The organism is Bradyrhizobium sp. Kon10 (assembly GCF_055807395.1).
The window spans coordinates 57672-115093 of the sequence record NZ_JBVVOZ010000003.1; the positions used below are offsets into that span (position 1 = coordinate 57672).

Below are 57422 nucleotides of genomic sequence, written 5' to 3' on the forward strand. Positions count from 1 at the left end.
GCGTGCGGCACCTGCTGCAAGGTCAGCGTGAAGGCAAGCGATTGCGCGGCAGCGACGATGAACAGCACGAGCCCCGCCCGGGTCGCGGCCTGGACAAAGCTGTGCGCGGCGGATGTGAAGCTGAGCTCGCGGAACACCAGGCTGCCGACGACCAGCGCATAGGCCACCGCGAAGGCAGAAATTTCCGTCGCCGTGGCAAAGCCGCTCTTGAAGCCGAAGAAGATCATGAAGATGAGGCCGAACGAGGCGATCGCGCCGCTCCACAAGCCCGATACCGGGATCTGCGGTTCGATCTCCTCGGCAGCGGCCGGCCGCTTGCCGAAGACGATGGAGACGGCGATCAGGACCAGCGCCATCAGCGCCGCCGGCAGGAGCCCAGCGATGAACAGGCCGCCGATCGACAAATTCGCCACGAAGCCGAGGATGATCAGGTTGATGCAGGGCGGAATGGTTTCCGCCATGACCGCAGATGCCGCCAGCAGCGCCACCGCGCCGCCCGGATTCTGCCTGGAGCGCCGCGCCGCCGGGATCAATACGGAGCCGACGGCCGCAACATCCGCCATCTTCGAGCCCGAGATGCCGGAGAACAGCACCATCGAGGCCACCATCACGACGTTCAGCCCGCCCCGCATGCGGCCGACGCCACGCTGCAACAGCTCGATCAGGCGTACCGACATGCCGTTGGCTTCCATGAGATAGCCGACGAGAATGAAGAACGGGATCGCCAGCAGCACGAAATTGTCGATGCCGCGTGCCATCTGCTGGGCGAAGATGACGCCGGGCAGCGCGCCTTCGACCCAGATGAAGATCAGCGCGGCAAGCGCGAGCGCAAAGCCGATCGGCAGACCACCGAACAGCGTGACGAAGAAGCCGATCAGCATCAGCGTGCCCGACGACGGCACCGAGGACGGCGACAGATAGTCCCAGGCGAGGTAGAGGCCGGTCAGCACGGCAATGGCAACGAAGCCCCTGACGATGTCGGGGAGCGGCCGGGCGCAGAGATGGTCGATCGCAAACACCGTCATGAACAGCGCGCCGACGCCCATCGGGTAGAACGTCAGCTCCAGCGGCAGGCCCGAGCCGGTGGTCTGCCCGACCGTCAGCGAGCCCAGCTTGACCGCATTATAGGCGACGTAGCCGGAGATCAGCACGATCAGCAGCGCACTGGCGGCATCGACCAGCGCGCGCAGCCGCAGCGGCAAGAGATCGCGAAAGAAGGACACACCGACATTCTCGCCGCGTGCGAGCGCGCTTGCCGCGCCGAAGAAGGCCGAACCGACCATCAGGCCGCGCGCGACGTCATCCGACCATTCGACCGGCGCGTTGAAAAGATACCGCAGCAGCACGGAGGCACAGACCACCACGAGGTCGGCGGCGAGCAGGATGGCCGCGATCGCATCGCTCACGCGAAGCAGGAGGCTGATGCTTCCGTGACGGCCGCCCGAGAGGGAAACGGCGCTCGTCATCGCCATCTCAGGCCTGACCATCTCAGGCTTGCGTGGCGCGGATGATGTCGATGACGGGCTTGGACTCCGGCCGCGCCTTGATGAAGTTGTCGGTCTGCGGCAGCACGCGCTTGCGGAAGGCCTCGCGATCGCATTCGGCCACGGTCACGCCCTTCTCGGTCAGCGCAGCCAGCGCTTCCTTCTCCACCGCAAGCCCATGCGCGCGGGTGTCGGCTGCGGCCTTCCTGGCCGCATCGAGGAAGCCGTCGCGCAGTTTCGGATCCATGCGGTTGTAGGTGGTGTCGCTGAAATAGATCGCGAGCGGCGAGAAATTGTGCTGCGTCAGCGCATAGAATTTTGCCGTCTCGAAGAACTTGCTGGCCAGGATCGTCGGCGGATCGTGCTCGAGGCCATCGAGCACGCCGGCCTGCAAGGCCGTGTAGATCTCGCCGAAGGCCAGCGGCGTCGCAGCCGCGCCCATCAGGCGCAGGCATTCGGTGATCACCGGATTGGGCAGCGTCCTGATCTTCAGACCGGCGAGATCCTCCGGCGTCTTCACCGGCTTTCTGGCGAGCACGCTGCGCGAGCCGAAATTATAGGCCCAGGCGATGATGCGGATGTTGCCGCCTTTGAGCAGCGCATCTTCGATCGGCTTGGCCGCGCCGGCGTCGAACGCCTTGGTCTGCTGCGGGAAGCTCGCGAACAGGTAGCCGAGATCGAACGTGCCGACCAGCGGCACCAGATTGGCCGAGATCGACGAGCCCGACACCATCAGGTCGATGACGCCGAGCTTCACCGAGTTGATGACATCGATTTCCTGGCCCAATTGGTTGTCCGGGAAGAAGGCGACCTCGACCTGTTCGCCGAGCCCGTTCGCCTTCAAATTCTTGACGAGATTGTCATAGTAGACGCGACCGTTGGCGTATTTGGGGTCGTTCGGCAGCGAAGAGGAGCATTTCAGCTTCAAGGTCGCGGCTTCGGCGCGGCCGATGATCGCGGGAGAGAGCACGAGGCCGGCGGTCACGGCCGTCGACGACTTGATGAACGTGCGACGGCTGACGGGCACGATGGTCATGGTGCTGTCTCTCCCGAATGTTTTTTCTTCGCAGCTGCAGTCGTTGCCTGCAGCCTGTTGCGCGGACTGTATGGCCAAAGCGACGGGGCAGGCAAGGGTTGCGGTCGATCGGCGCTACGAGCGCATGAGAGCCAGCACGCCGGCAGAGATGCGGCGGAACGCCTATGTTTGCCGATGTTTTCGACCATGCGGCATCGCGACCGAATGACGGTCCGCGCGAGATTGACGCAGATCGATCCAATTCAGGTATGAATCGATGCCGAACGCAGATGGATGCGGACGCAGCAAAAAGCTGCGGGACCGGGATCCCGCAGCTCTCTCAATTCAACGATGGAACGAGATCAGCGCGAAAGCGCGGCGCTCAGGCTTCCGTTCGCCGCCTCGACATCGCGCGAGGGGCGCAGCGCAAACGCACCGTCGCCGAGCAGCGCCTGCGCCGCGAGTGCAATCGCCCAGAAGGCGGGGAATTCCCAGCCGCCCTTCGGATTGGTGAAGAAGAAGCCAGCCGCACCATGCACCGTGAAGATCGCGCCGAGCAGCACCGGGATGGCGGCGAGCGCCGCATAGCGGGTCCAGACACCGAGGATGAGAGCGATGCCGCTGAGCACTTCCACGGTCATCACGAGATAGGCGAGTTCGGGCGGGAAGCCGAGGCTGCCGAAAAATTTTGCGGTCCCGGCGGGGGTGAAGACGAACAGTTTCAGGCTGGCGTGGGCCAGGAAGAGCGCGCCCAGGGTGACGCGCAGCATCAGCGCGGCGTAGGGAGCGGTACGGGAATCGATCATGGCTATCTCCTTGTTGCGGCGCACTCTGATCTATTCCCGTTGAGATGATAATCAGCTATTATGGAAATATAGCTCACACCATAAGAGTGAGATGAATGCTCGACCGCCTGACCAGCCTGGAAGTCTTCGCCAAGGTGGCGGCGAACGGCAGCCTGTCCGGCGCGGCCCGGGCCATGGGCCTGTCGCAGACCATGGTCACGAAGCACATCGCGTCGCTTGAGGCGCGGCTCGGCATCAAGCTATTCCACCGCACCACGCGGCGGCTGTCGATCACCGAGCCTGGACGCAGTTATCTCGAATCCTCGGAGCGAATTATCGCCGACATGGAGGCCGCAGACGCCGCTGTCGCGCGCGAGCGCGTCGAGCCGCGCGGGCTGCTGCGCGTCAACGTGCCCGTGGTGTTCGGCACCAGGCAGATCGCGCCGCTCATCGCGGAGTTCTCCGAACGCTATCCCGAGGTCACGGTCGAGCTAGGCCTCAACGACCGCCTCGTCGACCTCGCCGAGGAGGGCTGGGACCTTGCCATCCGCATCGGCAAGCTGCGCGACTCCAGCATGGTGGCGCGAAGGCTCGCACCGAACCGCCTGGTGGTCTGCGCCGCGCCCTCTTATCTTGCGAAGCACGGCACGCCGCGCAGCGTAGCCGACCTCGCCGCACATAATTGTCTTGGCTATACGCTGTCGCAACAGGCCAGCGCGGCGGAATGGCTGTTCGGCGCGGACGGCGAGATCCGGGTCCAGGTCTCCGGCAATCTGCGCGCCAACAACGGCGATGCGCTGCGCGCGGCAACGCTGGCCGGTCTTGGGCTGGCGCGACAACCCACCTTCATCATCGCGGACGACTTGCGCGCCTGCACGCTGGTCGCACTTCCGCTCGACCAGCCGGAGATGCAGTCCTCGGCGGTGCATGCGGTCTACCTGCCCGACCGCCGGCCGCCGGCAAAAGTGCGCGCCTTCATCGACTTTCTCGCCGCGCGCTTTTCGCCGGACCCGCCCTGGGACCGCGGCCTGTTCTGAAGGGATACTGCCTGACGCGCCAGCTCCGGCAGACCCCCTGCCCCATTTTGCGGCACGCGAGAGCGTGAGATAGCGCACAGACAGAGTCATGGCGGACCACTAGAAAAGATGACATCCTCGCGCCATTGCCGATGGAGGTGACACGATGCGCCGTCCAGTCCTTTGCAATTTATTTCTTGCGTCCGGTCTTCTTGCGCTCACACAAATGATGACCCCGACAGATGCCGCGGCCGAAGCGCGGCTTGCGCTGGTGATCGGGCAATCGGCCTATCGCACGGTGTCGGAATTGCCCAACGCCGCCAACGATGCCAAGGGCATGGCGGAGTTGCTCGGCAATGCCGGCTTCAACGTCACCACCGCGCCCAATCTGGGCCAGAGCGAGATGCGGCAGGCGATCTCCGATTTCGCCGGCAAGGTCAGCGCCAGCGGCGCCGATACCACCGCGCTGGTGTTCTATGCCGGCCACGGCCTCCAGATCGACGGCGAGAACTATCTGGTCCCGGTCGATCTCGATCCGAAACGCGAGGCCGACATTCCGCTTCAGGGGGTGCGGCTGAACGACCTTCTCAACACGCTCGGCGCGCTGCCGACGCGTGCGCGCATCTTCATGCTCGATGCCTGCCGCAACAATCCGTTCCCGGCGCTGAGCGGTGCCGGCCACGGCCTTGCGATCGTCGACACCAAGGCCGGCGCGCAGGGCACCTTCATCTCCTATTCGACCTCGCCCGGCGCGGAAGCCGAGGATGGCTCCGGCCTCGACAGCCCCTACACCACCGCGGCTTTGACGGTTGCGAAGCAGCCGAACATCCCGATCGAGGAAGTGTTCAAGCGCATCCGCATCTCCGTGGCGCAATCGACCGACGGACGGCAGATCCCGTGGGAAAGCTCGTCACTGACGACCGACTTCAAGTTCTTCGGCGACAGCAGCGGCCAGCAGCCGCCTGCTCCGGGCGCAGCGTCGACGGCGCTCGCCAGCGCCACGCGCAGCGTCGAGGACTGGCGCAAGGATTTGCAGGGCAAGGATGCCAAGGTCGCCTATGAGCTCGTGCTCGCCGACGACACCGTGCAGGCGTATCAGGCCTATGTCGAATTGTACGGTCAGGACGTCCGCACGCCGCGCCTGCGCACCGTGCTGGAACGCCGGCGCCAGATGCTGGCATGGGATCGCGCGGTCGCGATCAACACCCGCGCCTCATTCGAGGCCTATCTCGCCAACTGGGACAACAGCGACCTCGCGGCGACCGCGCGCAGGCTGTTGTTGCGCGTGCAGAACCGCAACTACGTCTTGCCGGTCGCGGCGGCTGCGGCCCCTGCTCCGATCGCCGTCGCGCTGGCGCCGACCTGCCCGTGCACGACGCCTTCAACGCCGGCAACGCCGATCAATCCGATCGTCGCGCCGATCATCAAGAAGCGCGTGGACGATACCCCGCCGCCCAAGCGCAAGGTCGTCGACACGCCGCCCAAGCGCCGGCCTCCCACCGATGAAGTGATCGTCGAGCGCGCACCGCCGGATCGAGGACCGCCGCCCGGCGCCGTGATGCAAGGCATCGGCATCGGTGTTGGCATCGGGCTAGGGATGGGCATGGGTGGCGGCGGCGGCCGCGGCGGAGAGATGGGACACGGCGACCGCGGCAGGTACTGAGGCAGGTGCGAGACGGAGGACGAAGATGTCCTCCGTCATGGCGAATGAAGGGAAGCGCTCCAGAGTGTTTCCATGGAGAGATTCTGGATTGCTTCGTCGCAAGATCTCCTCGCAATGACGGCTGAGGGGCCGCAGAGAACAAATCATCACCGCGACAATTCTGTTGATGGCCGGGGAGTTGCGCGCCCCGCCGCCTTCCATTCCGGAAATGCTGTAGTCTGACGACCGATGCCAGCTTTCCGGGGACTTCACAGCGATGCCGCACGACGCTCACGCCAAAGACACAGCGAAGCAAGCATGGCCGGTGTTCCGGTCGCTTGCATCCTATTCCCTCTCCGGCGATCTCATTGCAGGCCTGACGCTCGCGGCGATTGCCATCCCCGAGCAGATGGCCACCGCGCGGCTCGGCGGCTTCGCGCCGCAGATCGGCTTCTTCGCCTTCATGGCGGGCTCGGTCGGCTTCGCGCTGCTCGGCGGCAACCGCTTTCTCTCGCTGGGCGCGGACTCCACGATCACGCCGATCTTCGCCGGCGGACTTGCGGCACTGGCCGCTACCGGCTCGCCGGAATATCAGGGCCTTTCGATCGCGCTGGCGCTAATGGTTGGCGCGATGATGCTCGCCGGCGGCGCTTTCCGGCTCGGCGGCATCGCCAATCTGTTGTCGGTGCCCGTCATGGTCGGCTTTCTCGCCGGCATCTCGGTGCACATCATCGTGTCGCAATTACCGGGCGTGCTCGGATTGCAGTCACCAAACGGCCCGACGCTCGATCGCATCGGCGTGCTCGCAACCGAGCTCGGCCGGACCAATCCCGTGACCTTTTGCATCGGCTTTGGCGTGCTGGCGGTGGTCTTCATGTCGGAGAAGATCAGTCCCAAATTTCCCGGCGCGCTGATCGGGCTGGTCGCCGCGACGCTCGCGGTAATCGGGCTGGGGCTCGAGAGCAAGGGCGTCAACGTCGTCGGCATGGTGCCGGGCACGCTGCCGCGACCGACCTTGCCTGAGCTTGCGCCGGAGCAATGGGTGCGCCTGGTGCCGCTCGCTTTCGTGATCACGATCGTGGTGATGGTGCAGACCGCTGCGACGACGCGGTCGTTCCCATCCGATCCCGACAAGCCTGCCGATGTCGATCGCGACTTCCTCGGCGCCGGCGCTGGCGGCGTGCTGGCCGGCCTGTTCGGCGCGTTCCCGGTCAATGCCAGCCCGCCGCGGACGGGGATCGTCGCCGAGACCGGCGGACAGTCGCAGCTTGCGGGGCTGGCCGCCGCGGCAATCGTGCTGGCGCTGCTCGCGTTCGGGACCGGGCTGTTGCAGCACGTTCCGGATGCAGCGCTCGGCGGCATCCTGCTGTTCGTCGCGCTGCGGATCATCCGCTTCAATCAGATCGTCACGATTTATCGCCAGTCCTTCAGCGAGTTTGTGCTGATCGTTGCAACAGCCGCGCTGATCATCGTGCTGCCGATCCAACAGGGCGCGTTCCTCGGCATCGTGCTGTCGCTGCTACACGGGATCTGGAGCACGACGCGTGCCAGGCTGGTCGAGTTCGAGCGCGTGCCCGGCACGACGATCTGGTGGCCGACCCATCCGCACGTCACCGGCGAGCGCATCGCCGGCGTCGCGGTGATCGGGCTGCAGGCGCCGCTATCGTTTCTCAACGCGCCCAGCTTCCGCAGCGACGTGAGCAAGGTTCTTACCACGTCAACGCCGCAACTGCTGGTGCTGGAGGCGAGCGGCATGGTGGAGATCGACTTCACCGCCGCGCAGATCCTGCTCGACGTGTTCAAGGCGTGCAACGAGCAGGGCGTCACGGTGGCACTGGCGCGGCTGGAGTCGGTGCGCGCGCAGGATGCGTTCGAGCGGTTCAGGTTGTTCGATGTCCTGTCCCGCGAGCACGTCTTCCACAGCGTGGACGAGGCCGTGCGAACGTTGGCAAAAGCGGAATAGCATTGAGTTACACCGGTTGAGCCGCGAACTCGCTTCACCTCTCCCGCTTGCGGGAGAGGTCGGCGCGCTCTTTGCGCGCCGGGTGAGGGCTCTCTCCTCTTGAGGATTATCCCCGTTGCGGAAGCACCCTCTCCCCGGCCCTCCCTCGCAAGCGGGGCAGGGAGCGCACCGCGTTCGCAGCAACAATGAGCGATTACGAAGACAACGTCGGATGATCGCGCTGGATCGTCTCGCGGATCCAGCTGGCGTGGATCGCGCGATACAGGATCTGCGCGGTCTTGGTGTCGTTGGCTGTCATGCAGAGACCGACGATGCGGTGGACGGCGTCGTCGCGCATCAGGTCATCCGAGATCTTCATCGCGATTTCCATCGCGACTTTCGCGGCGCGCTCATAGCGCTCGCTCTCGCGCTTGTCGCTCCGCGAAGCAGCTGCGCTCGCGGCATGACAGATGGCGCGGATGCGCTCAGCCGCGTCGATGTCGCCGAGCGGCGACTCGATCGGTTCGTCCCAGATGTCTTTCCGCGTCGTGCGCGCAAACCACCGCATTGCCTCGCTCCGTGGTAACGGAACGAGCATAAACGGGCGCAACGCCGTGCGCTACGCCTCCGGCACGATCTTGCCGGGATTGAAGATGTTCTGCGGATCGAGTGCCTTTTTCAGCGCACGCATGGCGTCCAGCGCCTCCGGGCCCAGTTCCGCCCTGAGATATTTCTGCTTGCCCTGGCCGATGCCGTGCTCGCCGGTGCAGGTGCCGTCCATCGCCTGCGCGCGCTCGACCAAACGGTGCATGAACTCCTCGCCGCGCGCCATCTCGTCGGGGTCGTTGGTGTCGCAGACCAGCGAGCAGTGGAAATTGCCGTCGCCGACATGGCCGACGATCGGCGACAACAAATTGAGCCGCTTGAGATCTTCCTCGGTCTCGCCGACGCATTCGGCGAGCCGCGAGATCGGCACGCAGACGTCGGTCGCGACCACGCCGATGCTGTCGCCGGGCCGCAGCGCCTTCACCGACCAATAGGCGTCGTGCCGCGCCTGCCACAGTTTTGTGCGATCCTCCGGCTTGGTGGTCCAGGAGAAATCGCCGCCGCCGCATTCCTTGGCAATCTCGCCGAAGGCCTTGGACTGCTCGCCGACCTCGATCTCGCTGCCGTGGAATTCCATCAGCAAGAGCGGCGTCTCCGGCAGCGTCAGCTTCGAATAGGCGTTGCAGGCCTTCACCTGGGCGGCGTTGAGCAGTTCGATGCGCGCCACGGGAATGCCGGTCTGGATCGCCAGGATCACGGCCTGACACGCCCCGTGCACGGTCTCGAACGACACCGCGCCGGCCGCGATCGTCTCCGGGATGCCGCGCAGGCGGATGGTCAATTCCGAGATGATGCCGAGCGTGCCTTCGGCGCCGACGAACAGATGCGTGAGGTCGTAGCCGGCCGCGGATTTCTTGGCGCGCGTGCCGGTCGTGATGATCTCGCCGTCGCCGCGCACCACCTTGAGCGCGATCACGCTGTCTCGCATGGTGCCGTAACGCACCGCATTGGTGCCGGAGGCGCGGGTCGAGGCCATGCCGCCCAGCGAAGCGTCCGCGCCGGGATCGATCGGGAAGAACAGGCCCTGGTCGCGCAGATGCTCGTTCAGCGCCTTGCGCGTCACGCCGGGCTGGATCACGCAGTCGAGGTCCTCGGCGTGAACGGCGAGCACCTTGTTCATGTCGCGCAGATCGATCGAGATGCCGCCGGCGGGCGCATTGACCTGGCCCTCAAGCGAAGTGCCGGTGCCGAAGGCGATGACCGGCACGCCGTTCTTGGCGCAGATCCGCACCACGTCCTGGATGTCGGCGGTGTCCTGCGCCATCACCACGCCGTCCGGCGGCTGGTTGGCGATCCATGTCGTGGTGTGGCCGTGCTGCTCGCGAACAGCCTGCGAGGTGATGAGGCGGTTGCCGAAGCGTGCGGCGAGCTGCTCCAGCGCGCTCGCGAGGGCTTTCGGCGCCGGCCGCGGCGGATTATTGGTGATGGTCGTACCCACGGATAGTCCTCCCGACGAGACAAACCGTGGCAAAGGACATCTCACCGGTCAAGTCAAGCGACCGGACGCATAGCAAGGGACGGACACATGCCGGAGACTGCCAAAGCTGCGCTCAAGCCCGAACCGTTCCGCTCATCGACCATGCAGATCGAGCCGCAATGGATCGACTATAACGGCCATCTCAACATGGCCTATTACAACGTGATGTTCGACCGGGCGATCGACGAGTTCTGGCTCGAGCTCGGGATTGGGCCCACCTACAAGACGGAGCGCCACGGCTCGACCTTCACCGCCGAATGCCATGTGCGTTACTTGCGCGAGATCCACCTCGGCGATCCCGTGCAGATTCTGGTGTGGTTGCTGGAGGCCGACGACAAGCGGCTGCATACGTTCGAGGAGCTGAGGCACGCCACCGAGGGCTGGCTGTCGGCCACGTCCGAGAACATGTCGCTCCACATAGACATGAATGCGCGGCGCGTTGCGCCGTTTCCGCCCGACATCCAGCAGCGTATCGCAGGCATCGCCAAGACCCACGGCACCCTGCCGCGGCCCGAGGGCACCGGCCGGAGCGTGGCGATGCCCTCGAAGCGGTGACGCTCTAACTCCTCATCCTGAGGAGCCCCGCGAAGCGGGCGTCTCGAAGGATGCAAGGCCACAGTCGGGCCTTCATGGTTCGAGACGCGCGTTCCGCGCTCCTCACCATGAGGATAACACCGCTAGACCCTGTTGCGGCCGCGGGCGAGACCGACCACGGCCGAGACCAGGAACAGCACGACCGCGATGAAGAAGATGATCTTGGCGATTTCGACTGAAGCGCCGGCAATGCCGCCAAAGCCCAGAATGCCGGCGATCAGTGCGATAACCAGAAACGTCACAACCCAGCCAAGCATGGTCAAACCTCTGTCTTGATGTCTGTCTGCGATCGGGCGGCGTGCCACCACGGCTCGCTTGCGGAGACAATCTCGACCTCGGAACGATTGTTCCGGACCAGGCCATGCGGAAATTCGCGCGCCCGCTTGGAACAAATCGGCGCCCGGCGCACGTGGAAAACCCTCCCCGCGACCCCATATAGCCACCAATCCCTGCTATAGGCTCCCCTCCACCCCGCGGTGCCATCGTGGGGCCAAATGATTCGCATGACCGAGCCGAGCAAAATCATCCCCGAGAGCATCCCCGACCACCAGCCCGCGGCCGGCGGCATCGCCGCGCGTGCGCGCGCCTCGGTGGGACCGAAATATTTGTCCGGGCTCAATCCCGAGCAGCGCGACGCCGTGGAGACGCTGGACGGCCCGGTTCTGGTGCTGGCCGGCGCCGGCACCGGCAAGACTCGCGTCCTGACCACGCGCATTGCGCATATCCTCAGCCAGGGCCGCGCCCGCCCGAGCGATATCCTGTCGGTGACCTTCACCAACAAGGCCGCGCGTGAGATGAAGCACCGGCTCGGCCAGATGCTCGGCCAGGCCGTCGAGGGCATGCCGTGGCTCGGCACCTTCCACTCCATCGGCGGCCGCATCCTACGCACCCATGCGGAGCTGGCGCAGCTCAAGTCGAACTTCACCGTGCTCGACGTCGACGACCAGGTGCGGCTCCTGAAGCAGCTCTTGCAAGCCGACAACATCGACGACAAGCGCTGGCCGGCGCGGATGCTGGCCGGGCTGATCGACGGCTGGAAGAACCGCGGCCTGACGCCGTCGCAGGTGCCCGCCGGCGAAGCCGCAACGTTCGCCAACGGCAAGGGCGGCAAGCTCTATGCGAGCTACCAGGAACGGCTGAAGATCCTGAACGCCGCCGATTTCGGCGATCTGCTGCTGGAAGACATCCGCATCTTCCGCGAGCACCCGGACATCCTCCGGCAGTATCAACAGCGCTTCAAATTCATCCTGGTCGACGAATACCAGGACACCAACGTCGCGCAGTATCTGTGGCTGCGGCTGCTGTCGCAGGCGCCGACGAAGCCAACCGCCCCTACTGTCATTCCGGGGCGCCTCGAAGAGCCGAACCCGGAATCCGGAGATGGGCCATCAGCTCGAGATTCCGGGTTCGATGCAACGCATCGCCCCGGAATGACGGAGCATGCGGTTAGCGCGCCAGTGGCCGCCCCCCATGTCAAAAACATCTGCTGCGTCGGCGACGACGACCAGTCGATCTATGGCTGGCGCGGGGCGGAGGTCGACAACATCCTGCGTTTCGAGCACGATTTTCCCGGCGCCAAGGTCATTCGCCTCGAGCGCAACTACCGCTCGACCGGCCACATCCTCGCCGCCGCCTCGCACCTGATCGCGCACAATGAAGGCCGGCTCGGCAAGACGCTGCGCACTGAGGACCAGGACGGCGAGAAGGTCACGGTGACGGGATCGTGGGATTCGGAAGAGGAAGCGCGCGGCATCGGCGAGGAGATCGAGCAGATCCAGCGCCAAGGCGACAAGCTCAACGAGATCGCGATTCTCGTGCGCGCGTCCTACCAGATGCGCGAGTTCGAAGATCGCTTCGTCACGCTCGGGCTGCCCTATCGCGTGATCGGCGGCCCGCGCTTCTACGAGCGCGCCGAAATCCGCGACGCGCTGGCTTATCTGCGCGTGATCAATTCACCCGCCGATGATCTCGCCTTCGAGCGCATCGTCAACACCCCCAAGAGGGGCTTGGGCGATGCCACCGTGCAGATGCTGCACGATCACGCCCGCAAGCGCCGCATTCCGCTGTTCGAGGCCGCGCGTGCCGTGGTCGACACCGACGAATTGAAGCCGAAGGCACGCGGGTCACTGCGCGATCTCGTCACCCAGTTCGACCGCTGGCGCGCGCAGCGCGAGGTCACCGCGCATACAGATCTCGCCCAGATCGTGCTCGACGAGAGCGGCTACACCGAGATGTGGCAGAAGGACCGCTCGGCGGACGCTGCCGGCCGGCTGGAGAACTTGAAAGAGCTCGTGCGCTCGATGGAGGAGTTCGAGAACCTGCAAGGATTTCTCGAACACATTTCGCTGGTGATGGACCGCGACAGCGGCGCCGACGAGGATGCGGTGTCGCTGATGACGCTGCATTCGGCCAAGGGGCTCGAATTCGACAACGTGTTCCTGCCCGGCTGGGAGGAAGGCCTATTCCCGAGCCAGCGCACGCTGGACGAACAGGGTCGCGCCGGCCTCGAGGAAGAGCGTCGCCTCGGCCATGTCGGCCTGACCCGTGCGAGGCGTCGCGCCAAGATCTATTTTGCGACCAACCGGCGGATCCACGGCACCTGGACAACCACGATCCCGTCGCGCTTCCTGGACGAATTGCCTGCGGCCAATGTCGAGATCACGGAATCCAAGGGCGGCTCGGCTTGGGGCGGCACAGGCGGCTACGGGGCCTCGCGCTTCGACGACATGGAGGCGTTCGGCTCCACCTATTCGACTCCGGGCTGGCAGCGCGCCCAGGCCAATCGCAACCGCGGCGGCGGACGCAGTGGCGGCGGCCAGGGTGGCTTTGAGGAACAGACCTCGTCGTTTTCGTCCTCGCCGGATTTCGGCAGCTTCTCGTCGCGCAGGCGCGGGCCGATGACGATCGAGGGCGAACTGGTGGCCAAATCGACCGGCACGACCTCGGATTTCTCGCTCGCCGACCGCGTCTTCCACCAGAAATTCGGCTACGGCCGCGTCACCAAGGTCGACGGCAACAAGCTCACCATCGCCTTCGACAAGGCCGGTGAGAAGAAGGTCGTGGACAGCTTTGTGCAGCGGGCGTGAGGGCCGGCCCTGTTGCGGCGGCGTTACGCCGCCGAGTTTCTTCCTTCCACGCCCCTTGACCGCCGCGAACTTCCCCGTATCAGATGCGGCCATGGTTCGGGGCCCCATCACACTGATCTTGCTGGCATTGGTCATGCCGTCGCTTGCGGCGGCGGAGACCATGAGCTTTGGCGATTCGCTCGGGCTGCTGGCGAAAAGTTGCGGCGCGGAAATCGTGGCGAATTGCCGCGGCGTCAATCCGGATTCGACCCGGCTGAAGGAGTGCCTGTCCCGCAACCGCGACGTGCTGTCGCCGCAATGCCAGACCGACTACCTCACGGCGTTCGACGCCATCCTGAAGCGCGTCGCCGCCCGCGTCACGGTGGCGAACGCCTGCCAGCGCGAAATCGTCAAGATCTGCGGCGGCTCGACCAAGGAGACCAGCAAGTCGGTCCCCTGCCTGGTCTCGACGCCCAAGGGCATCAGCAACAACTGCCTGAAGGCCGTCGACGACGCGGGATACCGATGATGCGCGCGACCGGGCTTACCACCTCCCGAATTGGCATCGCTCTCGGTAGCTTTCTTGGTCTTGCTTTGCTCGCGGGCGCCGCAGCCGGGCAGACGGCTCCGCCGACCCGCGACGACATCGTCGGCAAGCTCAATCATTTCGAGGAGGCCGCCGAGGTCGATATTCCCGCGCTGAAGCAGCAGGTGATGGAGCGGGCCAAGGCCAGGATCAAGAACGATCCGGGGCCGGTGAACCGTCCGCTGATCGCGCCCGACCTCGCCAAGCTGCCCACCTTCACCGCGCAGATCCAGTTCGACGCCGACACGCCGATCATCCAGCCGGACTCCTACCAGACCGTCGGCCGGCTCGCGGACGCGCTGGTGCACGCCTCGCTGCTGCCCTACACGTTCCTGATCGTCGGCCATGTCGAATCCAATACGAAGACACGAGAGGCCAATGCGATCCTGAGCCAGCGCCGGGCGGACGCGATCCGCGACGTGCTGGTGAACACGTTCAAGATTTCGACCAAGCGGCTTCAGCCGATCGGGCTGGGCGAGGAGCAGTTGCTCGATCGCGCCCGGCCGACCTCCGCGGTCAATGGCCAGCTGCAAATCCTCACCTTTGCCAAGCTGCCCGAGGACGAGCCGGCGCGCCCCGCTGCGGCACCCGCGCCCGCGACGAAAAAGCCCGCCAGGAAACATTGAGCGTGCGCGCCTCGGCGCCTGACGGAACCCTTTGAAGTCCGGCCATTTTGTGACCTGTCTCACAGCGCGACAGCACGGTTCTGCGCGACAATAGTGCCGGTTTGTGCACTGCCCACTCCGGTGCTATAGCCTGTTTTCGTCCTTCCCCGACCCTGTGCTGCACGAGACCGAGATGGCTGGCTATTTTCAACGCCAACTGGCGGATTATGTCGAATACCACCGCGATCCCTGGAATTGCGTGATGCATGTGGTCGGCATTCTCCTGCTCTTCACCGGTGCGACGCTGCCGCTGACGCTGGTCCATTTCCAGATATTCGGGATCGAGGTGAGCCTGGCGGTGATTTTGGCCCTGCCGGTGCTGGTATATTGGCTGATGCTGGACGCCGGGATTGGCCTCGGCATCCTCGCGGCGATGATCGTGCTGCTTTCGGTCGCAACCGCAATCGGCAATCAGGTCTCGCTCGCCATCATGTGGTCGATTTTTGCGGTGCTGATCGGGTCTGGTATCGCATCGCAGATCGTCGGCCACAGGGTATTTGAGGAGCGGCAGCCGTCAATGGTCGACCACCCCACCCATTTCCTGCTTGGACCGATGTTCGTCATGGCAAAATTATTCATTGCACTGGGTTTTCGTCGCGATCTCGCTGCGATTCTCGCGCCTCTTCCGACCAGCTCCCTTTCAACCCGATAGCTTCCAGAGCGGAACAGCAAACCTTCTTCATGACTCTCGTCCTGGTTACCGGTGGCAGTGGTTTCATCGGACAGCATCTCGTCGAAGCGCTCCGCGCCCGTGGGCAGCGGGTGCGCGTGCTCGACGTCCGGCCGCCGGCCGCGGCGAGCGCGGACGTTGAATATGCGCAGGGATCGGTGCTGGATAGTGGCGCGGTCGATGCCGCGGTTGCCGGCGTCGATCAGGTCTACCATCTCGCCGGCCTGCCCGGCATGTGGGTCGCCGACAAGCAGGCCTTCCACGACGTCAATTACCGCGGCACCGAGGTGGTGCTCGCATCCGCGATGAAGCGCGGCGTGTCGCGCTTCCTGCACTGCTCGACGGAATCGATCCTGTTTCCCTATTCGAACCTCAATGGCACGCCCGCCGAAGAGGCTCTGCAGCCGGCGGACGCGATGCCCGGCGCCTATACGCGCTCGAAGTCGCTCGCCGAACATCACGCCGCGAAGGCTGCGGCCGCGGGCTTCCCGCTCGTGATCGGCACGCCGACCATGCCGATCGGCGCCGCCGACCACAATCTGACGCCGCCGACCGCGATGCTGTGGTACTTCCTGCAGAAGAAGGTGCAGCCGCATCTCGACTTCCTGGTCAATCTCGTCGACGTCCGCGACGTCGCCATGGGCCTGGTGCTGGCGATGGAGCGCGGCCGCGCCGGCCAGCGCTACATCCTCGGCGGCGATTGCGTCCGGCTCGGCCAGATCCTGAGGATGATGTCCGCGATGAGCGGCCGCCGGCAGTTTCCGGTCGTCGTTCCCGGCAGGATCGCCGAGTTCTCCGGCATCCTGCTCGAATATCTCTCCGATCACGTCACGCGCCGGCCGCCGAACGGCACCGCCGAAGGCGTGCGCATTGCGCTTGCCGCGAGCGATCTTTCGATCGGCAAGGCGCGCACCGAGCTCGGCTATGCGCCGCGCCCGATCGAGCCGGTGCTGCACGAAACCATCACCCATCTGCTCGCCCGCAACGGCCAGCAGCCCTCCGACGCCATCAAGCATCACGCGCTGTCCTCACGCGCGAGCTGAGGCCGCCGCCCAAACCAAAGAACCTTTCCGCATGTCCTTCGATTTCAGCAAACTTCTCTCCGTCGCCTGGGGCGGCTGGACCACGGCCTGGCCGACCGAACTGCTGGCGCTGATCTGGCTCGCCTTTCTCGCCAGCTGGGTGGGCGCCTCGTTCTGGCAGGGCCGGACCAAGAAGCAGGTCATGACGCTGGAGTCGCAGCGCTACAGCCTGCCGATCCTGGTCGGCGGCATCCTGTACACACCGTGGGTTGCGGAGATCCTGGGCTGGAAGCCGCTCTGGGTGCTCGGCAACACCGGGATCGCCTTCGCCGCGATCCTCTCGATCGCCGGCATCGCCTTCGCCTGGTGGGGCCGGCTGCATCTCGGAAAATTCTGGTCCAACACCATCACTCACAAGGAAGACCACCGCGTCATCGACACCGGCCCTTACGGCATCGTGCGTCACCCGATCTACACGGGATTGATCTTCGGCATGCTCGTCACCGGCATCGCGATCGGCATGGTCACGACGATCCTCGGCGCCATCCTGATCTCGCTCGGCATGTGGCAGAAGGGCCGGATGGAAGAGGTGTTCCTGTCAAAGGAGCTCGGCGAGGACGCCTACGGCGCCTATTGCCGCCGGGTGCCGATGATCATTCCGTTCTTGTCGCCGCGCTGAGGCGCGGAGCGACGGCGCGACCGTTGCGAGCGTAGCAAGCGCCCACATCTCCCAATGTTGTCCCGGCCTTCGCCGGGACGACACGGAGAGTTTTTCGCGCACGCAGCCATCTCCCGGACAAGGAACCGCCCCTCCGCTCGCCCGTTAGCCGCTCGAAGCATGCAATAGCTGCAGAGCATCGAGCCATGTCGGACGCCTACGATTACTTTCGCGAGCACGCGGTCACCGCCGTCCGCAAGGCGCGGGCGCTGCCGCGCGGGCGGACGAAGCAGAAGCAGCGCGTGGTCGCGCGGGTCTATCATCTCCTGTCCAAGGAGGCCGCGCTTGCGGCGAACATCCATCACCTCGACGAGTTTCGCGCGGCGCGCGGGCTGGAGCGGCAGATCGGCCGCTGAACGCCTGCTGTCCATGCAAATTCGGTCGGCTGCCATTCCACGACAATAAAGCTGCACTGAGTTCCGCGAAGGTTGACCTTTTCGTCGCCACCAAGTTGGATGCGCGCGCAAACAGGGGCCTCTCATGACTTTTTCCAGCATCTTTGCGCAATTCGTCGCATTCGTCGGCGGCCTCGCGCTGCAATGGCGAAAGCTGTCGGGGACCGCGCCCGCCCCGGCCTGGGGCGAGGCGCCGGCGATTCCCGAAGCAAAGCCGCAAGGGGCGCTGCCGACCCTGAAGATGCCCAGCGCGCGGGGCTGGAGCGAGGGCCAGAAGCCGACGGCCGCGCCCGGTCTCAAGGTCAATGCGTTCGCCACCGGCCTCGACCACCCGCGCTGGATCGAGGTGCTGCCCAATGGCGACGTTCTGATCGCCGAAGCGACGCAGATCGCAGGCACCCCGCGGAGCGTGTTTCACTACGCGATGCAGGCGACGATGCGCCGCGCCGCGGCGCTCGGCGTCAGCGCCAACCGCATCACGCTGTTGCGCGACAAGGACGGCGACGGCATCGCCGAAATGCGCGGCGCCTTCATGGAAAACCTGAGCCAGCCGTTCGGCATGGCGCTGGTCGGCGACACCTTTTATGTCGGCAACACCGACGGCGTGATGGCGTTTCCCTATGTCGCGAATGCCGACCGCATCACCGCGCCGGGCAAGCGGCTCACCAATTTCAAGCCGAGCGGACACTGGACCCGGAGCCTGCTGGCAAGTCCCGACGGCAAGAAGCTCTATGCCGGCGTCGGCTCGCTCACCAACATTGCCGAGATGGGCATGGAGGTCGAGCAAGGCCGCGCCGCGGTCTACGAGCTCGATCTCGAGGCCGGCACCCATCGCATCTTCGCCGGCGGTCTGCGCAATCCGGTTGGATTGGCCTGGGAGCCAACCACGAATGTGCTGTGGACCGTCGTCAACGAGCGCGACGGGCTCGGCGACGAGACGCCGCCGGACTATCTCACCTCGGTGCGCGACGGTGGCTTCTACGGCTGGCCCTATTGCTACTGGGGCAAGACGGTCGACGATCGCGTCCCGCAGGATCCGGCGATGGTCGCCAAGGCGCTCACGCCCGATTACGCCCTGGGCGGCCACACCGCGTCGCTCGGCCTGTGCTGGATGCCGGCGGGTACGTTGCCGGGCTTTCCGGACGGCATGGTGATCGGCCAGCACGGCTCGTGGAATCGGAGCACGCTGTCCGGCTACAAGGTGGTGTTCATCCCGTTCGAGAACGGCAAACCCTCCGGCCCGGCGCGCGACATCCTGTCGGGCTTCCTGGCGCCGGACGAGAAAGAGTCCTACGGCCGCCCGGTCGGCGTGGCGATCGGCCCGGATAAATCGCTGCTGATGGCCGACGACGTCGGCAACGTGATCTGGCGCGTCACCGGCGCTTGAGAATCACGTCCCCACGGACAGCGTGGCGCGCTGCTTACGCAGCAGCGCGATCACCGACAGCGCCGTGATCAACCCGGTCTTGGGATTTTCGGACGGGATGTTCTCGATGGCCATCGAGAAGCGCGCGGAATCCGCCTCGACCTCGATGCGGTGAACGTTGCGCGTCACGGTCGGGTCGGCCCAGATCTGCACCTGCGTGCGGTCGGGCCCGACGCCCGCGAGCGACAGCGCCACCGCGACATTGAGATTGGCCGGAAAGCCTTTTGCGGCCTCGCGCGCCGTGCCTTCGAACAGCTTCAGCGGCTCGCGCAGATGATCGATATCGATGTTGTTCTGGACGATGAACGGCGCACCCTTTAGCCCGTCGATCGGCTTGCGCGTGACCATCTTCACCGAATGGATGGTGCCGATCGCGGCGGCGTTGACGGCATCGAGGCCGATCAGCGCGCCGGTCGGCACCATGATGCGGCCGCCATTGGCGCGGGCGAGATCGACGAGATCAAAATTGTCGAGCAGCCCGCCGACGCTGACGACGATTGCGGCCTTGCCGCGTTTCACCGCGGGCTCGACGATCGCGCGCAGTTGGCTGCTCGGCGCGCATTCGACGACGATATCGCCGACGTCGCCGAGTTGCTCGATCGGCAAAACCAGCGGCGGATGGCGAAGGCTTTTCAGGAAAGGCTGATGCTTTGCGGCATCGCGCACCGCGACGGCCGAAAGCACCAGCCCCTCGATGCCCTGATCGAGCGCAGTCGCGATCTTGCTGCCGATCGAGCCCAATCCGGCGATCGCAACCCGCAATTCGTTCGAAGCTTTCTGACCGGTCATCGCATCGCACCTTCTGTCCAGGCCAACGTCATAGCTCCTCACGTCTACCGCGCATAGCTGCGCAGGCATACGGCTGCCAGCGGCAGCCCGCCGACGGGCTTAATTCGTTGCCGGCCTGCTCGTTCTCTCAACGTGCTCACCCTGCTATTGTCGCGGGCGCAGACCGCGCCCGCCGAACCCGTCACGCAATCCCGCTGATATCCCTAACGGAGTTTTTCCATGCGCACCCATTCGATTGCAGCGATTCCCGCTGATGGCATCGGGCCCGAGGTCATCTCGGCCGGAATTCGCGTGCTGGAGGCACTTGCAAAACGCAGCGGCGATATCGCCTTCAATATCAAGACGTTCGACTGGGGCTCGGACTATTACAAGAAACACGGCGTGATGATGCCGGCCGACGGTCTCGCTGAACTCAAGAAATTTGACGCGATCTATTTCGGCGCGGTCGGGGCGCCCGACGTGCCCGACCACATCACGCTGTGGGGCCTGCGCCTGCCGATCTGCCAGGGTTTTGATCAATACGCCAATGTGCGGCCAACCAAGATCCTCCCGGGCGTCGCCTCGCCGCTGCGCAATGTCGGCGTCGGCGATCTCGACTGGGTGATCGTGCGCGAGAATTCGGAAGGCGAATATGCCGGCATGGGCGGCCGCGCTCATCGTGGCCTGCCGGAAGAAGTCGGCACCGAAGTGGCGGTGTTCACCCGCGTCGGCGTGACGCGGATCATGCGCTATGCATTCAAGCTGGCGCAGTCGCGCCTGCGCAAGTTCCTGACCGTGGTGACCAAGTCGAACGCGCAGCGCCACGGCATGGTGATGTGGGATGAGATCGCAGCCGAGGTCGCGGCCGAATTCCCTGACGTCGCCTGGGACAAGATGCTGGTCGACGCCATGACGGTGCGCATGACGCTGCATCCCAAGAGCCTCGACACCATCGTTGCGACCAACCTCCACGCCGACATCCTCTCCGACCTCGCCGGCGCGCTGGCGGGCAGCCTCGGCGTGGCGCCGACCGGCAACATCGATCCGGAGCGCCGCTTCCCCTCGATGTTCGAGCCGATCCACGGCTCGGCGTTCGACATCACCGGCAAGGGCATCGCCAATCCGGTGGCGACGTTCTGGACCGGCGCGCAGATGCTCGAGCATCTCGGCGAGACGGACGCCGCGGTGCGGCTGATGGCGGCGGTCGAGCGCGTCTGCGCGGCCGGCGTGCTGACACCCGACGTCGGCGGAACTGCGTCGACGAAAGAGGTGACCGACGCCGTGATCGACGCGATCAATGGGTCGAATGTTTAATCTTGACTTGACGTCATGGCCGGGCTTGTCCCGGCCATCCACGATCTTTCCCGCGGCAACAAGAACGTGAAAGCCCGGGCCTTCGCCTCCACGAAGCGGCTCGGCCGCGCAGGCGGGACAAGCCCGGGCATGACGAGTTTCAACCGCCCGCAGCTTTCGGAGAGATAAAACGCCCTACTTGCGCCTGGACGGAGCCGGCGGCGGCACCGCCATCGCGGCGGCGGTGTCCGGCGGCGTCAAATGACGCGGGACGATGATCGACTGGCCGGGGGTGAGCGGTGCGTTCTCCGGCAGCGAGTTGCTCTGCGCGAGCGACCACAGCGGCACGCGATTGGCGGCGGCGATGCTCTCCATGGTGTCGCCGCGGCGCACCGGCAGTCGCACGCCGCTATCCCACAATTCGACCGGCGTTTCGCCGGGCACGAGATAGCGCAGCGGCACGGCATCGGCCTCGGTCTGGGGCGGAATGCGCGGCAACTGCGTCACCATCTCGAGGATCTGGCGATGGATGTCGTCGGACTTCTCGATATTGATGTGGCTGACCCGCGAGTTCTCCTTGAGGTCGTAGCTCGCATAATGGCCACGGAAGCCCGGCACCGCCACGACGTTACCGCCGCCAAGCACGCTGTCGGAAAGGAAGATGTTGATGAAGCGCTCGACATTGAGCGGCACGTCGTCGGTCGCATGCGCGGGGTCGATAGTGATGACGAGACTGATCGGAATGTTCTCCTTGGCTGCCATCTCGGCGATGATCACCGAGCACAACCCGCCCATGGAATGGCCGATCAGCACGATCGGCGCCGGCGATTCCTTGTAGCTCGCGATGGCGCGATTACCGATCCATCGGCAGATGGTGAATTCATAGACATCGGCCGAAAAACCGGCCTGCGTCAGCTTCTCGCTGAGCCGGTCCATGCCGGTCGAGAAGATCGGCCCCATGGCGCCGCGAAACAGGTAGATTTTCGGGGGTGGCAGCGGCTCGGCCGGCGGAGGCGGCGCGGCGGCAGGCGCGAGCGCGGCGGGCTTGGTCTTGGCGGGCGAGCCTGCGGCCATGCCGGTGCTGAAGGCGAGCAGCGCAATCGCTGCCAGCACCACAATTCGCCTTGAATCCATCATCAGTCCAGCAGTCCCACCGCGGCAGGCAAAGGCCTCCCCCCGGGGGCTTAGTGACGGCCGAATGGGTGGAATTTGGGGCACGGACACAGCCGCCGCGCCAGTAGGCTCGCGATATCCTCGACAGCGGGCTGAGCGCGGCCGCTAGCGCATTGGATTACGCGCTGCGGCCCAAATCGATCTTTCCGCTTCGAAGTGAGCGCCCGGCCTCAGTTGTGCGCCGGCGCAATGGCCGCCGCGGCTCGTGCAGGCCTTGGCGCGCCGGGCTCGGCAACCGGTGCCGGCGCGCGCGACCGCGCGATCGCGGCGTCGATCTCGGCGATCACGCGGCGCTGGATCGCCTCGTTCTTGTCGATCGTGATGTGGCCGACGCCGGAGCCGCGGACATCGACATTGTCGAGCTTGCCGCGAAAGCCGTTGGCTGCACGCACAGGCTCGCCGGGACCGTCGCCGATATAGATGTTGATGTAGCGCTCGGCGCCGGTGGTGAGCTTGGTCTTGAACACGGAGTCGAGGCCGATCGCGAGCTTCACGGGCACGCCGAGACGGTTGAGCTTGGCGATCATGTCGGGCAGCGCGGTCGCACCCGAGGAGTGCCCAACCAGCACGATGGTCTTGAGCCGGCCGGCCTTGTAGTTCGTTGCGGCCTCATCGGCGAGCGAGGACCAGGAGACGAAGTTGGCAACCGTCACCGGGATGCCCTGCGCCTCGAGCCTCGAGCCGATGGTGTCGAGCCCGAGCGAGAAGATGTTGAGCACGCCACGGAGCAGGTAGACATGCGTGGTGGCGGCTGCCTGGCTGGGCGCCGCCTTGGCAGCGGTCGGGCTCATGGCGATAGCTGACAGCAGGAGCAGGCAGATCGCCCACATGCGGATGGTGAACAACTGGCTGATGCCGGCTGTGTGACGGCCGTTCGGTCTCATCGATCTTTTCCCTGGGGACACTTCGCAATTGGCCGGAATCGTAGCCATGGCCCGCTCGCAGACGCAACAAAGAGCCGCGTGAGCGACGATCTTAGCCGCAACCCGTGACCATCGCGCAACACTTGCCTGAAACGTGCCCTTGAAGGGCCTGTTTTGAGACCATTTTTCTCTCGCCAATTGCGACCGGGCAAAGCCCTTCCTATTTCAGGGCTCCGCTGGTCTGCGCCGACACGGCGCGGGTTCCAGCGCCTCCCTCCCCCCACCTCACGGCCATCATGTCCTCCGTCATCTCCGTCGCCAATCTGTCGAAAACCTATGGGTCCGGCTTCAAGGCGCTCAAAAACGTCAATCTCGAGATCAAGCACGGCGAGATCTTCGCGCTGCTCGGTCCCAACGGCGCCGGCAAGACCACGCTGATCTCGATTATCTGCGGCATTGCCAATCCGAGCGAAGGCAAGGTTTTGGTCGGCGGCGAGAACATCCAGACCTCCTACCGCAAGGCGCGCTCGCTGATCGGGCTCGTGCCGCAGGAACTGCACACCGACGCCTTCGAAAGCGTGTGGGCGACCGTGAGCTTTTCCCGCGGCCTGTTCGGCAAGCCTAAGAACCCGGCCCATATCGAGAAGGTGCTGAAGGACCTGTCGCTCTGGGACAAGAAGGACAACAAGATCATCACGCTCTCCGGCGGGATGAAGCGCCGCGTGATGATCGCGAAAGCATTGTCGCACGAACCGCAGATCCTGTTCCTGGACGAGCCGACCGCCGGTGTCGACGTCGAGCTGCGCAAGGGCATGTGGGAAGTCGTGCGCACGCTGCAGCAATCCGGCGTGACCATCATTCTCACCACGCACTACATCGAGGAAGCCGAGGAGATGGCCGACCGCATCGGCGTCATCAACAAGGGCGAGCTCGTTCTGGTCGAGGACAAGGCGACCTTGATGCAGAAGCTCGGCAAGAAGCGGCTGACGCTGCATTTGCAAACCAGGCTCAGCGCGCTGCCGGACAGCCTCGCCCAGTACCAGCTCGACCTCTGCGACAGCGGCGCGACGCTGGTCTACGACTACGACACCAAGGGCGAGCGCACCGGCATCACCAGCCTGCTCAGCGATCTCCGCGATGCCGGCGTCCGCTTCAACGATCTCGACACGACGCAATCGTCGCTCGAGGACATCTTCGTCGATCTCGTGAGGACGTCATGAACCACCGCGCTGTCCTCGCCATCTACCTGTTCGAAATGGCACGCACCTGGCGCACGTTGCTGCAAAGCATCGTCTCGCCGGTGGTTTCGACCTCGCTCTATTTCGTGGTGTTCGGCGCCGCGATCGGCTCGCGCATCAGCCAGGTCGAAGGCGTCAGCTACGGCACCTTCATCGTGCCGGGCCTGATCATGCTTTCTGTACTGACCCAGAGCATCGCCAACGCGTCGTTCGGCATCTACTTCCCGAAATTCGTCGGCACGATCTACGAGATCCTGTCGGCGCCGATCTCCTATTTCGAGATCGTGCTCGGCTATGTCGGCGCGGCCGCGACCAAGTCGATCATCCTCGGCCTGATCATCCTCGCAACCGCCGGTCTGTTCGTGCCGCTGCACATCCAGCATCCGATCTGGATGCTGGTCTTCCTGGTCCTGACTGCGGTGACCTTCAGCCTGTTCGGCTTCGTCATCGGCATCTGGGCCGACGGCTTCGAGAAGCTCCAGATGATCCCGATGCTGGTGGTGACGCCGCTGACCTTCCTCGGCGGCAGCTTCTATTCCGTCGACATGCTGCCGCCGGCCTGGCGCACCGTGGCGCTGCTCAACCCGGTCGTCTATCTGATTTCGGGCTTCCGCTGGAGCTTTTACGAAATCGCCGACGTCAGCATTTTCGTCAGCTTCGGCATGACGCTGGCGTTCCTCGCGATCTGCCTGGGCGTGATCTGGTGGATTTTCCGGACAGGATACCGGCTGAAGAATTGACCGAGGCTCGTCATCCCCGGGGGCGCCTTGCGGGCTCCCCGGAATGACGGCGGTGAAAGCTCACCTGTAGCAGCGGAAGTGGTGATAGCCGTCATAGTAACCGCGGCAATGGCGACGGCCGTGATAGGGAATGCCCAGGATGCCGTCGACGGCACCCACAGCGCCACCGACACCGGCGCCGACGACGCCTCCGACCGCGCCGCCCACCGGGCCGGCAATCCGGTTACCCTCGTAGGAGCCCTCCCGGGCACCGCGCACGATGCCCTGGGCATGGCCGGGATACGGCAGCGATACCAGCGCGAGCAGGACGGCTGCACCTGCGAAAACCAGGCGGACAGGCAAACGCGCCGGCAGATGCGCGGCGGCGATACGGGCTTTGTTCATGTTCGATCCCAGGGGTGAGCAGGCGGCGGAAGCCGCCTGTCGAGGCAAGCCATGTTCAACGCCTGGAGCGGCCAAATGGTTGCGCCTTTGTGACGAATTGTCGGCGTTGTGAACGCACAGCCCGCTCGCGAAAATGTCAGCACCGCCGCAGGCGACGCGGCACAAAGCGGCCTTGCTTACGCCCGGCATCACGTTAACGATGGCGGGAACGTTAGCTTGGCAGGCCGCTGGAACGAAAGCCGGATTGCAGGCATAATGCACGCCGGGGGACGGAGAGCCGCGGCGCTTGCGAGAACAGGCCGGAGGCCAGACGTCAGATGCGTTCCTTTTTCATTGCTTTCACCTCCTTGATGTTTTTGAGCGCGGGCACCGCGCAGGCCAAAGTCGACATCACCATCGACAAGGACAATCAGCAGATGACCGTCGCTGTCGACGGCGTCACGCGCTACCACTGGCCGGTGTCGACCGGCATCCCCTCGCGCGAGACGCCGAACGGGTCATTCCGCGCCTTCCGCATGGAAGAAGATCACTACTCCAAGGAATTCGACGACGCACCGATGCCGCATTCGATCTTCTTCACCAAGATCGGGCACGCCATCCACGGCACCGACTCGGTCGGCCGTCTGGGTACGCCGGCCTCGCATGGCTGCGTGCGGCTGTCGCGCCAGAATGCCAGCACGCTTTATGCGCTGGTGCAGGAGCAGGGCGTGCTCAATACCACGGTGACGTTGACCGGCTCGGCACAGGTGGCGCTGGCCCGCAACCCGCGCGGGCGCGCCAACAATGCAGTGGCCCGCGCCCAGCAGCCCGCCGACGAGCAGCAATATGCAACGACCGGCGATCCCGTGAATCTGACGCCGCCGGCACAGCCTGCCCGCCGCTACATGCCGCAGGATGACAACTACATCTATCCGGCCGACGGCAGCGACACCGGCGCACGCTACCCGGCGCCGCGCATGACCAGCCGCGCCTACGGCGCGCAGGTCTACCAGCAGCAGCCGCAGCAATCTTACGACCAGGGCTACGGCCAGCAGGGCTATTACTATCAGCAGCAACAGCCCCGGCCGTATTATCAGCCGCGCGGCTATTACTACCAGAACTGACACTATCTGAACGCCGCGTCGCCGCGGCCAAATCCCTCCAGCATGCCGCGCCATCAGCCCTGCGGCACCGCGCTGGCGCGCTGGTGTCGACGGCAAGGCCTGCAGCCTGTTCATCAATTGAGCAGCCGGCGACGCAGGAAAGCAACAGTCCCCAACCTTTGGCGCCGCGGGGTTTCGGCTAAATTGACAAGCTCGGGGTCGCCCGTATTGTCTTTCCCATTGTTTCTGGGAGATCACATGACTCGCGAGCAGATTTCGGATTTCTGCGTTAGTGCGCTAGCCAATCTCCTGCGAATTTCGACGGACCGGGTCGATACCTGCACAAAGTTCAACCGTCTCGGCCTCGATTCGGCGATGCTCGTCTACCTCATGATGGAACTTGAGGAGAAGCTCGAGCTCGAACTGTCGACGGACGACTTTTACGACCACCCCACGGTCGAGGCGCTGTCGCGATTTCTGGCGGACAAGCGCGCTATCCGCTCCGCCGCCTGAGAGCGGCTGAGCCGGCGCAACCCGGATGCAAACCCCTCGCTCGCTGGTGGCGCTGCTGGCCCGCCGTGCGGCGGACCAGGGCAACGATCGCGCCTATGTCTTCGTCTCCGATCGCGGGACGGAGGAAGCGGTCCTCACCTTCCGCCAATTACATGACGCCTCACGCGCGCTCGCGTCGCGCCTGACAATGGTCGCGCAGCCGGGCGAGCGCGCCATCCTGGTGTTTCCGCCCGGCATCGAATTCATGGCGGCATTCTTCGGCTGCCTGATGGCTGGCATTATCGCCGTGCCCATGATGATGCCGCGGCGAAACAGCGCCCGTGACGCCAGCGCCGCCATCCTCGCCAATTGCGAACCGGCGATTGCGCTGACCACCTCGGCCTTCGCGCTGCGCGGCGATTTGCAAACGCGCTTCGCGCAGGCGAACATCCGGTGGATCGAAGTCGATAGTGCCGCGGAGGCCAGCGCAACGGTCGACCTGCCCGAGCCGGCACCGGACGACATCGCCCTTCTGCAATACACGTCAGGCTCCACATCCGAGCCCAAAGGCGTGATGGTAAGCCACGCCAATCTGCTCGCCAATCTCGAGATGATCCGGCTTGCGCTCGGCAACAGCAGGCAATCGACATACGTCAATTGGGTACCGCTCTATCACGACATGGGGCTGATCCTGAACGCGCTGCAGGCGCTCTATGTCGGCGCGCCTTGCGTTTTGATGGCGCCGAACGCTTTCATGCAGCGGCCGCTCGGCTGGCTGCGCGCGATCTCGCATTATCGCGCGGAAGTGGCGTGCAGCCCCAATTTCGGTTTCGACCTCTGCGTCAGCCGCTATCGCGCCGATCAGATGCGGGGCATTGACCTGTCCTCGCTCAAAGTTGCACTCAACGGCGCCGAGCCGATTCATGCGGAAACCATTGAGCGGTTCATCGCGACCTTCGCGCCGCACGGCTTCGATCCGCGCGCGATGTATCCCGCTTACGGCATGGCGGAGGCGACCCTTCTGATCTCGGGCGGGACGCGTGGGGGCAGCCATCTCACACGCAGCGTGGGCCGCGCAGTGCTCCAGGCGCATGTGACGGAGGCGCCGACCGATCCCGACGATGCGCAGATCGTGGTGGGCTGCGGGCGCGCGCTTGCCGGCGAGCGGATCGCGATCGTCGAACCGGAAAGCCGCACGCGGCTGCCAGCCGACCACGTCGGCGAGATCTGGGTCAGCGGCGCCAACATCGCTCGCGCCTATTGGCGCAACGAGGCCGCGACGCGCGAGGGCCTCGGTGCCGAGATCGCGCGCGAGACCGGGCGCTGGCTGCGCACCGGAGATCTCGGCTTCCTCGGCGCCACCGGCGATCTGTTCGTCACCGGTCGGATCAAGGACCTCATTATCATCCGCGGCATCAACCACTATCCGCAGGACATCGAGCGCACCGTGCAGTCGCTCGACGATGGCTTGCGCGAAAACTGCGGCGCGGCATTCTCGGTTTCGGACGAGAGCGGCGAGGAAGCGCTCGTCATCGTCCAGGAGGTCGAGCGCACCGCCCGCCACAGCATCGATCCGGCCGAGATCAGGGGCCGGATCCGCGAAGCGATCGCCGACAGCCATGAGCTCTCCGCACGCCACATCGCGCTGATCCGTCCCGGCGCGCTGCCCAAAACCACCAGTGGCAAGATCCAGCGGAAGCTGGCGCGCAAGCTCTGGCTTGACGGCAGTTTCGAGGAGATCGTCTGATCCGGCGACGGCTCAGAAATCGGTCCTCGCCTTCTCACCGTCACGCAGGCTCGCGACAACGCCCTGCTCGATCGCGCCGGCCAGCTTCGAGCGGTAGTGGATGAAATCGGCAAAATTGCCGCGATCGCGGGTCAGCTCATTCTCGACGCGATAGCTGACGAAATTGCTGCGCGGCCGCCCCACTACGATCGTCCTCAATGCCGCGTCGCAGGCGGCACGCTCCAGCGCCAGATCCGTGCCGGGTTTTGGCACGGTGGCCGCAAAGGTGGGCGGGACAACGATCACGATCGGCACATTCGCCGGCAACTTTCCGACGATCTCCGCTAGCGCGGCAATCTCGGGAAACCTCACCCGCATCTCCGGGGACGCAGCCGGGACGGGATCCCTGGGCCATCCGACCTCCCTGAATTGGCCGGGTGGCCAGATGTCCTCGTAGCTGACGAAACCATCCGGGTTCATCCGTTTCCGCCAGCCAAGCCCGATGCTGAGCCGCTGAAACGCCTGCTCGATCGCCTGCCAGGACATCAGCCGCGCTGCATAGGTGACGAGGCTCTTGTCGTAGAGCCAATAAGGGAACGGAACGCCCTCGTCCTTTGGCCGCGTATGCACGCACCAGCCCGGATCGGCTGCGATCACCAGCGCGCCGACTTGCTCATGGTGCCGCAGGAAGAAGTCGAGCACGGCGAGTTGCTCGCGTGGAATCGCGCCGGTCATATAGAGCTGCACGAAGCGCAAGCCTGTAGCCCGCGATAGCGTGGCCGGGTCGATCATCTGCGCGGTTGAATTGCCGAGGATAGCGGCGTTGAAATCCGGGTCTCGCGCGCGGCTCGCAGCCGTGATTTGCGTGAGGCGGTTGTCGACGCCGTTGATACCGAGCAGGCCGAGCTTGCCGCTGTCATAGGGATCGACCAGCACCATCAGCGCGAGCACGAGCGACGCAGCGCTGATCAGCGTGCCGAAGCACGCCAGCAGGCTCCGGCCCCAGCCCGGGTCGGTCTCAGAACTTGAAGTAGACGAACTCATGGAGATCCCGACCACCCATCTGGAGCAGCAATGCGAACAGGACAATGCCGAGCAGGCCCGCGAGCCACGGTTTCGGACGACGCGTGAACACGGCCACGATGTCCTGACTGGCCGGCAACAGCAAGGCAAGCAGCGGCGCTGCGATCAGCGGCCACAGATGCTGTCCGCGCCCGAGCGGCGGCGGCTGGAGAAGCCCCGCGAAGACATGCCAGGCGGCCTCGACCGATCCTGCGCGAAAAATTACGCCCGTTGCGAGCACAAACAGCACGGTGAGCGCCCAGCCCAGCCATGACGGAAAATCAGGTCCGTAGCGGCGCCACAATGCGCAGGCGACCAGCGCCACGCCGTGCAGCACGCCCCACAGCACAAAGGTCCAGCTCGCGCCGTGCCACAAGCCGCAAAGGGCCATCGTCGTCAGCATCGCGCCGAAGAACTGGACCGGCAGCCAGCGGCGCGGCAGCAGGCGCAGATTGATCAGTGGATAGAAGACGTAATCGCGCAGGAACTGCATCAGCGTGATGTGCCAGCGCTGCCAGAAATCCTGGATGCTGGTCGAGCGCAACGGCGCATTGAAATTGTAGGGCAGCTGCACGCCGAACAACAGCCCAAGGCCGATCGCGATGTCGGAATAGCCGGAGAAGTCGAACAGGATCTGGAAGGAGAAGCAGAAGGCGAGCCAGGCATCGCCGTTTCCGAGCGGCTCGCTCGCAGCCTGGATGTAGATCGGGTCGAGCAGATGCGCGATGCTATCGGCGATCACGACCTTCTCGAACAGGCCGAGCGCGATGAAGCAGGTCGCGACACAGAACTGCCGCTGCCAGCCCGGCACGTAGACCGGCTTGCCGAACTGATGCATCACCTCGGACCAGCGCGCCAGCGGCCCGGCAATCGCCTGCGGGAAGAAGCTGATGTAGAGCGCGTAGCGGTCGAGCGGATAGAGCGGCGCCTTGCCGCGCTTCAGGTCGACCAGATACATGATGTGGTGGAAGGTGAAGAACGAGATGCCGAGCGGCAGCCCGATATCGAGCGTCGGCAGCCTCGTGCCCAGCACGACGCCGACATTGGCGAGCACGAAGTTGGCGTATTTGAACAGCGCCAGCACGCCGATATCGACCAAGATCACGAGCGTGAGAAGCGCCGGCCATTTCATGCGGCCATAGGCGATCGATGCGAGCCAGTTGATTGCGATCGAGGCGATCAGCAGCAGGATGAAAAACGGGCTGCCCCAGGCATAGAAGGCCAACGACAGCGCGACCTGCACACCGATGCGCAATCCCGGATAGGGATCCGCCAGGCGGTAGATCAGCAATGCCGCCGGCAGGAAGACCAGGAGAAAGGGGTAGTCGTTGAACAGCATCGGTTCAAGGCCGCATCATCGCCGGCAACGCCGGCGATGATGCTCAGCCCGTTTCCAGGTCGGGCGCAGCGTCGCCCGGCTGCCGCAGCGTGCGCCGGGCGATCTTGTCCTCGCTCGGCACCTTGACGTCCCAGGCGAGCCCAAGCGCCTCCAGCGCGCGGATGAAGATGAAGCCGGCATCGAACTCGAACCAGCGCAGACCGAAAGCGGCGGAATATGGAAAGGCGTGATGGTTATTGTGCCAACCCTCCCCCCAGGCGAGCCAGGCCATCACGCCGAGATTGCGGCTGTTGTCGTCGCGCGTAACGAAGGGCTGCGCGCCGAATGTGTGCATGACGGAGTTGATGGCCGACATGGTCTGCTCGACCACGAACATGCGCACCACGCCGCCCCAGAGCAGCCCGCTCAGCGCACCCCATGCGCTCATTGTGGCAAGCCCGCCGATCGCGGCCGGCAGCAGCAGCCCGAGCGCGACCCAGCCATAGTAATAGCTGTTGACGGCGACCAGCATGCGGTTCGCCATCAGGTCAGGCACGTAATGCGCGACGTTGGGATAGTCGTGCTCGATCATCCAGGTCAGGTGCGCATGCAGGAAGCCACGCAAGCGGCCGAGCACGCCGTCGCCGTGCAGAAGCGGCGAATGCAGATCGCCTTCGTGATCGGACAGTTCGTGATGGCGCCGGTGCATCGCCGCCCAGGACAGCATCGGGCCGCGGCCGGCCATCGATCCCATGATGATCAGGATCGCGCTCATCGCAGTCGAGGTGGCAAAGGCGCGGTGGGTGAACAGGCGGTGATAGCCGACGGTGAGGCCGAGGCCGGTGATCAGCCAAAAGCCAAAGAACAGGCTGAGCTCCGTCGCGCCGATCGGTCGGTAGAACAACAGGCCCGCAGCGACCAGGGTGCCGACGAACGGCAGCACGTCGAAGACGATGAAATGCCGCCGCTGCATCTTGCGAAAATGCCGGCTGCGGATGATGCGGTGGTCGCGTTTCAGCTGCACTGTCGGGATTCCAAGGCCGCTATGAGTACATAGCCGCCGGACGAGCGCAATCCAAGCCGCGGGCGAAGCTTTCAACAGCCGCAAAAGCCTGTAGAATGGGCCGTCGATGCCAAAATGCGTTTAATTCCAACCTTTTTCGCTTGCCCTGCGAGACACCATGCCATCACCTGCTGCGATCATCTTGACCGTGCTGTTATCTCTCATTGCAGGACGCGCCGTGGCTCTTGATTCGACTTTCGATCTCGAGGCGCATCGCGGCGGGCGGGCGCTGCTGCCGGAAAACACCCTGCCGGCTTTCGCCAACGCGCTCTCGATGGGCGTGGACACGCTGGAGCTCGACGTCGGCGTAACCGCCGACGGCGAAGTCGTCGTGTCGCATGAGCGCGGGCTCAATCCGGATTTGGCGCGGGATGCGAACGGCGCCTATGTCGCCGCACCCGGCACGCCCTTCGTGAAACTGCGGTTTGCCGATGTCAGGACCTACGACGTCGGCCAGCTCCGGCCCGACAGCGCCTATGCAAAGCAATTCCCCGACCAGCGCACCATCCCGGGCACGCGCATTCCCACCTTGCGCGAGGTGTTTGCGCTGGTGCGAAAGTCCGGCAACACGCGGGTGCGGTTCAACATCGAGACCAAGATCGATCCGGACCATCCGGATGAATCTCTCGACCCGCAGGCCTTCGTCGCAAAGCTGCTCGGGCTGATCGGGGCCGAGAACTTTTCCGATCGCGTCATGATCCAGTCGTTCGACTGGCGAACGCTGCGTCTCGTCCAGCAGCAGGCACCGACGATTCCGACCGTGTACCTGACGCTGCAGCGCGGCCCGGCGCCCACCATCGCGCTCGACAAGCCGAGCAACTGGACGGCGGGCTTCAGCCCCGCCGATCACGGCGGCTCGCTGCCGCGGACGATCAAGGCCGCAGGCGGTGCGATCTGGTCACCCTATTTCGGCGATGTGACCGCGGCGCTCGTTTCGGAGGCCCATGCGCTCGGGCTGCGCGTCGTGGTCTGGACCGTCAACAAGCCTGAGGACATGGCGCGGATGATCGAGACCGGCGTGGACGGCATCATCTCGGACAGGCCGGACCTGTTGCGCCAGGTCGCCGGCGAAAAGGGCCTCGCCTTGCCGGCAGGGACGCCGGTCGAACCGTAACGTTCGTCCGCCTTGTAGCCCGGATGGAGCGTAGCGAAATCCGGCAACGGCGCCCGCCACCTGCGAGCGGCCCCGGATTACGCTGCGCTCCATCCGGGCTACAAACTACGGCGTTACTGCTCGCCGTACCGCAAGCGCCGGTACAGCGCGCCGAGAATGTTGGAATAGTCGTCGGTCCAGACCCGCACCTTCTCGTCCGCCTCGGTCTCCTCCCACTGCTTGGAGGATGCGAGCCTGCCGACATCCTCCGCCTCGCGCGCGGAGATAACGACGTCGGTCGAGAAGATGTAGTCGGCATCGCGGCCGGAATCCTCGTCGTAGACCCAGCTCTTGAGATCGTTGGCATCGGCGATGCCGACCACGACGGGCTCGAGATCGAGATGCCGGTTGGAGACGTGCATCACCACGGCGCCGTGCGGGGCGAGCTTGTCCTTGTAGATCGCCATCGCCTCTTCGGTCGCAAGATGGATCGGGATCGCATCCGACGAATAGGCATCGACGATGATGAGGTCGTAGGCGCCGTCGGGCTCCCTCGCGAAGGTGAGGCGTGCGTCCCCGATCACCGGCTTCAGGTCCGGCAGGCAGCTCGAGATGTAACGGAAATTCTTCGGGTCACGCGCGGCATCGACCATGGACTGGTCGATCTCGAAGAATTTCCAGCTGTCGCCGGGCTCCGCGGCGCAGGCGAGCGTGCCCGATCCGACGCCGATGGCTGCGACTTTCAGCGGCGCGCCCTTGCGCTCGCGGATCGCGGTGATGGCCTGACCGATGCCGCCGTCCCTATGATAGTAGGTGATCGGCTCGGGCCGGCCGGTAACCGGTGTGCCGTCATTGTTGCGGAAGCGCTCGGCGCCGTGAATGGTGGTGCCGTGCATCAGCACATGGAAGTAGCCGCCCGGCGTCACCACGATTTTGTGCACGCCGAAGAAGCTGCGCACCGTTGTGACGCGACCCTCGTCCGCCGGATAAATCCGGATCAGTGCCAGAGCCAAAGCGACGGTGGCAAAGATCTTCCAGCGGCCGACGTTGACCGCGATCGCGAGAAGCGCTGCCAGCACGCCGACGGCGCCGGCGATCCCGACGCGGTGATCCTCGAACCAGGCCGGCAGAGCGCCCGTGGTGTAGGACGGCACCACCAGCGCGACCGCGACCACGGCGAGCACCAGCCAGTACCATTTGGCGATGCCGGCAAAACGCTCGTTGACCGAAGGCCGGCACAGCGCGGCGAGCGCCACCAGGATCGGATATTCGGCGATCCATGAGAAGGTGAAGGGCGCCACCAGGCCCGCAAACAGCCCGCCGATCATGCCGCCGAACGACAGCGCGACATAGAAGCCGGTGAGATATTTCGAGGGCGGCCGTGTCCGCGCCAATTCGCCGTGGCAGGCCATGGCGATGACGAAGAAGCACAATTGATGGCCGCCGAGCGTGAGCAGCAAATTCTGCTCACCGCCGAAGGCGAGCAGGAAGATGACGCCCGCGATCGCGACCGGCTGCAGCATCAGCATCCATTTGTGCGGCAACAGCGGCCGCGACTGGAACACGACAACCCAGGTCAACAGGTACAGCGACAGCGGCAGCACCCATAATAGCGGCGCCGCCGCGACGTCGGTGGAGATGTGCGCGGTCACTGCGATCAGCAGGCCGGACGGCACAGCGGCTAAGAATATCCAGCGCAGCCGCGTCACGACCCCGGGCGCCGGCGCATTCGCCTGCTCGGTTTGCGCATCAACCACAGCCAGCTTCGGCGAGCGCAACAGCAGCACAGCGCAGGCCGCGATCAGGACGATCAGGAGGCCGTAGCCGCCGGTCCAGAGCCGGTTCTGCGTGTGCAGGGTGAAGACCGGCTCGAGCAGGAAAGGATAGGACAACAGCGCGAGGAAGCTGCCGATATTCGAGGAGGCGTAGAGGAAATACGGATCGCGCCCGTCAGGATGCCCGGTGCGAACGAACCAGGCTTGCAGCAGCGGATTGTTGGCGGCCAGCGCGAAGAACGGCAGACCGATCGACATCACGAACAGGCCGAGCAGCCAGAACGCGTAGCCGGACGACGGCGGCTCGCCATAGGCGCCGGCGATGCCGAGCGGCAGCGTGACGAAGGCTGCGACCAGCAGCGCGAGATGAACCACGACGGGAACGACGCGGTTCTTGATCTGCATCAGGAGATGCGCGTAGGCATAGCCGGCCAGCAGCAGCGACTGGAAGAACACCATCGCCACCGACCACACCGCGGGCGAGCCGCCGAGCCGCGGCAGCACCATTTTCGTGAACAGCGGCTGCACCGAGAACAGCAGCAGCGCGCTGACGAAGATCGCGGCCGTGTAGACCGTCAACAGCAGCCGGTTGCGCGACGAGGACGGTTGCTCCGTGGCGGCGGGCTGCGCGATCGAATCCATGGGAGCTCCGGCGGATAAACCCGGCGGGCGCCGGACGCGCGCAATGGAGCACACGGCGCCTGAACGGGCAATAAATGGTCTCGTGATGGTGTCGAGAGCAATGCTTGATATAAGACGGTCGTTCCGGGGCGATGCGACGGGACCGCGAAGCGCGGCCCGGAGCATCGAACCCGGAACCCCGAGATTCTCAGGTGCGCAATTGCGCACCATCGTTCGCGCTTCGCACGCCCAGGAATGACACCGCCAGGGAATCATGACCGAAACCGACGTCGTCATCATTGGCGCTGGCCATAACGGCCTCACCTGTGCGTGCTATCTTGCCGCGGCGGGGCTGCGCGTGCACATCGTCGAGCGCCGCAAGGTGGTCGGCGGGGCGGCCGTGACGGAGGAGTTTCATCCGGGCTTCCGCAATTCGGTCGCGGCCTACACCGTGAGCCTGCTCAATCCGCAGGTGATCCGCGACTTGAAGCTCGCGGAGCAGGGCCTGCGAATCGTCGAGCGGCGCGCGCAGAATTTCTTGCCCGCGCCCGACGGCAGCTATCTCCTCACCGGCGAGGGGCGGACCAAAGCCTCCGTCGCGCGGCTCAGCGCGCATGACGCCGATGCCCTCGACGGGTTCTCCCGCGAACTGGAAGACATCGCCGATGTGCTGCGGCAGTTCGTGCTGCGTGCACCACCGAACCTGCTCGCCGGTTTTGGCATGAGTGCAATCCGTGAGGCCGTGAACGCGCTGCAAAGCGCCAACATCCTGCGCGGTCTGACGCTGGAGCAGAGCCGCAGCCTGCTCGATCTCTTCACCCGCTCGGCCGGCGAGATGCTGGACGAGCGGTTCGAGCACGATCTCGTCAAGGCGCTGTTCGGCTTCGACGCCATCGTCGGCAATTACGCGAGCCCCTACGCCGCCGGCTCGGCCTATGTGATGCTGCACCACGCCTTCGGCGAGGTGAACGGCAAGAAGGGCGTCTGGGGTCACGCCATCGGCGGCATGGGCGCGATCACGCGGGCGATGGCCCGCACCGCGCGCGACCGCGGCGTCATGATCGACACCGATACCGGTGTGCGCGAGGTGATCGTCGAGCGCGACCGCGCCATGGGCGTGGTGCTGGACAACGGCGAGACCATCCGCGCAAAATATGTCGCGTCCAACGTCAATCCAAAGCTGCTCTACACCCGGCTGGTCGCGGCCGACGCCCTGCCCGGCGATTTCCTCACCCGCATCCGCCACTGGAAGAACGGCTCCGGCACCTTCCGCATGAATGTGGCTTTGGACCGCCTGCCCTCGTTCGCGGCGCTGCCGGGCGACGGCGATCACCTCACCTCCGGCATCATCCTGGCGCCGAGCCTCGGCTACATGGACCGCGCCTATCTCGATGCGCGGGCGCAGGGCTGGAGCCGTCAGCCGATCGTCGAGATGCTGATCCCCTCGACGCTCGACGACACGCTTGCGCCGGCAGGACAACACGTCGCGAGCCTGTTCTGCCAGCACGTCGCGCCCGAACTGCCCGACGGAAAATCGTGGGACGACCATCGCGAGGAGGTCGCCGATCTCATGATCGCGACGGTGGACAGCTACGCGCCGGGTTTTGGGACAAGCGTACTCGGCCGCCAGATCCTGTCACCGCTTGACCTCGAACGGCAGTTCGGCCTGCTCGGTGGCGACATTTTTCACGGAGCGCTGAGCTTGAACCAGCTGTTCTCGGCCCGGCCGATGCTGGGTCACGCCGACTACCGAGGCCCCCTGAAGGGCCTCTACCATTGCGGCTCCGGTGCCCATCCCGGCGGCGGCGTCACCGGTGCCCCCGGTCACAACGCGGCACAGGCGATCTTGAGGGATCACCGCAGCCTGTTCGCAAGCCGTGGATAGGCCTGTGGATGGGCTGTGGACAGGCCTGTTGAGAGGCCTGTGGTGAAGCGGTGAAAACCTGGCCCGGTCCGCGCAGTACAAGCCCGGAGCAAGCTGGGGAGAAGCCGCGGGACAAGCGGGGTATAAGGCCGTGGATGGGATGGGGAGAATGAGCGAACAGCCTGTGGATGGTGGTCTATCCCTTTCGAATATGCGGCGGTGACGCCCCCCAAAACGATTTCGCCCGCCAAGGGGGCAATCCCCCAGCGGGCGCTCGTCACGAAAGCCGTCTATGAAGAAAGTAGCTCCGCTGGGAAATCGGAGGCAGAAATTACTTCAAGGAGCTGCTAATCGAACCGAACTTGTCGTTCAGGCTGGTACCGAGGCCGTTGACCACGGTGATGATCGCCAGCGCGATACCGGCCGCGATCAGGCCGTATTCGATCGCGGTGGCGCCCGACTCGTCCGACCAGAACTTCGAAACCATGCACTTCAAGACTCGCCTCCATATCTATTTCAAGCTGTGTTGGCTTGTTGCCACATCCGTAAACGTACGGAATACAACCTGCGGGCAAGTTAATCTCTGAGCGCAATTTTACGCGAAAGTTGGAGCAAAAGTTCCAAAAATTGAACTGGACGGAACTCCGAATGCAGCCTTTGCCCACCCATCGCGCCAGCTTCTCGATCGGTAACGAGGCCGCCGCCAAGCGCGTCGTCGACGTGCTCACGGAGATCTTTCTCGACGGCGATGCCGCGGTCGCCGCATTCGAGCGGCCCGATGGAGAATGGGACGTCACGCTGCATTTCGCGGCGGCGCCGGATCAGCAATTGCTGCGCGAACTCCTTGCAACTTCTGCAGGAACTGAGATCGCTGCGACGCTTGTCTTCGACACGATCGAAGCCAAGGACTGGGTCAAGGCCAGCCTGGAAGATCTCGTCCCGGTGCCGGCCGGGCGCTTCGTCGTGCACGGCAGCCATGACCGCGACCGCGTGGCGCCGAACAAGCTCGCCATCGAGATCGAGGCGGCGCTCGCCTTCGGCACCGGACATCACGGCACCACGCGTGGCTGTTTACTGCTGCTTGACCATGTCTTGAAACACGCGCGCCCGACGCGCGTGCTCGACCTCGGCACCGGGACCGGCGTGCTCGGGATTGCGGCGGCGAAGGCCCTGCATCGCGCGGTGCTGGCCTCGGACATCGACCCGCCCTCCGTGCGCGTGGCGGCGGAGAACGCCGCCCTGAATGAAGTCGGCAATCATGTGCGGGTGATCCGCGCCACCGGCTTCGCCGCGCCGGATTTCGCCCGATGCGGACCGTTCGACCTGGTGCTGGCCAACATCCTTGCCAATCCGTTAAGGCAGTTGGCGGGCCCGATGACACGGCATCTCGCGCCGGGTGCGCGCGTCATTCTCTCCGGCCTGTTGACGCACCAGGCCCCCGCGGTGATCGCCGCCTATCGCGCCCGCGGTCTCGTGCCGCTGCGGCACCTGCGGATCGAGGGGTGGAGCAGTCTGTTGCTCAGGAAGGTGGATGAACGAAGCGCTGCAGGATGGGTAAAGCGACTTGTCCGCCGTAGCTCGAAGAGCGAAGGCGGAAGCGTGCCCACCATCGAGATCGCGATCTGAGAGAAGGTGGTGGGCACGGCGCGTTGCGCCTTTGCCCACCCTACGGCATCCCCAATGCCGCGCTACTTCACGGGCTTGTCGTCAGTGCGCGCCGATGCGCGCAAGGCGCGGCGAGCGCGGCGCTCGGCGAAACGATCGATCATCTGGCTGATCAAACCCCGCGCCTTCTTCTTCGGTGTCGTTCCGGCCGGAGCGCGGCGCGCCGGCGGCGAAATCTTCTCAAACGTGAACGCAGGCATCGTGTATCCCCTCGCCGTTGAGTAGAAACACTTGCTCGAATTTCCCTGTTGTCCGGACGAAGCTCGAAGGCTGCAACCCTTTACTCCACTCGACTCAAGCGGAACTTTTTCAAGCACAGTCCGTGCCAGATGCGGCCTCAAATGCGTCTACATTGCGGACCGATCCCCATGATCCTAAAGTGATCCACATGTTCGAAGCGCACTTCCAGACTTTTGAGGAGCCAGAGGCCGGCGTCGCACTGACCGCCCGGCTCTCCGCGCTCCGCGAAGAACTCGCCCGCCGCAAGCTGACCGGCTTCGTCGTTCCGCGCGCCGATCAGCAGCAGAATGAATACGTGCCCCCGTCCGAAGAGCGGCTGGCCTGGCTGACCGGCTTTACCGGATCGGCGGGACTTGCCGTCGTTCTGGCCCAGAAGGCCGCGGTCTTCGTCGATGGCCGCTATACGATCCAGGCGGCGAAGCAGGTCGACGCAAAAGCCTGGGGGATCGAGTCCCTGATCGATCCGCCGCCGGAGAGCTGGGTGTCGGCGCACTTGAAGGCCGGCGACCGCCTAGGATTTGATCCGTGGCTGCACACTTTTGCGGCAGCCGAGCGCTTGTCCGCCGCCTGCGCCAAAGTGGGCGCCGAGCTGGTCGCGGTCGACAGCAATCCGGTTGACGCGATCTGGCAGGACCGGCCGCAGCCGCCGCTGGCGCCGGTTGCGATCCACGGCCTGCAATATGCCGGCGTCGCCGAGGCCGAGAAGGTCGCGCAGATCCAAAGCGAAGTCGGCAAGCTCGGCGCAGACGCGCTGGTCCTCTCCGACAGTCACGCGGTCGCCTGGACCTTCAACATCCGCGGCGCCGACGTCGCCCATACGCCGCTGCCGCTGTCCTACGCGCTGGTGCCGAAGGTCGGCCGGCCGACCGTCTTCATCGACCACCGCAAGCTCTCCAACCTCTCGCGCGATCATCTCGAGCAGTCCGCCGACGTGCGCGACCCGGACGCGCTGACGCCGACGCTGATGGCTCTGGCCAAGAGCGGGGCCGCGATTGCGCTCGACAATGCCACGGCGGCCGACGCGCTCAGCCGGTTGATTTCGGGGGCCGGCGGCAAGCCGCTGCGTGGCAGCGATCCGATTGCGCTGCTGAAGGCGGTCAAGAACACGACCGAGATCGCCGGCACGCGGACCGCGCATCGGCGCGACGCCGTGGCACTGGCGCGTTTCCTCGCCTTCATCGACCGCGAGGCGCCAAGCGGCAAGCTGACCGAGATCGACGCGGTGGAGGCGCTGGAGACGTTCCGCCGCGACACCGGCGCGCTGAAGGACGTCTCGTTCCCGACCATATCCGGCACCGGCCCGAATGGTGCCATCGTGCACTACCGCGTCACCCGCAAGAGCAACCGGCGGATCACGCCCGGCGACCTGCTGCTGATCGATTCCGGTGCGCAGTATGAAGACGGCACCACCGACGTCACCCGCACCATGGCCGTGGGCGAGCCGACCGGCGAGATGCGCGACCGCTTCACCCGCGTGCTGCGCGGCCATATCGCGATCGCGCGCGCGGTGTTTCCTGACGGCGCGACGGGCGCGCAGCTCGACACGCTGGCGCGGCAATATCTCTGGGCCGCCGGCGTCGACTTCGAGCACGGCACCGGTCACGGCGTCGGCAGCTATCTCAGCGTGCACGAAGGGCCGGCGCGGATCTCGAAACTCGGGACCACGCCGCTGAAGCGCGGCATGATCCTCTCCAACGAGCCCGGCTATTACAAGACCGACAGCTTCGGTATCCGCATCGAGAATCTCGAGCTGGTGATCGCCGCCGAGATCAAGGGCGCCGAGAAATCGATGAACGCGTTCGAGACGCTGACGCTGGCGCCGATCGACCGGCGGCTGATCGACGTGGCGATGCTGGGCAAGGACGAGCTCGCCTGGCTCAATGCCTACCATGCGCGCGTTCGCGCCGAGGTGGGCCCGGCGCTCGACGAGGCGACCAAGAGCTGGCTCGACCAGGCGACGGCGGAGCTGAAGGCCTAGCGCGCATACCGCTACGCGATTTGTGCAAGGCTACTTCTCCACCACGGCTGTTCATGCCCCGCGCAGGCGGGGCATCCAGTACCCCGCGGCCTCTCGATTCAATCACTGCTGCTCTGGAATACTGGATTCCCCGCCTTCGCGGGGAATGACACCGATCGTGCGGCACGTACGTCGCGCCGCAATCCGGAGCGCTCGGCTCGCCTCGGCCTTCGCCATAGCCATCCCAAAATCCGTATAGCCGCATTCCGAAACGCCGATTTCCGTCGTGCGCGAGGACGCTACAGTCCGATTCCATCTATTTGCGAGACCGACACGCATGCACGGCATCGTCAGCAAGCCGGGACCGGCAACGGCAAACCTCGCGACCTCGCGGCTGGTGTTGCTGTTGCTGGTCGTCATGACCGGGGTCGCGCCGATCTCGCTCTACATGCTGGTTCCGGCGCTGCCGGTGCTGGCGACAAGTTTCGGCAGCGACATCTCGATCGCGCAGATGACGGTGTCGCTCTATATGGTCGGGATCGCGCTGTCGCAGCTCATCATGGGGCCGCTGTCGGACAAGTTCGGACGGCGCCCGGTGCTGCTCGGAGGGCTGGCGCTGATGGTGGCGGCGAGCATCGCCTGCATCTTCGCGCAAAGTCTGCCGCAGCTGATCGTGGCGCGCTTCTTCCAGGCGCTGGGCGGCGCGGCCGGGATGGTCGTGAGCCGTGCCATCATCCGCGACATCTACGAGCGCGATCGCGTCGCCTCCATGATCAGCCTCGTGATCGCGGCGCTGATGATCGGGCAGATGGTCTCGCCGCTCACCGGCGGTCTGATCGAGACCGCCTTCGGCTGGCGCGCCATCTTCTACGCCATCACGATCGGCGCAATCGCGGTCGCCGTCGGCATCGCGGTCGCGCTGCCGGAGACGCGCCGCACCCGTGCCGCCGGCAGCGGCTTCCGCGGCGATTTCGGCATGCTGATGCGAAACCGCGCCTTCGTCGGCTATGTGATGTGCCAGGTGCTGGCCTCGCAAATCATCTTCACCTTCGCCGGCGGCGGTCCCTACATCGTGGTGACGCAGATGGGCCGGACCAGCGCTGAATACGGCGCATGGTTCGCGACCACCGGCTTCGCCTACCTCGTCGGCAATCTCCTTTGCGTGCGCTTTGCGCCGCGGCACGCGCTGGAGAGACTGATCTGGTTCGGACTGTCACTCCAGCTCTGCGGCAGCGTTCTGAATCTGCTCTGGAGTTTTGCGGGGTGGAACGAGGCCCCCGCCTGGTTGTTCGGCACGCAGATGATCGTGATGGCCGGCAATGCTTTCGTGATGGCGAACTCGGCCGCCGGCGCGATCAGCATCCGCCCCGAGGCCGCCGGCACCGCGTCCGGCGCGATGGGCTTCCTGCAACAGGGCATTGGCGCGCTGATGTCGCAATTCGGCGCCTATCTCGGCGGCCACTCCGCCACGACGCTGCCACTGACCTCCGCCGTGCTGGCAATCTCGCTGCTCTGCGCCTGCACGATGATCTTCATCGTGCCCCGCCGCGAGATGGTGGTAAGCGAGACGCTGATCGAGCAGGCGGAAGAGGAAGAGAGCGGGATGATGTGAGGGGGGACGCCGCTTTCTTCCTTCTCCCCTTGTGGGAGAAAGAAAGAATCCTCTCATTCCCCGATCAGCGTCAGCCACTCGTCCTCGGTCAACACCTTGACCCCGTGCTTGTTGGCGTCCGCAAGCTTCGAGCCCGCGCCGGGGCCGGCGACCACGAGATCGGTCTTCTTCGACACCGAGCCCGACACTTTTGCGCCGAGCCGCTCCGCGGTGGCCTTGGCTTCGTCGCGCGTCATCTTCTCCAGCGAGCCCGTGAACACCACCGTCTTGCCGGCGACGGCCGAGTTGCTCTTCGGCTTCTCGGCGTCGACGATCTCGACTTCCCTGGTCAGCCGCTCGACGATGCCGCGATTGTGGCTCTCGCCGAAATAATCCGCGATGCTCTTGATCACGGTCTCTCCGATCTGGTCGAGCGCGTCCATCTCGGCGATCGCCTCCTCGTCGCCCTTGGCGACCTTGAGACTGGCATCGTGGAAAGCGTCCCAGGAACCGTAGCCCCGCGCCAGCGCCAACCCCGTGGTCTCACCGACATGGCGCATGCCGAGCGCGTAGATGAAGCGCTCCAGCGCGATTCTGCGCCGGCTCTCGATGGCGGCGAAGAGATTGCGCACGGAGGTTTCGCCGTAGCCTTCGATGTCCTCGAGCTTTAGTTTTGAGTTGCGCTTCTCCAGCGTGAATATGTCGGCGGGCTCCTTCACAAAACCTTGGTCGAAGAAATACTGCAGCTGCTTCTCGCCGAGGCCGTCGATGTCGAAGGCGCGTCGCGATACGAACAGCTTGAGGTGCTCGATCTTCTGATAGGGGCAGGCGAACTCACCGGTGCAACGGGCACGCGAGCCCTCTTCGCCGGTCGCCGTTTCCTCGCGCGTGACGTCGGTGTGTAGCGGGCAGGGGCATTTCTTGGGAAAGTGGAACTCCTTGGTGCTCGGCGGCCGCTTGTCGATGACGACGTCGACGACCTGGGGGATGACGTCGCCGGCGCGCTGGATCACCACGGTGTCGCCGATCCGGATGTCGCGGCCCTCGCGCAGCACCTCGCCCTTGTTGCCGATGCCCTTGATGTAGTCCTCGTTGTGCAGCGTGACGTTCTGCACGATCACGCCGCCGACACCGACCGGCTCCAGCTTGCCGACTGGGGTGAACGAGCCGGTGCGGCCGACCTGGATCTCGATGTCGCGCAGCACCGTCATGGCCTGCTCGGCCGGGAATTTGTGCGCGATGCCCCAGCGTGGCGTGCGTGAGACGAAGCCCAGTCGCTCCTGCCAGTCGATGCGGTCGACCTTGTAGACCACGCCATCGATGTCGTAGTCGAGCTCGGCGCGCTGCTGCTCGATCGCGTGATGGAAGGCGAGCAGTTCCTCGACCGAATGGCACAATTTGGTCAGCGGATTGGTCTTAAAGCCGCAGCGCTCGAACCAGTGGATCATGCCGGTCTGTGTACCCTCGGGCATCACGCTCATTTCGCCCCAGGCATACGCAAAGAAGCCAAGCGGACGCGACGCAGTGATGGTCGGATCCTTCTGCCGGAGCGAGCCTGCAGCAGAATTGCGAGGATTTGCGAACACAGTGTCGCCCGCCGCCTTCTGCCGCTCGTTGAGCGCAAGAAAGGCCTGCTTGGTCATGTAGACCTCGCCGCGCACTTCGCAGACGTCGGGGACGTTGCGCCCCTTCAGCTTCTGCGGAACGTCCTCGAGCGTGCGGATGTTGGCGGTGACGTCCTCGCCCACCGCGCCGTCGCCGCGCGTCGCCGCAGTGACGAGTTCGCCACCTTCATAGCGCAGCGACATCGAGAGGCCGTCGATCTTCGGTTCGGCGGAGAAGTCGACCTTGTCATCGGCAAGCTTCAGGAACCGCACGATGCGGCCGACGAAGTCGCGCACGTCCTCTTCCGCAAAGGCGTTGTCGAGCGACAGCATGGGAACGGCATGCCGCACCTTCTTGAACCGTCCGGACGGCGCAGCGCCGACCTTCTGCGAGGGCGAGTCCGCGCTGACGAATTCCGGAAAGCGCTGCTCGATCGCGTTGAAGCGCTGGCGCAGCGCGTCATATTCGGCGTCGCTGACCGAAGGCGCGTCGTCCTGATAGTAGCGCTTGTCGTGGCCCTCGAGTTCGAGCGCGAGCCGCATGTGCTCGACCTTGGCCTGCGCCTTGGTGAAGCCGGCGACGTCGGGAAGCGGCCGTGCCTTGGATTTTGCTGCTCTTGCCATGGTGAAATCAAGCCGTCGCCGCCTTGAGCAGCCGGTCCGCGGCCGCCCTCGCCTCGGCCGTGATCTCCGCCCCTGCCAGCATTCGCGCGATCTCCTCGCGGCGGTGGTCGGCGGCGAGCGCATTGACGCGGGTGGCGACGCGCTTGCCCTTGTCCAGCGCATCCTTGGAAATGAGGAGATGCTGGTCGGCGCGGGCGGCGACCTGCGGGGCGTGGGTCACGGCCATCACCTGCACCTTGCCGGCAAGCCGCGCGAGCCGCGCGCCGATGGCGTCCGCGACCGCGCCACCGACGCCGGTGTCGATTTCGTCGAACACCAGGGTTGGCGCCGAGCCGCGGTCGGACAGCACGACCTTCAGCGCCAGCAGGAAACGCGACAGCTCGCCGCCGGAGGCGACCTTCATCAGCGGACCCGGTTTGGTGCCGGGGTTGGTCTGCACCCAGAACTCGACGCGGTCGAACCCTTGAGGCCCCGGCGAACTCTCGTCCGTCTCGACCTGGGTCATGAATTTCGCGCGTTCGAGCTTGAGCGGGGCAAGCTCGGCATTGACGGCCTTGTTGAGCTTCTCGGCGGACCTTTGCCGCGCGAGCGACAATTTCTTGGCGGCGGCGGCATAGCGCGCATCGGCCTCGATCGCGGCCTGCTCCAGCTTCTTCAGGCGCGAGGCCCCGGCATCGATCAGCACGACATCGGCGGCGTATTTGGCGGCGAGCGCGGCGAGCCCGTCGACCGGCGTCGAATATTTGCGCGAGGCGGCGCGCAACGCGAACAACCGCTCCTCGATGCGCTCGAGCTCGCCCGGATCGAAATCGGTCGCAGCCAAGGCGGCCTGGAGATGCTGATCGGCCTCCTCCAGCGCGTTGATCGCGATATCGATCGCCTTCACCGCGGGCTCGACCAGCGCGGGCGAATTGACGCCGCGGCGTTCCAGCCGGCGCACTGCGGCCGCGAGTGCCGCGACCGGCGAATTGTGCCCGCCGACGACCTCCTGCGCCTCGCGCAGGTCGGAGGCGATCTTCTCGCCCTGCATCATGGTGGTGCGGCGGGAGGCGAGCGAGGTCTCCTCACCGTCCCTGGGCGCGAGCTGCTTTAGCTCGTCGGAAGCGTGGCGCAAATAATCGGCCTCACGCGCGGCGCGCTCCATGCCGGCGCGATGCTCTTCCAGCGTAGTATTCGCGGTGCGGCGCGCGTCCCACAGCGATTCGACGATCGCGACGTCCTTCTCCAGTCCGGAAAATGCGTCCAGCAGGCGGCGGTGGGTGGCGGCATCGACCAGCGCGCGTTCGTCGTGCTGGCCATGGATCTCGACCAGTGCCGCGCCGACCGCCTTCAGCGTCTGCACGCTGATCGACTGGTCGTTGATGAAGGCGCGGGTGCGGCCATCGGCGAGCTGGACCCGGCGCAGGATCATCTCGCCATTATCCTCCAGGCCGTTCTCGGCCAGAATTTTGGTCGCGGGGTGATTCTTGGGGACATCGAATACGGCAGTGACCTGCCCCTGCTCCAAGCCGTGACGGACGAGGCCGGCATCGCCGCGACCGCCGAGCGCCAGCGCAAAGGCATCGAGCAGGATGGATTTGCCCGCCCCGGTCTCGCCGGTCAAAACCGCAAGGCCGGAGGCGAATTCGATATCGAGCCGTTCGATCAGGACGATGTCACGGATCGACAGACGCGCCAGCATGGGAATTCAGTTCCTGGCCGAGACCTACAGACCGATTTTCTTGAAGGTCCGGCTCATCCAGGACCCCTGATTCTCGCTCGGTTCGAGACCGCCGGATTTTACAAGATTATAGGCGTCCTTGTACCAGCGGCTGTCAGGAAAATTGTGGCCGAGCACGGCGGCCGCGGTCTGCGCCTCGCCGACGATGCCGATCGCCATATAGGCCTCGGTGAGCCGGAACAGCGCCTCCTCGACATGACGCGTGGTCTGATACTGGGTCACCACCGCCTTGTAGCGGTTGATCGCGGCCGTGTAGTCGCGCTTCTGCATGTAATAGCGGCCGACATTCATTTCCTTGCCCGCGAGCTGGTCGCGGGCGCCTTCGATCTTGGCCTTGGCGGAGACTGCATATTCCGAGTTCGGATATTTGCGGTTCACCTCTTCCAGCGCGGCGATCGCCTTCTCGGTCCGGCCCTGGTCGCGGCTGATGTCCGGGATCTGGTCGTAATGCGAGGCGGCGATCAGGTACTGCGCGTAGGCCGCATCCGGGCTGCCGGGATGCAGGGTGACATAGCGGGTGGCCGCACCGATGCAGCTATCATAGTCGCCGCCCTGATACGACGCATAGGCCGACATCAGCAGCGATTTGCGCGCCCATTCGGAATAAGGATGCTGGCGGTCGACCTCTTCGAACTTCTTGGTCGCCGCTTTCATGTCCTTCTTTTCGTTCATGAGGTACAGGCCCTCATTGTAGATCTTGTCGGCGGGCTCCTCGACGAAAGTGTCGTCCTTGGCGGTGAACTTGTCCCAGAGCGCGCCGGTGCCGCAGCCGCCAAGCGGCAGCGCGAGCAAGAAGAAGGTCGCAGCCTGGATCAGCGCACGGGCGCTGATCGAAGCCGTTGGCCAACCCGAGAGATATCCACGCGTCATACGCTGTGCCGACATGAATTTAAGACCTGCGCCCTGTGATGCGGTGCCCGCCGGCCCATGACCCCGTCGTGAGCGCGAGCATAACCGTGGTGCCTGCCATGCGACCACGTCGATGTAACCGAAAAACGATCGTTAACCAATGGGATAGGCAGCCATTCCGCCCGGATTAAGGCGAACGTGCCGCAATCCTAGCCGATCAGCGTTACCAGGAGTTTCCCGGGGACAGCAGTAGCCGAACGGCTGCCATACCAGATCGTTCAGGAAACGTCCGGTCCGTAGGCCGCGGCGATCCGGCCGCCAACCATGCCGCTACCGACCTCGACGACCGGACGCGTGGTGCGGCGGGCCGCCTCGCCCTCGACCACCCGCCAGGCGGTACGGTCGGCGAGCAGCGCGGTGAGGACAGCATGGTTGAGCTTGTGGCCGCCGCGCACCGAGCGGTAGGCGCCAAGCAGCGGCAAGCCGGCCAGCGCGAGGTCGCCGATCACGTCGAGCACCTTGTGGCGGGCGCATTCGTCGGCGTAGCGCAGGCCCTCGGTATTGAGCAGCCGCTCGTCGTCGAATACGACGGTGTTGTCAAAGGAGGCGCCGAGCGCATAGCCCGCGCTCCAGAGCCGCGCAACATCGCCCATCAGGCCAAACGTCCGGGCCCGGCCGACTTCGCGGCGGAAACGCTCCGGGTTGAGGTCCAAGGCGTAGCTCTGCTGGCCGATGACGGGATTGGTGAAATCGATCTCGACCTCGGCACGGAACCCGTTGGCATACGGCCGGATCTCGCCGAAGGAGTCGCCGATCCTGACCGAAACCGGCTTCAAGACCTGGATGGACCGGCGCTGCGCCGGCTGGCTGACGATTCCGGCCTGATCGATCGCCGCGATGAACGCGGCGGCGCTGCCGTCCATGATCGGTACTTCCGAACCGTCGATCTCGATGATGGCGTTGTCGACGCCCATGCCGCGCAGCGCAGCCAGCACATGCTCGGCGGTCGAGACCAGCGGACCGCTGCGATCACCGAGGACGGTGGCGAAATCGGTCGCGATCACCTGCTCGGCGGTCGCCTGAACTTCGCGGTCACTTCCCTCAAGGCCGGTGCGGACAAAAATAAAACCTGCATCGACAGGTGCAGGTCCAAGCGTGAGAGTGACGGGAAGACCGGAATGAACGCCGACGCCGGCCACGGAGGCTTGCGCACGAAGCGTTGTTTGCCGGCTAAATTTCATCAGGAACCGCCCCACCACGACCAACTGCGACTTATACAAAGCCCGACTAACCGGCCAAGGCCGACCGTCCGAATCCGTATCCCCAAGTCACGCCAGACCATAGTCACTGCCCCAAACAGCGCCAACTCACGGTTTTTTACCGATTGTTACCCCAAACCTGCCGTATTCGCGCCAAGGCTTAACCAAATTGCGCCGGAGTTCGGGACCGTTATCGGCAGCTTTACTGAAACACCGAACAGGTAATTAATGATTTAAAATCAGTTGCTTGAGCGAACAACCCGGATATGCACGGATCAAAAGGAAAGGTCCCGGCGAGCTTCCCGCCGGGACCTTTTTTCGTCCGCCTTATTGTAACAATCCTCAGGTCGCCTGACGCCGCAGGAAGGCCGGAATATCAAGATGGTCGTCTCCCTGTGGCGCCGGCGCAACAGGTGCCGGGCGGCCATGGGCGTCGAGACCCTGCGGAGCAGGCCGGCGGGCGTATTCGGACACCGGCTCGCTGGCTGCGATCTGCTGCGCAACCGACCGCTGCGGCTTGCGCTCGGGCAGCGCCGGCATCGCCGGACCGGTGGTGCGGGCCGCGACCGGCGCCTCGGTCTCCTCGTCGCGACGGCCGAGACCGACATTGGCGAGGCGCTGCAGCAGCGACAGGCGGGTCTTTTGCGGAGTCTCTTCCTCCATTTCGCCACGGGCCTGACGAATCTCGGCCTGCGCCGGCATCGGCAGTTCCTCGAGGCGCGGCATCCGCGGTGCACGCACGGGCGCGCGCTCGGCCTGCGGCGGGATGAAGGTTTCCGGCATCATCGGCTCATGCACCGCCGTCGGCACCTGATCGGGCTCCGGGAACAGCGTCGGCTTCTGCGCGATCGGACGCACGGTGACGTCGCCATAGGTCTGCATCGGCGCAGGCGCGTGCGGGACGTCCGCGACGGCGGCGGCAATGGCCGCGAGCGCCGCACGCTCGACATTGGGACGCGGCGCGGGCGCGCCGGCCGGGGTCTGCGTTTCCAGCTTCTGGGCACGATCCGCCAGGCGCTGGTTGTCGGCGCGGAGCCGTGCCGTCAGGTCGGCGAGGCGGCTCTCGGCAGCAGCAGCAGGCGCCGGCGCCTGCTGGGCCTGCGGTGCCGGATTCGCAACCGGAGCGCTGGTGGCCTGGGCGTTGCGGGCGATCGCGGCCTGCTCGATGCCGGTGGCAACGACCGAGACGCGGATCAGGCCGTCGAGCGCTTCGTCGAAGGTCGCGCCGACGATGATGTTGGCGTCCTGGTCGACTTCCTCGCGGATGCGGGTCGCGGCTTCGTCGACCTCGAACAAGGTGAGGTCCTTGCCGCCGGTGATCGAGATCAGAAGGCCCTTGGCACCCTTCATCGAGCTATCGTCGATCAGCGGGTTGGCAATCGCGGCTTCGGCGGCGGTCAGCGCGCGCTTGTCGCCGGAGGCTTCGCCCGTACCCATCATCGCCTTGCCCATCTCCTTCATCACCGCCCTCACGTCGGCGAAGTCGAGGTTGATCAGGCCTTCCTTGACCATCAGGTCGGTGATGCAGGCGACGCCCGAGTAGAGCACCTGGTCGGCCATCGCGAAGGCGTCGGCGAAGGTGGTCTTCTCGTTGGCGACCCGGAACAGATTCTGGTTCGGGATGATCAGCAGCGTATCGACGACCTTGTGCAACTCGTTGATGCCGGCTTCCGCGGTGCGCATGCGGCGACCGCCCTCGAAGTGGAACGGCTTGGTCACGACACCGACAGTGAGAATGCCCATCTCACGCGCAATCTTGGCGATGACGGGAGCAGCACCGGTGCCGGTGCCGCCGCCCATGCCGGCGGTGACGAACACCATGTTGGCGCCCGAGAGATGGTCGCGAAGCTCGTCCATCACCTCTTCGGCCGCGGCCGCTCCGACCACCGGCTGCGAGCCTGCGCCCAGCCCTTGCGTCGCCGCCGTGCCCATCTGCACGATGCGCTGCGCCTTCGACATCGTCAGCGCCTGCGCGTCGGTATTGGCGACCACGAAATCGACGCCCTGGAGCCCCGCCGTGATCATGTTGTTGACGGCGTTGCCGCCGGCTCCGCCGACGCCGAACACGGTGATCCGCGGCTTCAGTTCGTGAATATCAGGAGCATTGATACTGATGGTCATGTTTGCCTCTCGATCACGCGCGCGTGGGTTCGCCCCGGCCGGCGGCCGCGGGAGTTGGTGAAAGTCGGGAATTGCGGAAAGGAATCATCAAAAGCCCTCGCGTAGCCATCGTCCGACCTTTCCGAAATAACCGCCGGTCCCTGTCTTGACCTGCTGCCGCGTATGCCGCGGTTCGACATGTTCGTGGTGAACATATTGCGGGTAGACGAGTAGTCCGGCCGGCACCGCGAACGCGGCGTTCTTCGCCTCGTTGGGCAGCCGGCCAAAACCGAGCGGACGTCCGACCCGCACGGGCCGGCCGAGAATTTGCGTTCCGAGTTCGACGAGACCGGTGAGCTGCGAGGCGCCGCCCGAGAGCACGACACGGCCCTTGGGCTCTGCAGCGAAGGGCGAATCCTTCAGCTTGTCCCGAACCATTTCGAAGACTTCCTCGGCACGGTGCTTGACGATGTTGGCAATGGTGGCGCGCGAAACGATCTGCGGCAGATCCTGCTCGTCACCGGCCGTCGGTACAGACATCAGCTCGCGCGAGTCCGATCCGCCGGTGAGGACCGTTCCGTATAACGTCTTGATTCGCTCGGCATCGGCAATGGTCGCCGAGAGTCCGCGCGCGAGATCCATCGTGATGTGTTGCCCACCGACCGCAAATCCGGCCGCGTGCACGAAGCGGCCGCCGGAATAGACCGCGATCGTGGTGGTGCCCGCGCCCATCTCGACCACGGCTGCGCCGAGATCGGCTTCGTCGTCGGTCAGCACCGACAGACCGGCGACATAAGGGCTCGCCGCCATGGCTTCGACGTTGAGGTGGCAGCGTTCCACCGCCAGCATCAGGTTGCGCGCCACCATGGCGTCGCAGGTGACGACGTTCATGTCGACGCCGAACTGGCGCGCGACCATGCCGCGCGGATCGCGAATGCCCTTGACGCCGTCGAGCGTGTAGCCGACCGGAAGCGCGTGCAGCACCGTGCGGCCATCGCCGGTGGCGTGGCGCATGCCGGTGGAGGTAACGCGGCTGACGTCGGCGGGCGTCACCGCGCCGCCGCGGATGTCGGCTGCAGCTTCGACGAGTTGGCCGGAGAGCCGGCCGCCGGAGACCGACAGCAGCACGGACTCGACCCGCACCTTGGCCATTTTCTCCGCGAGGCCAACGGCCTGACGCACCGCCTGCTCGCATTCGGCGAGATCGACCACCGCGCCGGCCTTCATGCCGCGCGACTGGATCTGGCTGTAACCGATCAACTCCACCGCATGGGTGCGGCCGCCCAAGGCTTCGCTCGGCGCCGACGGCTTCAGCCGGGCGATCATGCAGGCGATCTTGCTGGTGCCGATGTCCAGGCAGGCGACGAGGCCGCCGCGCTTATGCGGCATCTGTCGCGTCTTCGGCGTCTGGGTGCGATCAAGACCGGTCATGCGGAGTCCCCGGCCTTCCTTTTCTTCTTGTCCTTGAACAGGTCCTCGCGCGCCTTGGCGGCGTCATCGGACAGCTGCACCACCAGACGATCGGGCAGGCGCATGTCGACCGCGACGATGTCGCGGGAGAACAGTTTTTCGTCCTTGTCGAGCCTGGAGAGCGCGGCAAGTGCGTTGCCGACGTCCTGCTCGGGCAGACGGATGTCGAGGCCGTCCTTCAGTCTCAGGTTCCAGCGCCGCTCACCGACGAGGATCGCGGCCTTCGTCACCGCGCTCACCTGCGGATAGCGCGCCAGCAGCGCGAGGAAATCGCGCGCCTGGGTGTCGGCGCCCTTGCCGACCACGAGCGGCAACGACAGGAACCGGCGCGAGACATAGGGTTCGAGCAGGGCGCCGTCGTCGGCGATGACGGAGAGCCGGCCGCCCTCCTGCCACAGCGCGAACGGCTGGCGCTCGGTGATCTCGATCATGAGCCGGCCCGGATAGAGCTTCAGCACGGTTGCATCCGCGATCCAGGGATTGGCCTTTAGCTTGTCGCGCACGCCGTCGGCGTCGAGGAACAGCAGCGAGGAGCGGCCGCTGACGCCGCCGATCGCCAGAATCTCGTCCTGGCTGAGCTGCTTGCGGCCGTTGATCACGACCGAGGTGATGCGGAAGCCGGCGGAATTGGCCATCGCATTGCGCGCGTCGCTGACGGCGGCGATGAAATCCTGGAGGTGGCCGCCCTTGACGATGCCGAAGCCGCAGCTTCCGATCAGGAGCAGCACGGTCATGCCGATGCCGACCCGGCGGGGCAAGTAGCGCTCGACCAGCGCGACCACGCGCGGCGGCGGGGTGCGCTCGATCACGGGCTTGGCCTTGGTCCTGGCTTTGTCTTTGGCGCCGGCGCGCTTCTGGTGAAGTCTTTCCTGGCGCTTTTCCTGCACCCACTCGCGCAGAAGCACGACCGCTCCAACGGCGGCCGCCTTCAGGTCAGTTTGGGGCCTCAGCGATCTTACAAGTGATCGGGTGAGGCTTCCTGCACCATCCATTGCACGAGCTCGTCAACAGTTTACCCGCAACATCGCGCGCGGGTCCTGGCGAACATGACGTCTCGGACTTGCCGGGCCGGGTACTGGTCTTCGGTAGAAGAAGCCTCTCCCCTTCAAAGCGTTCGCTGCTGCCGGACAGATCCGCAGCAGCTCACGCGCCGGCAGCCAAAACGCCATATGCGCCGCCAGCGTTAACCTTCGGACTTCCTGGTAAACAAAAGGTAAAGTTCGTTAACGCGGGATGCTTTTTGCCCAGCCCTGTGAGGCATTTATGCCGCGATGTCCGGCATTCTACCGGTTTTGGACGCCAAACCGGGCCGTTTCGCCCTTGGACGCGTTAACCAATCTAATTATTTCCGCACCCGCCGCTCAGCGAGCTCGATCAGGCCGCGCAGGAAGTCGACGAACGCGATGCCCTCGGCCTTCAGCGACTTGGGATAGAGCGAGGACTTGGTCAGCCCGGGCAACGTGTTGGTTTCGAGATAAACCAGGTTCTTGTCCGAGACGATGAAGTCGGAACGGGAATAGCCGGTGCAGGACATCGCGCGGTGCGCCAGCATCGCCTGCTGCTTCAGCGCGGCCGTGACCTCTGCCGTGAAGCGCCCGGGGCAGATCTCCTGGGTCGAACTCAAGAGATATTTTGCCGCGTAGTCGAAATTGCCTTCGCCCGGAATGATCTCGATCGGCGGCAGCGCGATGATCGAACCGTCCGGCCGCTCGAGAACGCCGCAGGTCGCCTCCACGCCGGCAATATAGGGTTCGATCACGTACTCCTCATGCTTCGCCGCGTTGCGGACGGCGACCAGATCCTGCTTGGCGTTGACGAAGATCAGGCCATAGCTCGATCCGTCGCGCGCCGGTTTTGCGATCAGCCGGCCGTATTCGGCAAAGGCCTCGTCGACGTCGTCGAGCGCAATGTTCGCCGGCGGCGTCACGCCGCCGAGGACGGCAAACCGTTTGGCGGCGATCTTGTCAAAGGCGAGATGCGAGGAGGCCGACCCCGATCCGGTGAAGGCCACGCCGCGCGCCTCGCACATCACTTGCAATTCGCCGTTCTCGGCACGGCCGCCATGCAGGCTGAGCACCAGCACGCGATCTTCCAGCTTGGCCTGGTCGAGCGCCTGCTCCAGCGCAATGCCGCGCGTGCCCGGCTTGAACTCGTCCTCGAAAGGACGGGCATGTTCGAGCAGCTGCTTCGAGGAGACGGTGTGGACCTTGTCCTCGATATCCCAGAACCAGAGATCGGCCTCAGGCAGCGCCTGATGCAGCGCCTGGGCCGAGGCGACCGAAACCAGACGCTCGCGATTGGAGCCGCCGAAGAGGATGGTGATGCGCATGGTCATAGTCTGCAATCTCTCTCATTCGTCATTCCGGGATGGTGCGCAAGCACCAGACCCGGAATCTCGAGATTCCGGGTTGCGCTGCGCGCCCCCGGAATGACTGTTAGAGGGAAACCCCGATCCGCTTGATTTCCCAATGTAGCTCAATTCCGGAATTTGCCTTCACCCGTTCGCGCACGGTCTCGCCCAGCGTCTCGATGTCGTGCGCGGTGGCCTCGCCCGTGTTGATCAGGAAATTGCAGTGCATCTCGGACACCTGCGCGCCGCCGACGCGCAAGCCGCGGCAGCCGGCGGCGTCGATCAGTTTCCAGGCGGAATGGCCCGGCGGATTCTTGAAGGTCGAGCCACCGGTCTTCTCCCGGATCGGCTGCGCGGTCTCGCGGTGGCTCTGCACCTCCGCCATGCGCGCGCGGATCGCATCAGGATCCCTGATCTCGCCGCGAAAGCGCGCGGACGTAAAGATGATGGAGGACTCGACGCCGCTGTTGCGATAGTCGAATTTCATCTCGGCGTTGGTGAAGACATGCTTCGTGCCGTCGCGCCCGACACCTCGCGCCTCGATCAGCACGTCCTTAGTCTCGCCACCATTGGCGCCCGCATTCATGCGCAGCGCGCCGCCGATCGTGCCGGGAATGCCGAAGTAGAATTCGAGGCCGGCGATATCAGCGCCAGCCGCCACTTCCGCCACGCGCTTGTCGAGTGCGGCCGCGCCGGCCGTGACGACGTCACCGCTTGCACTCGCATCGCCAAAGGCGCGCGGCGCCAGCCGGATCACAACGCCGGCAATGCCACCGTCGCGCACGATGAGATTGGAGCCGACCCCAACGACGTAAATCGGGATGTCGTTCGACAGGTGCGCCAGGAAATAAGCGAGATCGTCCTCATCGGCCGGTGTGAACAGCACCTGTGCCGGACCGCCGACGCGAAACCAGGTCAGCTCAGCGAGCGACTGGTTCGCCAGCAGGCGGCCGCGCAGCTCGGGTATCGCGGCTTTGAGAGCGGGGGTGATGTCGGGAAATCCCACCGCCCTCACCCCAACGCTTTCAATTCACCCGGCAATGCATACGCCCATTGCGTGATGTTGCCGGCACCGAGGCACACGACGAGATCGCCCGACTTCGCCAATCCCTTGACGATCCCCGCAAGTTCAGTCGCCGCCGGCAGGGGGATCACCTCGCGGTGGCCGTGCGCGCGCAGGCCCGCGACGAAATGATCGCGGTCGATGCCTTCGATCGCAGTCTCACCCGCGGCATAGACGTCTGCGACGATCACCGCGTCGGCGTCGTTGAAGCAGGTGCAAAATTCCTCGAACAGCGATTGCAGGCGGGTGTAACGATGCGGCTGCACCACCGCGACGATCTTGCCGTTGGTGGATTCGCGCGCTGCCTTGAGCACCGCCGCGATCTCGACCGGGTGATGGCCGTAATCGTCAATCACGGCAACGCCGTTATATTCGCCGGTCTTGGTGAAGCGGCGCTTGACGCCGCCGAAGCCAGCGATCGCCGCGCGGATCGCATCATCGGAGACGCCGAGCTCGCGCGCGACAGCGATTGCGGCCGTCGCGTTGGACGCGTTGTGGCGGCCCGGCATCGGCAGCATGAGATCGGCGATCTCGTGCACAGCGCCGGACTTGCGATCACGGAACGCAACCTTGAACTTCGATCCGCCGCCCATCGGCGTGAGATCGACCAGCCGCGCATCGGCCTGCGGATTCTCGCCATACGTCATGATGCGGCGATCCTCGATCTTGCCGACCAGGGTTTGCACGACGGGGTGATCGATGCACATCACGGCGAAGCCGTAGAACGGCAGGTTCTCCACGAAAAGCCGAAACGCGTCCTGCACGGCCTCAAAAGTCTTGAAGTGGTCGAGATGCTCGGGATCGACATTGGTGACGATCGCGACCTCGGTCGGGAGCTTCAAAAAAGTACCGTCACTCTCGTCGGCTTCCACCACCATCCAGTCGCCGGCGCCGAGGCGCGCGTTGGAGCCGTAGGCGTTGATGATGCCGCCATTGATGACGGTGGGATCGAGCCCGCCGGCGTCGAGCAGCGTCGCGACCATCGTGGTGGTCGTGGTCTTGCCATGGGTGCCGGCGATCGCAACGCAGCTTTTGAGCCGCATCAGCTCGGCCAGCATCTCGGCGCGGCGCACCACCGGAATGCGCTGCGCGCGCGCGGCCATCAGTTCCGGATTGTCGCGCTTGATCGCCGAGGACACCACGACGACCGCGGCCCCATCGACATTCTCCGCGGCGTGACCGACCGAGACCTTTGCGCCCTTCTTGCGCAGACGGTCGAGATTGTAATTGTCCGAGGCGTCCGAGCCCTGCACTGCATAGCCGAGAT

The 57422-nt window shown here is 65.1% G+C and carries 49 protein-coding genes (2 of these 49 cut by a window edge); 24 read left to right on the plus strand and 25 right to left on the minus strand.

The features are described 5' to 3' along the window. The 3 genes from AC0L2O_RS05640 to AC0L2O_RS05650 form a co-directional block, all read right to left on the minus strand. On the minus strand, window positions 1-1466 hold the 5' portion of the coding sequence (locus tag AC0L2O_RS05640; RefSeq protein WP_473369000.1) for a TRAP transporter large permease. The gene continues 388 nt to the left of window position 1, outside the view; the window shows 1466 of its 1854 coding nt (coding positions 1-1466); its start codon is at window positions 1464-1466; the stop codon falls past the left edge of the window. A gap of 22 nt (window positions 1467-1488) precedes the next feature. Continuing rightward, complete coding sequence (locus AC0L2O_RS05645) at window positions 1489-2520, minus strand: TRAP transporter substrate-binding protein (protein ID WP_473369001.1); 1032 nt, start codon at window positions 2518-2520, stop codon at window positions 1489-1491. Window positions 2521-2861: 341 nt separating this feature from the next. Beyond that, window positions 2862-3305, minus strand: coding sequence for a DoxX family protein (locus tag AC0L2O_RS05650; RefSeq protein ID WP_473369002.1), 444 nt, complete (start codon window positions 3303-3305; stop codon window positions 2862-2864). A gap of 95 nt (window positions 3306-3400) precedes the next feature. Here AC0L2O_RS05650 and AC0L2O_RS05655 point away from each other — a divergent pair, with 95 nt between their 5' ends. The 3 genes from AC0L2O_RS05655 (at window position 3401) to AC0L2O_RS05665 (ending at window position 7905) form a co-directional block, all read left to right on the plus strand. Next, window positions 3401-4321 (plus strand): LysR family transcriptional regulator, encoded by a 921-nt coding sequence (locus AC0L2O_RS05655; protein ID WP_473369003.1) that lies wholly within the window; start codon window positions 3401-3403, stop codon window positions 4319-4321. Between the two features lie 145 nt (window positions 4322-4466). Beyond that, window positions 4467-5963 (plus strand): caspase family protein, encoded by a 1497-nt coding sequence (locus AC0L2O_RS05660; RefSeq protein WP_473369004.1) that lies wholly within the window; start codon window positions 4467-4469, stop codon window positions 5961-5963. 256 nt (window positions 5964-6219) lie between these two features. Next, window positions 6220-7905: a SulP family inorganic anion transporter gene (locus AC0L2O_RS05665; protein WP_473369005.1), complete on the plus strand. Its 1686-nt coding sequence runs from the start codon at window positions 6220-6222 to the stop codon at window positions 7903-7905. Between the two features lie 193 nt (window positions 7906-8098). On the opposite strand, the gene AC0L2O_RS05670 is transcribed toward AC0L2O_RS05665, so the two are convergent. Both AC0L2O_RS05670 and AC0L2O_RS05675 read right to left on the minus strand, forming a co-directional pair. Then, entirely contained in the window at window positions 8099-8452 is a 354-nt protein-coding gene (locus tag AC0L2O_RS05670; RefSeq protein WP_473369006.1) for a hypothetical protein, read from the minus strand. Between the two features lie 51 nt (window positions 8453-8503). Then, on the minus strand, window positions 8504-9928 hold the full coding sequence (locus tag AC0L2O_RS05675; protein WP_473369007.1) for an FAD-binding oxidoreductase: 1425 nt from the start codon (window positions 9926-9928) through the stop codon (window positions 8504-8506). An 87-nt stretch (window positions 9929-10015) separates the two neighbouring features. Between AC0L2O_RS05675 and AC0L2O_RS05680 the strand changes: the two genes are divergently transcribed. Then, window positions 10016-10522, plus strand: a complete 507-nt coding sequence (locus AC0L2O_RS05680) for a thioesterase family protein (protein WP_473369008.1) — start codon at window positions 10016-10018, stop codon at window positions 10520-10522. Between the two features lie 122 nt (window positions 10523-10644). Here the strand turns inward: AC0L2O_RS05680 and AC0L2O_RS05685 are convergent, their stop codons facing one another. Then, a complete protein-coding gene (locus AC0L2O_RS05685; RefSeq protein ID WP_200512274.1) occupies window positions 10645-10818 on the minus strand; it encodes a DUF1328 domain-containing protein in 174 nt (57 codons plus the stop codon). Window positions 10819-11055: 237 nt separating this feature from the next. On the opposite strand from AC0L2O_RS05685, the gene AC0L2O_RS05690 reads away from it, so the two are divergent. The 8 genes from AC0L2O_RS05690 to AC0L2O_RS05725 all read left to right on the plus strand — a co-directional run bounded on the left by AC0L2O_RS05690 (window position 11056) and on the right by AC0L2O_RS05725 (window position 19069). Continuing rightward, window positions 11056-13647, plus strand: coding sequence for an ATP-dependent helicase (locus AC0L2O_RS05690; protein ID WP_473369009.1), 2592 nt, complete (start codon window positions 11056-11058; stop codon window positions 13645-13647). Between the two features lie 91 nt (window positions 13648-13738). Then, complete coding sequence (locus AC0L2O_RS05695; RefSeq protein WP_473369010.1) at window positions 13739-14155, plus strand: hypothetical protein; 417 nt, start codon at window positions 13739-13741, stop codon at window positions 14153-14155. Further along, window positions 14155-14838, plus strand: coding sequence for an OmpA family protein (locus tag AC0L2O_RS05700; RefSeq protein ID WP_369721762.1), 684 nt, complete (start codon window positions 14155-14157; stop codon window positions 14836-14838). The genes AC0L2O_RS05695 and AC0L2O_RS05700 overlap by 1 nt, the downstream gene beginning before the upstream one ends. Before the next feature lie 154 nt (window positions 14839-14992). Beyond that, entirely contained in the window at window positions 14993-15529 is a 537-nt protein-coding gene (locus AC0L2O_RS05705) for an Mpo1 family 2-hydroxy fatty acid dioxygenase (RefSeq protein WP_369721761.1), read from the plus strand. Between the two features lie 29 nt (window positions 15530-15558). Then, the gene (locus AC0L2O_RS05710; RefSeq protein ID WP_369721760.1) at window positions 15559-16590 is read left to right on the plus strand and encodes an NAD-dependent epimerase/dehydratase family protein; all 1032 of its coding nucleotides are present in this window, start codon (window positions 15559-15561) and stop codon (window positions 16588-16590) included. A 31-nt stretch (window positions 16591-16621) separates the two neighbouring features. Then, window positions 16622-17248: a methyltransferase family protein gene (locus AC0L2O_RS05715; protein ID WP_369721759.1), complete on the plus strand. Its 627-nt coding sequence runs from the start codon at window positions 16622-16624 to the stop codon at window positions 17246-17248. 185 nt (window positions 17249-17433) lie between these two features. After that, entirely contained in the window at window positions 17434-17643 is a 210-nt protein-coding gene (locus tag AC0L2O_RS05720) for a hypothetical protein (RefSeq protein WP_473369011.1), read from the plus strand. A 124-nt stretch (window positions 17644-17767) separates the two neighbouring features. Further along, complete coding sequence (locus AC0L2O_RS05725; RefSeq protein WP_473369012.1) at window positions 17768-19069, plus strand: PQQ-dependent sugar dehydrogenase; 1302 nt, start codon at window positions 17768-17770, stop codon at window positions 19067-19069. A gap of 3 nt (window positions 19070-19072) precedes the next feature. Here AC0L2O_RS05725 and AC0L2O_RS05730 read toward each other — a convergent pair whose 3' ends face one another. Further along, on the minus strand, window positions 19073-19897 hold the full coding sequence (locus AC0L2O_RS05730; RefSeq protein WP_473369013.1) for an aspartate dehydrogenase: 825 nt from the start codon (window positions 19895-19897) through the stop codon (window positions 19073-19075). A gap of 219 nt (window positions 19898-20116) precedes the next feature. Here AC0L2O_RS05730 and AC0L2O_RS05735 point away from each other — a divergent pair, with 219 nt between their 5' ends. Next, a complete protein-coding gene (locus AC0L2O_RS05735) occupies window positions 20117-21190 on the plus strand; it encodes a tartrate dehydrogenase (RefSeq protein WP_473369014.1) in 1074 nt (357 codons plus the stop codon). Window positions 21191-21364: 174 nt separating this feature from the next. On the opposite strand, the gene AC0L2O_RS05740 is transcribed toward AC0L2O_RS05735, so the two are convergent. Further along, window positions 21365-22306 (minus strand): LysM peptidoglycan-binding domain-containing protein, encoded by a 942-nt coding sequence (locus AC0L2O_RS05740; RefSeq protein ID WP_473369015.1) that lies wholly within the window; start codon window positions 22304-22306, stop codon window positions 21365-21367. Between the two features lie 206 nt (window positions 22307-22512). Continuing rightward, window positions 22513-23226, minus strand: a complete 714-nt coding sequence (locus tag AC0L2O_RS05745) for a hypothetical protein (protein WP_473369016.1) — start codon at window positions 23224-23226, stop codon at window positions 22513-22515. 275 nt (window positions 23227-23501) lie between these two features. On the opposite strand from AC0L2O_RS05745, the gene AC0L2O_RS05750 reads away from it, so the two are divergent. Beyond that, window positions 23502-24425 (plus strand): ABC transporter ATP-binding protein, encoded by a 924-nt coding sequence (locus AC0L2O_RS05750; protein ID WP_369721753.1) that lies wholly within the window; start codon window positions 23502-23504, stop codon window positions 24423-24425. Beyond that, window positions 24422-25183, plus strand: a complete 762-nt coding sequence (locus AC0L2O_RS05755; protein WP_369721752.1) for an ABC transporter permease — start codon at window positions 24422-24424, stop codon at window positions 25181-25183. The genes AC0L2O_RS05750 and AC0L2O_RS05755 overlap by 4 nt, the downstream gene beginning before the upstream one ends. A 60-nt stretch (window positions 25184-25243) precedes the next feature. Here AC0L2O_RS05755 and AC0L2O_RS05760 read toward each other — a convergent pair whose 3' ends face one another. Then, window positions 25244-25567: a hypothetical protein gene (locus AC0L2O_RS05760; RefSeq protein ID WP_409192329.1), complete on the minus strand. Its 324-nt coding sequence runs from the start codon at window positions 25565-25567 to the stop codon at window positions 25244-25246. A 317-nt stretch (window positions 25568-25884) separates the two neighbouring features. On the opposite strand from AC0L2O_RS05760, the gene AC0L2O_RS05765 reads away from it, so the two are divergent. The 3 genes from AC0L2O_RS05765 (at window position 25885) to AC0L2O_RS05775 (ending at window position 28888) form a co-directional block, all read left to right on the plus strand. Next, complete coding sequence (locus tag AC0L2O_RS05765) at window positions 25885-26670, plus strand: L,D-transpeptidase (protein WP_369721750.1); 786 nt, start codon at window positions 25885-25887, stop codon at window positions 26668-26670. Window positions 26671-26907: 237 nt separating this feature from the next. After that, window positions 26908-27162 (plus strand): acyl carrier protein, encoded by a 255-nt coding sequence (locus AC0L2O_RS05770; protein WP_369721749.1) that lies wholly within the window; start codon window positions 26908-26910, stop codon window positions 27160-27162. 25 nt (window positions 27163-27187) lie between these two features. Beyond that, window positions 27188-28888: a fatty acyl-AMP ligase gene (locus tag AC0L2O_RS05775; RefSeq protein ID WP_473369017.1), complete on the plus strand. Its 1701-nt coding sequence runs from the start codon at window positions 27188-27190 to the stop codon at window positions 28886-28888. A gap of 12 nt (window positions 28889-28900) precedes the next feature. Here the strand turns inward: AC0L2O_RS05775 and AC0L2O_RS05780 are convergent, their stop codons facing one another. From AC0L2O_RS05780 to AC0L2O_RS05790, 3 genes are read right to left on the minus strand one after another with little or no spacing between them, the layout of a single operon-like run. Next, window positions 28901-29911 carry a hypothetical protein gene (locus tag AC0L2O_RS05780; RefSeq protein WP_473369018.1) on the minus strand — a complete coding sequence of 337 codons (1011 nt, stop codon included), beginning with the start codon at window positions 29909-29911 and terminating at the stop codon, window positions 28901-28903. Continuing rightward, window positions 29886-31268, minus strand: coding sequence for an MBOAT family O-acyltransferase (locus tag AC0L2O_RS05785; RefSeq protein WP_473369019.1), 1383 nt, complete (start codon window positions 31266-31268; stop codon window positions 29886-29888). Before AC0L2O_RS05785 ends, AC0L2O_RS05780 begins: the two co-directional genes overlap by 26 nt. 43 nt (window positions 31269-31311) lie before the next feature. Beyond that, window positions 31312-32271: an acyl-CoA desaturase gene (locus AC0L2O_RS05790; RefSeq protein WP_473369020.1), complete on the minus strand. Its 960-nt coding sequence runs from the start codon at window positions 32269-32271 to the stop codon at window positions 31312-31314. A gap of 157 nt (window positions 32272-32428) precedes the next feature. On the opposite strand from AC0L2O_RS05790, the gene AC0L2O_RS05795 reads away from it, so the two are divergent. Beyond that, window positions 32429-33424 carry a glycerophosphodiester phosphodiesterase gene (locus tag AC0L2O_RS05795; RefSeq protein WP_473369021.1) on the plus strand — a complete coding sequence of 332 codons (996 nt, stop codon included), beginning with the start codon at window positions 32429-32431 and terminating at the stop codon, window positions 33422-33424. A 113-nt stretch (window positions 33425-33537) separates the two neighbouring features. On the opposite strand, the gene AC0L2O_RS05800 is transcribed toward AC0L2O_RS05795, so the two are convergent. Further along, a complete protein-coding gene (locus AC0L2O_RS05800) occupies window positions 33538-35820 on the minus strand; it encodes a fused MFS/spermidine synthase (RefSeq protein WP_473369022.1) in 2283 nt (760 codons plus the stop codon). 253 nt (window positions 35821-36073) lie between these two features. Between AC0L2O_RS05800 and AC0L2O_RS05805 the strand changes: the two genes are divergently transcribed. Then, window positions 36074-37684, plus strand: coding sequence for a phytoene desaturase family protein (locus AC0L2O_RS05805; RefSeq protein WP_473369023.1), 1611 nt, complete (start codon window positions 36074-36076; stop codon window positions 37682-37684). Between the two features lie 310 nt (window positions 37685-37994). Here the strand turns inward: AC0L2O_RS05805 and AC0L2O_RS05810 are convergent, their stop codons facing one another. After that, window positions 37995-38150, minus strand: a complete 156-nt coding sequence (locus AC0L2O_RS05810; protein WP_369726663.1) for a Flp family type IVb pilin — start codon at window positions 38148-38150, stop codon at window positions 37995-37997. A gap of 161 nt (window positions 38151-38311) precedes the next feature. Between AC0L2O_RS05810 and AC0L2O_RS05815 the strand changes: the two genes are divergently transcribed. The 4 genes from AC0L2O_RS05815 to AC0L2O_RS05830 all read left to right on the plus strand — a co-directional run bounded on the left by AC0L2O_RS05815 (window position 38312) and on the right by AC0L2O_RS05830 (window position 43137). Continuing rightward, on the plus strand, window positions 38312-39289 hold the full coding sequence (locus tag AC0L2O_RS05815; protein WP_473369024.1) for a 50S ribosomal protein L11 methyltransferase: 978 nt from the start codon (window positions 38312-38314) through the stop codon (window positions 39287-39289). A gap of 54 nt (window positions 39290-39343) precedes the next feature. Next, entirely contained in the window at window positions 39344-39553 is a 210-nt protein-coding gene (locus AC0L2O_RS05820; protein ID WP_473369270.1) for a hypothetical protein, read from the plus strand. Between the two features lie 163 nt (window positions 39554-39716). Beyond that, on the plus strand, window positions 39717-41546 hold the full coding sequence (locus AC0L2O_RS05825; RefSeq protein WP_473369025.1) for an aminopeptidase P family protein: 1830 nt from the start codon (window positions 39717-39719) through the stop codon (window positions 41544-41546). Window positions 41547-41862: 316 nt separating this feature from the next. Then, window positions 41863-43137, plus strand: a complete 1275-nt coding sequence (locus AC0L2O_RS05830; RefSeq protein ID WP_473369026.1) for a multidrug effflux MFS transporter — start codon at window positions 41863-41865, stop codon at window positions 43135-43137. Between the two features lie 53 nt (window positions 43138-43190). On the opposite strand, the gene ligA is transcribed toward AC0L2O_RS05830, so the two are convergent. The 10 genes from ligA to murC form a co-directional block, all read right to left on the minus strand. Next, window positions 43191-45344, minus strand: coding sequence for an NAD-dependent DNA ligase LigA (ligA, locus tag AC0L2O_RS05835; protein ID WP_473369027.1), 2154 nt, complete (start codon window positions 45342-45344; stop codon window positions 43191-43193). 7 nt (window positions 45345-45351) lie between these two features. Next, entirely contained in the window at window positions 45352-47025 is a 1674-nt protein-coding gene (gene recN / locus AC0L2O_RS05840; protein ID WP_473369028.1) for a DNA repair protein RecN, read from the minus strand. Between the two features lie 24 nt (window positions 47026-47049). Continuing rightward, complete coding sequence (locus AC0L2O_RS05845) at window positions 47050-47949, minus strand: outer membrane protein assembly factor BamD (protein ID WP_473369029.1); 900 nt, start codon at window positions 47947-47949, stop codon at window positions 47050-47052. Window positions 47950-48191: 242 nt separating this feature from the next. Beyond that, the gene (gene lpxC, locus AC0L2O_RS05850; protein ID WP_369721736.1) at window positions 48192-49154 is read right to left on the minus strand and encodes a UDP-3-O-acyl-N-acetylglucosamine deacetylase; all 963 of its coding nucleotides are present in this window, start codon (window positions 49152-49154) and stop codon (window positions 48192-48194) included. Window positions 49155-49514: 360 nt separating this feature from the next. Beyond that, a complete protein-coding gene (gene ftsZ / locus AC0L2O_RS05855; RefSeq protein WP_409192313.1) occupies window positions 49515-51293 on the minus strand; it encodes a cell division protein FtsZ in 1779 nt (592 codons plus the stop codon). Between the two features lie 87 nt (window positions 51294-51380). Further along, on the minus strand, window positions 51381-52703 hold the full coding sequence (gene ftsA, locus AC0L2O_RS05860) for a cell division protein FtsA (protein WP_369721734.1): 1323 nt from the start codon (window positions 52701-52703) through the stop codon (window positions 51381-51383). Next, entirely contained in the window at window positions 52700-53734 is a 1035-nt protein-coding gene (locus tag AC0L2O_RS05865; protein WP_473369030.1) for a cell division protein FtsQ/DivIB, read from the minus strand. Before AC0L2O_RS05865 ends, ftsA begins: the two co-directional genes overlap by 4 nt. 350 nt (window positions 53735-54084) lie before the next feature. Beyond that, window positions 54085-55071: a D-alanine--D-alanine ligase family protein gene (locus AC0L2O_RS05870; protein ID WP_473369255.1), complete on the minus strand. Its 987-nt coding sequence runs from the start codon at window positions 55069-55071 to the stop codon at window positions 54085-54087. A gap of 106 nt (window positions 55072-55177) precedes the next feature. Then, complete coding sequence (murB, locus tag AC0L2O_RS05875) at window positions 55178-56098, minus strand: UDP-N-acetylmuramate dehydrogenase (protein ID WP_473369031.1); 921 nt, start codon at window positions 56096-56098, stop codon at window positions 55178-55180. Window positions 56099-56103: 5 nt separating this feature from the next. Then, window positions 56104-57422, minus strand: the 3' portion of a protein-coding gene (gene murC / locus AC0L2O_RS05880) for a UDP-N-acetylmuramate--L-alanine ligase (RefSeq protein WP_369721731.1). The gene runs 85 nt beyond the window's last position; 1319 of the gene's 1404 nt are visible here — the last part of the coding sequence; its start codon lies off the right edge, out of view — the gene reads right to left on this strand; it ends in the stop codon at window positions 56104-56106.

Bases quoted from the DNA above. Each gene is read 5' to 3' on its own strand.
- AC0L2O_RS05645 (WP_473369001.1), bottom strand. From the start codon at position 2,520: ATGACCATCGTGCCCGTCAGCCGTCGCACGTTCATCAAGTCGTCGACG.
- AC0L2O_RS05650 (WP_473369002.1), bottom strand. From the start codon at position 3,305: ATGATCGATTCCCGTACCGCTCCCTACGCCGCGCTGATGCTGCGCGTC.
- AC0L2O_RS05655 (WP_473369003.1), top strand. From the start codon at position 3,401: ATGCTCGACCGCCTGACCAGCCTGGAAGTCTTCGCCAAGGTGGCGGCG.
- AC0L2O_RS05660 (WP_473369004.1), top strand. From the start codon at position 4,467: ATGCGCCGTCCAGTCCTTTGCAATTTATTTCTTGCGTCCGGTCTTCTT.
- AC0L2O_RS05665 (WP_473369005.1), top strand. From the start codon at position 6,220: ATGCCGCACGACGCTCACGCCAAAGACACAGCGAAGCAAGCATGGCCG.
- AC0L2O_RS05670 (WP_473369006.1), bottom strand. From the start codon at position 8,452: ATGCGGTGGTTTGCGCGCACGACGCGGAAAGACATCTGGGACGAACCG.
- AC0L2O_RS05680 (WP_473369008.1), top strand. From the start codon at position 10,016: ATGCCGGAGACTGCCAAAGCTGCGCTCAAGCCCGAACCGTTCCGCTCA.
- AC0L2O_RS05685 (WP_200512274.1), bottom strand. From the start codon at position 10,818: ATGCTTGGCTGGGTTGTGACGTTTCTGGTTATCGCACTGATCGCCGGC.
- AC0L2O_RS05690 (WP_473369009.1), top strand. From the start codon at position 11,056: ATGATTCGCATGACCGAGCCGAGCAAAATCATCCCCGAGAGCATCCCC.
- AC0L2O_RS05695 (WP_473369010.1), top strand. From the start codon at position 13,739: ATGGTTCGGGGCCCCATCACACTGATCTTGCTGGCATTGGTCATGCCG.
- AC0L2O_RS05700 (WP_369721762.1), top strand. From the start codon at position 14,155: ATGCGCGCGACCGGGCTTACCACCTCCCGAATTGGCATCGCTCTCGGT.
- AC0L2O_RS05710 (WP_369721760.1), top strand. From the start codon at position 15,559: ATGACTCTCGTCCTGGTTACCGGTGGCAGTGGTTTCATCGGACAGCAT.
- AC0L2O_RS05715 (WP_369721759.1), top strand. From the start codon at position 16,622: ATGTCCTTCGATTTCAGCAAACTTCTCTCCGTCGCCTGGGGCGGCTGG.
- AC0L2O_RS05720 (WP_473369011.1), top strand. From the start codon at position 17,434: ATGTCGGACGCCTACGATTACTTTCGCGAGCACGCGGTCACCGCCGTC.
- AC0L2O_RS05725 (WP_473369012.1), top strand. From the start codon at position 17,768: ATGACTTTTTCCAGCATCTTTGCGCAATTCGTCGCATTCGTCGGCGGC.
- AC0L2O_RS05730 (WP_473369013.1), bottom strand. From the start codon at position 19,897: ATGACCGGTCAGAAAGCTTCGAACGAATTGCGGGTTGCGATCGCCGGA.
- AC0L2O_RS05735 (WP_473369014.1), top strand. From the start codon at position 20,117: ATGCGCACCCATTCGATTGCAGCGATTCCCGCTGATGGCATCGGGCCC.
- AC0L2O_RS05740 (WP_473369015.1), bottom strand. From the start codon at position 22,306: ATGATGGATTCAAGGCGAATTGTGGTGCTGGCAGCGATTGCGCTGCTC.
- AC0L2O_RS05745 (WP_473369016.1), bottom strand. From the start codon at position 23,226: ATGAGACCGAACGGCCGTCACACAGCCGGCATCAGCCAGTTGTTCACC.
- AC0L2O_RS05750 (WP_369721753.1), top strand. From the start codon at position 23,502: ATGTCCTCCGTCATCTCCGTCGCCAATCTGTCGAAAACCTATGGGTCC.
- AC0L2O_RS05755 (WP_369721752.1), top strand. From the start codon at position 24,422: ATGAACCACCGCGCTGTCCTCGCCATCTACCTGTTCGAAATGGCACGC.
- AC0L2O_RS05760 (WP_409192329.1), bottom strand. From the start codon at position 25,567: ATGAACAAAGCCCGTATCGCCGCCGCGCATCTGCCGGCGCGTTTGCCT.
- AC0L2O_RS05765 (WP_369721750.1), top strand. From the start codon at position 25,885: ATGCGTTCCTTTTTCATTGCTTTCACCTCCTTGATGTTTTTGAGCGCG.
- AC0L2O_RS05770 (WP_369721749.1), top strand. From the start codon at position 26,908: ATGACTCGCGAGCAGATTTCGGATTTCTGCGTTAGTGCGCTAGCCAAT.
- AC0L2O_RS05775 (WP_473369017.1), top strand. From the start codon at position 27,188: ATGCAAACCCCTCGCTCGCTGGTGGCGCTGCTGGCCCGCCGTGCGGCG.
- AC0L2O_RS05780 (WP_473369018.1), bottom strand. From the start codon at position 29,911: ATGAGTTCGTCTACTTCAAGTTCTGAGACCGACCCGGGCTGGGGCCGG.
- AC0L2O_RS05785 (WP_473369019.1), bottom strand. From the start codon at position 31,268: ATGCTGTTCAACGACTACCCCTTTCTCCTGGTCTTCCTGCCGGCGGCA.
- AC0L2O_RS05795 (WP_473369021.1), top strand. From the start codon at position 32,429: ATGCCATCACCTGCTGCGATCATCTTGACCGTGCTGTTATCTCTCATT.
- AC0L2O_RS05800 (WP_473369022.1), bottom strand. From the start codon at position 35,820: ATGGATTCGATCGCGCAGCCCGCCGCCACGGAGCAACCGTCCTCGTCG.
- AC0L2O_RS05805 (WP_473369023.1), top strand. From the start codon at position 36,074: ATGACCGAAACCGACGTCGTCATCATTGGCGCTGGCCATAACGGCCTC.
- AC0L2O_RS05810 (WP_369726663.1), bottom strand. From the start codon at position 38,150: ATGGTTTCGAAGTTCTGGTCGGACGAGTCGGGCGCCACCGCGATCGAA.
- AC0L2O_RS05815 (WP_473369024.1), top strand. From the start codon at position 38,312: ATGCAGCCTTTGCCCACCCATCGCGCCAGCTTCTCGATCGGTAACGAG.
- AC0L2O_RS05820 (WP_473369270.1), top strand. From the start codon at position 39,344: ATGCCGCGCTACTTCACGGGCTTGTCGTCAGTGCGCGCCGATGCGCGC.
- AC0L2O_RS05825 (WP_473369025.1), top strand. From the start codon at position 39,717: ATGTTCGAAGCGCACTTCCAGACTTTTGAGGAGCCAGAGGCCGGCGTC.
- AC0L2O_RS05830 (WP_473369026.1), top strand. From the start codon at position 41,863: ATGCACGGCATCGTCAGCAAGCCGGGACCGGCAACGGCAAACCTCGCG.
- ligA (WP_473369027.1), bottom strand. From the start codon at position 45,344: ATGGCAAGAGCAGCAAAATCCAAGGCACGGCCGCTTCCCGACGTCGCC.
- recN (WP_473369028.1), bottom strand. From the start codon at position 47,025: ATGCTGGCGCGTCTGTCGATCCGTGACATCGTCCTGATCGAACGGCTC.
- AC0L2O_RS05845 (WP_473369029.1), bottom strand. From the start codon at position 47,949: ATGTCGGCACAGCGTATGACGCGTGGATATCTCTCGGGTTGGCCAACG.
- lpxC (WP_369721736.1), bottom strand. From the start codon at position 49,154: ATGAAATTTAGCCGGCAAACAACGCTTCGTGCGCAAGCCTCCGTGGCC.
- ftsZ (WP_409192313.1), bottom strand. From the start codon at position 51,293: ATGACCATCAGTATCAATGCTCCTGATATTCACGAACTGAAGCCGCGG.
- ftsA (WP_369721734.1), bottom strand. From the start codon at position 52,703: ATGACCGGTCTTGATCGCACCCAGACGCCGAAGACGCGACAGATGCCG.
- AC0L2O_RS05865 (WP_473369030.1), bottom strand. From the start codon at position 53,734: ATGGATGGTGCAGGAAGCCTCACCCGATCACTTGTAAGATCGCTGAGG.
- AC0L2O_RS05870 (WP_473369255.1), bottom strand. From the start codon at position 55,071: ATGCGCATCACCATCCTCTTCGGCGGCTCCAATCGCGAGCGTCTGGTT.